The sequence below is a fragment of the uncultured Phascolarctobacterium sp. genome, from assembly GCF_902463975.1.
Lineage (GTDB): Bacteria > Bacillota > Negativicutes > Acidaminococcales > Acidaminococcaceae > Phascolarctobacterium_A.
Map to the genome: position 1 here is coordinate 1 of NZ_CABQHJ010000004.1, position 57,671 is coordinate 57,671.

Sequence of the window (57,671 nt, forward strand, 5' to 3'; positions counted from 1 at the left end):
AAATCTTTGATAAGACGAAGGTTGAAGAACGTCAAGATCTCGCTGGACTTTTTGGAGAGATTGCATATAAAGTAGTAGGCGATTTGGCTATAAAAAATGACTGGCAAGAAGGCAGTGCTGAAAAGAACGCTCTTCACGCCATTGTAGGTGGTATCATGAGTGAACTTACTGACAGTGGATTCTTGTCAGGTACATCTGGTGCTATGATAAACGAAATGATTCAGGATAAATTGAGCGATATGTTTAAGGATAATCCTGAAATGCATCAATGGGCAAGTGCGATTATTGGTGGAGTAGTATCACAATTGGTTACAGGAAATGCGCAGGCGGGTGCAAGTACTGCTGCGAGTGGGACGAAGAATAATTATTTGACGCATGAACAGCTGGAAAAATACAACTCTGAAATTGAAGCTATAGAAAAAAATGATAGTCTTACTGAGGAAGAAAAGAAAGATGCTAAAAAAATTATAGACTTAAAATATGACTTAATTAGTGCACTTCAAGATAGAGAATGGTTAAGCCGTTTTAATTCAAAAATTAATATGATCCAGCTTAAAAATGGTGAATATGAAATTAAAGGTGAGACGTTTTATGTTGGATACAATAAAGATGGGAGTCCTGCTTTCTTATCTACTGGCACAACATACGGTATAAAAGATGATAATTTAAATGATTTACTTCAAAAAATCATTCCTGGTGATAAAATACAGTTCCCAGATGGAAGTAAATTTTATATTCAACCGAATGGCCAATTGTTTGAAGAGGATAATGTAGGATTTCTGATGCCATTTAAAATGATTTCCTTTGATACTAATGCAGTTGTTGATAAAAGAAATATGTTTGTTTATGATGCAACAATCAGCAGTAATTTAAAGAATGATGCTGGTGAATTAATTACTGGTGTAGCTAGCAGTATAGGTGGGATATTAGCTGGATATGAGTTGGCTAAATTAGCAATAACTTCAGGAAATGATTCAGGCATATTGGCTGGAGCGATAGTTGTAGCTATGAATGCGAATGAATTAGTTATTTCTGGAACCAGTGGATATAAGAATCTATTTAACAATAACATTTCAACTGTTAATTTCATCAAAGATAGCGTTTTGGCTGGCAGGGAGAATGAAAAAATATATAATAGTTTAAATACTGCTACACAAATGATAGGTATAATTGGTGATTGTCAGCAATTTTACAAATTAATAGAGGAAGGAAAATTAAGAAATATTGATTGGGATAAAGTAATATATGATAAAAAAGAAAGAGATGAATTTACTGGCATCTTAAATAGTTATAACTTAGGGTTAGATCTAAAAACAGTAGGAGATATCTTGAACAAATGAAAAGAATAATTATATATTTTTTGCTTGTAATAGTTCTTGGGTTTTATTACAATGATATGATTGATATTCCATTGTGGCAACGATACTTTCCTATAAAAGTTATGGCTTTGGTAATGGAAAACATTTTTAGCTCAATCTATTTAGGATTATGGTCGTTTGGGTTAATTGATAATGTAAAAAAAAATCTAATTAAATCTATGGGGATAATGTTTCTAGGGATGATATTTTTGAAAATCATACAAGTTATGACTGGGGCGAATTTATGGTTTTTGTTCTATTGAAGTAAGTACCTAAATGTGCAACTTGTTCTTGCAATTTACGAAATAATATTATGCTTAAATTTAAGACAGCTTTATTAAGACTCAAAGTCCTACAGGGAAGTAGCCCCTGATGGCTTTAAGCTTGATGAAGCTGTTTTTCTATTATCCTCATGAAATATGCAGTAGTTGCATATTTTATCCTCATGAAATCTGCACTGATTGCATATTTCATGAGGATATGCTAGAATGAGAGTAATTTAGAGAGGGGAGTGAGCAATTAAAATGTTACGTAGAAAAATATATGATAAGCTTTTAGCGTGGAAAAACAGCGCAGGCAAAAAAGACGCTGTGTTATTACGTGGTGTTAGGCAGTGTGGTAAAACATATATTGTCAGAGAGTTTGGTAAGAGGGAATATAAAAATTTTATAGAGATAAATTTTATTGAGCGACCTGATATGCAGGCAGTCTTTTCCGGAAATCTTGATGTTGATAGCATGGTTCAGCAAATAAAACTTAGTATGCCGGGGTGTCAATTTATTCCCGGTGAAACGCTTTTGTTTTTGGATGAAATTCAGGATGCACCTAACGCCAGAACTTCCTTGAAATTTTGGACTCAAGATGGACGTTTTGATTGTATTGCCTCCGGCTCATTGCTGGGTATAGATTACAAAAATGAGGGTTCCATACCTGTAGGATATGAACAGCAGCTAATTATGCGTACTCTTGATTTTGAAGAGTTTCTTTGGGCGCTTGGTTTAGAAGTAAATCTCAAGGAGATGCTGGCACCATACGTAGACGGAACAAAACGAGTTCCGGAAGCTATGCATAATTCCTTAAACAAGTATCTGCAGGAATATATGGTAGTTGGTGGACTGCCTGAGGTAGTTGATACATATATTGCAACGAAGGATTTTTACCAGGTACATCTGTTACAGGAAAAAATTCTGCGTGATTATCAGGATGATATTGCTAAATACGCGCTGAATCAGGATAAAATTAAGGCTAAGCAGTGTTTTCTGTCTATCCCACGTCAGTTAAGCAAAGAAAACCATAAATTTCAGTATTCTGTTGTTGAGAAAAAGGCGACAGCAAGGAAATTTACCAGTAGCTTAGATTGGTTACATAATGCCGGATTAATTGACTTTGCTTATAATGTGAATTCACCTTGGTTTCCATTGAAAGCATATGTCAAAGAAGATCAATTTAGAGTTTATCTTTGCGATATTGGTCTATTAGTTGCTATGTATGGTTATCAGCTGAAGATTGCCTTGTTGTCAGATGCATTGGAAGGACCGGCGAAAGGTGGCATTTATGAAAGTCTTGTTGCTGATATTTTAGCGAAAAGAGGCGAAGAGCTTTATTATTATAAAAAAGAGGATTCAACTTTAGAAATTGAATTTATCTTGGAACGCAATTGTAAGCTTGTACCTGTAGAAGTGAAAGCCAGAAAGGGCTCGACACGTTCATTAAATGAGCTGCTTAAAATGGATAATATCGAAAGAGGTTATAAGCTCACAGCAAAAAATACCGGTGTTGTTGAGAAAAAGATTACTTTACCTTTGTACATGGCTGCAATTATATAAGCTTGATGAAGCTGTTTTTCTATTATCCTCATGAAATATGCAGTAGTTGCATGTTTTATACTCATGGAATCTGCACTGATTGCATATTTCATGAGGATAGCTTAAAATAGAGTTAGAAAGAATGTTTAAGACACTTAAAAACTAATTGTGCAAGTGTTGTAATTCGATTATTGAAGTGGAGAAGCATAAATGTTATCAAATTTTACCCAGCAGGATATTTCCTGCGCATCCCATCTCACCAAGCTGACCTGGGGTGATGAGATGGCGCTGACTAATGATGGCTTGAAGGATGTGCTGTACGAGGCGATGGTGCGCTATTATTATCGCAGTAAGGCCTTTTCTTTAAAAATGACGGATGAAGAAGGTATGCAAGGCTTTTTATTGGCGGCGCCCTTGAGTGAGCGTGATAATTCCCAGTCCTGGTTAAAGCAAAGCCTGCAGCATTTTGAGTGCGAGGAGCAGGATCTTGTTTACGATTATCTGCGCTATTTGTCTTATAACGGACAAAAGGTGAGGGCGTTGGCAAATCCGGAGGATTTGCTGCTGTGCCTGTTTTTGAGCATGAAAAGCGGTGTGGGCAGCAGGCTGCTGCATAACGTGGAAGCGATTGCGCAGAAAAAAGGTGTCAAAAAGCTCTATTTATGGGCGGATGCTACCTGCGATTATGAATATTACCGCAGGCGTGGTTATAGTGAAGCGGCGCATTTTACGAATAATATCCTGCCGCAGCTGGGTGCGCAGGAAACGTGGATATACAGCAAGGAACTGAAGGAGTGACTGTAAATGTTGCCTGAAATGAGTGATGCTTTACCGGCTTGTCCGGTAGAAACTACACTGACCTTAATCAGTGATAAATGGAAGGTGCTGATTTTGCGTGACCTTTTGACGGGAACAAAGCGTTTTGGCGAATTGAAAAAATCTCTGGACGGAGTCAGCCAAAAGGTGTTGACATCACAGCTGCGGCAGATGGAAGCCAGCGGTCTGCTGAAGCGCAAGGTTTATGCTGAGGTGCCGCCGCGCGTTGAATATACGCTTACTGAGCTTGGTTACAGTCTGCGGCCTGTTTTGGAGGCCATGCGTGACTGGGGAGAGGCGTATAAGAAGAAATTTTGAATAAGTAAAAAGGAAAGGACACGCCCTTTATTGGACGCGTCCTTTCCTTTTTTGTATTTAATTAATGGAGAGTGAATAGAGTAACGGAAAAATGTTAGGTATGCTAAATTAATTAGAATTTGTAGGAATAGTATAAAACAAAGTTTCTATTCGGAGTAAAGGAACCGTTGCTGGACAGCCAGTCATCGCGGTCAAGCAGGTTGTTGACAAGCAGCTTAACGTCAGAGTTTTTGTTGATATGATAGTTCATATTGAAGTTCAAATTCCACATTTGAGGCGGAACAGTACCATATTTCGGAGTTCTGTCCCAAATATGCTGTACGCTTAAGTTGGAGGAGAAATCTCTGTTTTTGTAGCCAACTAACGCATTGACATTATTTCTGTAATCAACTCTCTGCATGACATTGGACTTGGTGGTTTGCTTAGGATTGGAGAATGCAAAGCCAAAGTTATAATACCAGTTATCATCAATGCGTTGCTCATACAAGCCTTCAAAACCAATGTTTTCAAATTTATCGGCATTTATAGGGGTGTAGATATCATCACCGTTGTATTTATCACCGGTTTTTGTGGAGTAAATTCTGTCCTCAACACGCAGCTTGTACAGGCCTAATTTCAGAGAGCTGTCATCAAATTGCTTTTTCCAGCCGATTTCATAGGTCCAGGCAGTTTCCGGCTTCAGATCGGGGTTAGGAATAAAGGTGTTGCTGTTAGTGTTATACTGTTCCTTAATGGTGGGAACCCTGAAGGATTTATTGGCATTGACATAAATGCTTTGGGTGTCATCCATTTTATAAAGCAACTGAATTTGCGGGCACAGTTCATTTTTCAGGTCTTCAACCATTTGGTAGCGTGTGCCTAAGAACAGGTCAAGCTTTTCGGAGAGAGGAATTTCGCTCAATGCATAGAGCGCAGTATTGTTTCTGTTTCTCTTAATGGAGGAATAATCAGCTTCTTCGCGGTCAAAAACAATGCCCGCGGTCAGTTTACTGTTACCGATATCCCACTTATTTCTCATTTCAGCGCCAAAGTTTTCTACAACATTTTTGCTGCTGGATTGAAATGCATTAGTTTGTTTTACCCAGGTTTGACCTTTAAAGTCATATCTGCGACCATAAGTGTTGAAGTAAAAATCATTGTTTTGATAGTTTAAGTTCAATACGTGGAAATCATAGGTATTTTTGTTGAAGGTTGTTTTAGCAGGAGTGTATTTGTTGAGCCAATCGTATTCGTCCAATTGGTTAGTGTACAGGTATTGTAGTTTAATGTTATCGTTAACCTTATAGTTGAGGTTCAGGGAATCTTTGGCAAATTTACGGCCTACGGTGCTAAGAGTTCTTGTCAGGAAGCCTCTTTTTTGGATTTGGTCACGGCTATAGTTAACGTCAAGATTGCCTGCTTTAACCTCTAAGCTGCCGTAACGTTTACCATCTTTACCAAAGCCTGCGGTAATTTTATTGCTATTGTTTTCTTTGGTAATAATATTGATAACGCCTGCCATAGCATCGGAGCCATAAAGAACAGCACCGGTACCCTTAATAACCTCGACTCTGCTGATAGTATCTGTATCGAGAGTTTCCAAGTTGGCTGCGCCTTGAGAATTCAGAGGAATACCATCGACAAGAATAGTTGCATTTACAGTATTTTTAGCCAGACCTCTGAAGCCGATGGTGCCGCCCATACCTACAGGGGGCGTAATAACGGCGCCGGGAACATTAGCCAGCAAATCCATTACGTTGGTAGCACCTAAACGTTCAATGTCCTTTTGCGTAAATACGTTAGTCATAGCAGGAATATGAAGATCCTTTTCTTCATACTTGGTAGCGGTAACCAGCAGAGTATCCAGTGTATACTCCACAGGTTCTGCAGCCATGGCACTGGGAACCATGGACATCAGCAAAGCTGTCATTAATAAACTCTTTTTCATCAAAAAACCTCCTAAGATTTTAATATATTTAAAATTTCATAACAAGATGACGTGATGTAGATAGAACCACAGGAAATATATTTAATGGGCAGTAAAATAACCTTTTTGTTTTTAATGGCTTTTAATTCCGCAAAGCTGGGATCACCGTACATTTCCTTTAATTTGACCTCGCCGCTGGGGAAATAGCCGCCATCGGTCCAATCGATAAGAATGAATACATCTGGATTACATGCAACTACCTGCTCTTTATTTAGCACAGTTCCAAGCGGAATATCGTAGCGGTCGGCCATATTTTCAATGCCAAGCTTTTGGAAAACGTTACCTAAAAGACTGCCCTTGGTGCTCATAGCACCGCGACTGTTAAAAATCAAGATTTTAGCGTTAACGTTATGCTTTTCGCTTAGCAGCTTGGCAACATCATCATCAATCTTTTTATTCATGGCTGCAGCCTTGTCTTCTGTTCTCAAAACTCTGCCGAAAATGTTATGAACTTCCTTAACATCATCTAAGGTTTTGGCATTAGGATAAACAAATACCTTAACGCCAACATTTTCCAACTGACTGATAAAATCTGCGCTTGTACCCTGTCTTGTGAATAATACATCAGGCTGTTGCTTCATAATAAATTCGACATTATATTCAGTACGTAGCTTTACCTTGTTTGCCATATGCATAACGTTGGAAATCTGTTCATCCTCTGCCCATTTGCTTAAAGCCAGGATGCGTTTCGGTTCTACCATATTAACCAAGATTTCATCAGAGCCGGGATACATGGACATGATACGTGAAGGCGGTTGGGCAAATTCTATTTTTTTGCCGCGGGCATCTTCTACTACGTAAGATGAATTTTTAGCATTGTTTCCGACGTTGTTATTGTTGCTGCAGCCTACGGAAAACACCAGTAATACAAGCATTAGTATGAGCCAAAGCGTGCGCCGTTTAAGTTTCTCCATTACTTTCAACTCCACTTCCTTAAATTCCAATCAAGTCATATAAACATGATGTTTTATATTGAAGCAATTCTTAATTTCTGATATTATAATAGATACTACACCTTATAGTAACTATAAAGTCAATAGGAGAATCTATCAAAATGAACGAAAAATCACAATATTTGTATGCGCGTGAGCTGGCAGAGCTGTATGGTATTTCGAAGCAGACACTTATTTTTTACGATAAAATTAATCTGCTCAAGCCGGCTTTTGTTGGCAGTAATGGCTATAGGATGTATTCTTTTAAACAGTTTTTTATCCTGGGGATTATTCTTGATTTAAAAAATATTGGCTTACACCTATCAGATATTCAAGACTTTATTAATAACCGCAATGCGGAATCATTGATACCCTTACTTTCGAATCAGATAAAAAATCTGGAAAAGAAGCGTGTTATGATAGATCGTTTATGTGGTCGAATCCAAAATGAAATCAGCAGGCTTAATGGTCATACAGATATAAAGCTTAATGAAATATCATTATCTTACCTGGATGCTGAAGATTTGATTTTAAGTGATGAAATCTGCTTTTGTAAATCATTGAAGGATCGTTTTATTGCAAGTGCGGAGTTGCTTAAGATTGCTTCTGAAGATGATTGCCTGAGAAGCCTTTTAGATGCTGGTTTTCTTTTTGAGCTGGATAATCTTGAAGAAGAACCTAAATACTATAAGGTTTTTTCAAAAGCTGCGGTCGGAAGGACTAATTTTCAACGTCCCAGAAATATATATCTGCAAATGTATGTAAGCTATACCTTTCAGAATGCTTTACAGCTTGCAGCACCGGCTATTAATGAGTTTTGCCAGACACTCAATATAAAATTGGGTAAACAGGTATATATACGCCCGATAAAAAACTATTGGACTTCTGATACTATGGATACTTTTATTTCGAAAATTGAAATTCCAGTTATAATTTGAGGCTTTATGAGTAAGAGTAAAGCCTTTTATAGACAAAGCAAAAACACCACCTGCAAACGCAAGTGGTGTTTTTCAATATATGGGGAATAAGAAGAAAACTTTTTACAGACGGCTTACATGGCCGATGAAATAATGGCCCCAGGAAACACGTGCCAGTGCTTCCATGGTCAGCAGGCTGAGGCTGAGCATAATGATGAAGAGCAGCGGATAAAAGCAGAGCTGCTGCGGTGACATATGCAGCAGTGTAAGCAGCTCGCTGCCGACATACATATAAATGATGTGAATCAAGAATAAACCGAAGGAATAGTTGCCAAGATACATCATAAAGCGCTTGCTGAGGCTGTCCTGCGATTCCAAAGTGCAGGCGTAACGAAAGAGCATAGCGATGATGATGCTGTACAAAAACAGGTTGAGCGGGAAGCAGACAAATTCCAGCAGCGGCAGGATATGCAGGTAATATTTGGCAAACCAGCAGCCGCCAATTAAAATCAGATTCAGGATGAAGCCTGTCATCAAAAGAACGTGGTGCGTATCAATCCAACGCAGCATTTTTTTATGGTAGATATAAGCCAGCATACCGAAGGAGAAGTAGGCGATATAACGCAGAAAAGTGGTAATTTCCAGTGTTAGGATAACTGCCTGATTGCTGCAGCTGATATTGTTGCAGATTTTCCAGAACAGCTGCAGCAGGATTACCTGAATAATAAAGCGGTGCAGCCTGTGATGCAGGCGACAGCGGTTAAAATAACGCAACAGCAGCGGATAGATAGCATAAAAACCAAATAACGCACGGAAAAATGCCATATGTACAGCGCTGCTGCCGGTGATAATAAGATAAGCTGCCTGCTTGAGCGTGAAGCTGGCGTTGCTGAAGAACCAGGCACCGCCAAGGTACAGCAACGAAAACAGCAAATACGGCGAAAGCACCGACAGGAACATTCTGCGGAAGAAGGACCACTTATAATAATCGGCATGGCGATTGTGGCTGATGAACATATATCCAGAAACAAACATTACCAGGGGTACGGCAAAGAGGGAGATAATGTCCAACAGCATTTCGGAAATAGTAACCCACGATTCCGCGTGAGCGTGGCTGAAGTACCAGGTGGTGTGCATCAGCATGACACCCAGCACTACGAAGCCGCGTAACAATAGGGGGAAGCTCATAGTTTTATACATCTTCTTTCTCTCTAGTAGAGTTATTGTACTACTTTAAATTTTATAGTCAAATAGCGATTAAGCATTTACATTATAACCAAATGGAATATAAAAGGTGATAAGCTATGACAGATAACATATAAGCATTAATATTATTACTCCTGTACGGGTTGACGCTTGACAAAGACAGCGGCAGCGCAGATAATTTGAATAGAATATATAACAGATTGAGGAGGATACTGAAATGGAAAAACAGGAATGGCAAGGTTATGTACAGAAGGTAGCAAGCTGTGATTACCCGATACCGTTGAATCTGATAAACGATTATGATGATTGGAAATGCCGCAGCAACGTAGGACGTATGTTGATGATTTTGAAGGATATCGAGGGAGCTATGGCGGTGCTGGCAACCGTGAAGGATGTGCAGCCGGATATGGAGGATGCACCGGAGTTCGGACTCAGTGAGGCGGAGCATAAGGTGCTGTGCCTGCGTGATATTGCGGAAATCGTCTGGCGCTTGACCGGTACCGGTGATGCACCGATTATTTATTTGAATGAAGCCTACAGACTGTGCCGTGAGTATAAGAAGGTTTTCCGCAGTGCAGATCGTGGCGCTATCTGGGCGCGCAGACTGGAGCTGCAGCGTTCCTGCGGCGCCGAGGATGCTGCTTTGGCTGAGGCTAAAGCTATGCTGGAGGACGAAAAGGCTGTGGAAGGCGTTAATCCTTATCGCTTCCACGCATTGAAATTTATTGCAGAAAGCATGGCCGAACAGGGCGATTACGCTAAGGCGGCGCTGCTGTTGGCAGATGCGTACAAATCCTTCCCGATGAACGATGCTGCCAAGAAGGCTCTTGCCGAGGCCGAGGCTGCAGCAGATGCTAAGGAAAGATATGCTATGTATCATCACTGCACTACGATTCAGTACCAGCCGTGGGAGAAGGATAATGTGCCGACGCTGGAGGATGTACGCCGCCTGCAGGAGCGTAACTTTGCACGTCGCGAGGCAGCGAAGGCTGCCGGCGAGGAACCGGATGAAAAGGGTTCTTTTCAAAGTTTAATTAAGTAATTAAAACGAGCGATTAAAAGATTTTGTACGCACTTTTCACGAATCTGTTACAATTAGTAGCAGGTAATAAAAATGTGAGAAGGGATGTACTAATATGAATAAAAACTTTTTAGCTTTAGGCTTAGCTGCAGCACTGCTGGCACCCCAGGTAGCAGGCGCTGAAGGCTTTGCTATTAACGAATGGTCTGCTGAAGGCATTGCTATGGGCGGTGCGCGCATGTTTGCTGAGGACGATGCTGCCAACGTAGCTTATAACCCTGCTTCTATCACCAAAGTACAGGGTGAAGTAATGAAGAGCAGCTCCACCTATCTGAGCCCGCACGGCAGCTATAAGCTGCATGATGGTGACGGCAAGGAAATTGAAGCCGGTAAAAATGTGGTTCATGCCGGTTGGGCTGTTGGCAGCTACTATGTAAGACAGATTAATGATAAAGAATGGTTCGGTATCGGTGCTTTCCCGCGCTTTGCCATGGTATCCGAATTTGAGCGTGGCAGCAAGGCATCTTCTAATGCATTTTTCTCTAAACTGAATGGTGTCAGCGTTACTCCGACCTATGCGCATAAGTTCGACAAAAAATGGAGCGCAGCAGTTGGTGCAGAAATCAACTATGTTGGCTTGGAACTGCAGAAGAATGCATATGCAACTCCTACGATGAATGTAGGTAGTGTACAAATTGAAGGCGAAAGCTATGCTTTGGGCTGGAATGCTGCTGCCAACTATGCTTTTGATGATAAAAACGAAATTGGTGTAGTTTATCGTAGCCGTATTACTCATTCCTTAGAAGCAGATGCTAAAGCATATTCTCCAATGCCGGATTTTAATGTTAAAGCTAATGCTTATGGTGTGGTTACTTTGCCGGACAGCTGGGATATCGGGTATAACCACAAATTTGACAAGAAAACCCGTCTGGAATTGAAAGCTACTCGTACCAACTGGAGTACCTATGATGCATTGAATGTTTATTTTGATAAGCCGGTATTTGGTAAACCGAATGCTCTTTCTGATAAAAATTGGGAGAATGGCTGGCGTTATGCTATAGGCTTAGAGCATAACCTGAGCGATAAGTATACTGTTATGGCAGGCTTTGCTTTTGATGAATCCTCTATTCCTTCCGATGGCGGTGATTTCATTGTACCGACAGGACTGCGTCGCACCTATTCTATCGGTGCCCGTTACAACGATAAGAAGCAGACTGTTGCTGTTGCTTTGGGCTGGATGGATGTCGGCACTCTGGATTTTGCAGGTCATCCTGAGAAGGGCGATGCTTATAAGAGTGCTCATGCTTACGACAGCTTTACCAAGATTGCTTCTATTTCCTACCAACGTAAATTCTAATTTTATATTTTGCTTTTACCGGAGCTGCTGCACGAAAAAGTGCGGCAGCTCTTTTAATATGGCTGCTGTTTGTGCTACAATAGGCTTAACAAGGTTATTGGCGAAAGGAGAAATGTAAAATGAAATGTGATTGCGCGAATTGTCCTACACATGCCTGCTACACCAAGGGTGTTAACTGCACAGGCGTGCCCCTGGAAACTGTCAAGGAAGCTTATACCGAGGAAGAATTGAAGCTCATGCAGGCTGCTGCCTACGTTGAAGGCACGTTCTACAGCAACATCTGCCGTCTGCAGGAAACTGCGGAGTTTGCCAAAGCTATGGGCTATAAAAAGCTGGGCATGTCCTTCTGCATCGGTCTTAATGCGGAAGCACGCTATATTGCCAAATATTTTAAGCAGCAGGGCTTTGAGTTTTACAGCGTTTGCTGCAAAAACTGCAGCTTCCCCAAAAAAGAGCTGGGACTGAAGCAGGTTAAGCCGGAGCTGGAGCATGAGGCAATGTGCAATCCTAAGTTCCAGGCTAAATTTTTGGCAGAAAAGGGCGTTGAGCTGTACATTTCCTGTGGCCTGTGCGTTGGCCACGATGCCATTTTCAACATGAACGCCGAAGGACCGGTAACGAATCTGGTAGTTAAGGACCGCCTGTTGGCCCACAATCCTTTGGGCGCTATTTATTCCCGCTACTGGAAACGTAAGCTGGGAATTATGGACGACGGTGAGGTGTAAAATAGATTGATTTTTACAGGGAGTAATCTCGGAGAATAATTAAAATTTTCTCTTGGATTACTCCCTGCTAACTTCTTTGTAATTTTCTCGTTAATTGGTGAAAAAATACTCCCTTCCCCGTTGCTTTTTTGTTGCAATTTGATACAATATAATTTACGGAAGGAAGGTACACTAAATGATATTTGATACACATATGCACTGTGATTATTCCTGCGACAGCGAAATGAAATTTGCTGATGCCATCGGCGCAGCAGCTGAGCAGGAAATTGGTATAACGGTTACAGAGCATTGGGATTATGATTATCCGACTAATCCGGAAGCATTTATCTTTGATATAGACGAATATTTTGCGCGTCTGCAGCCGCTGAGCAGCTACAAGGTGCTGATAGGCATTGAAATCGGCATGCAGACGCATACTGCGGCTGAGGATAAAAAGGTGGCACAGGCTCATCCGTTTGACTATGTGCTGGCTTCTATCCATTGCATCGGCGGGCGTGATTTATACGAGCAGACCTGCTACAAGGGACGCACGCGCCAGCAGATTGTAGAGGAATTTCTGCATGATGCGATTACCTGCCTGGAGCAGGAGCGCGATTTTGATGCGTTTGCGCATATTGACTATATCTGCCGTTATTGGCCGTATAAGGGAGCGGAGCGTGAGCTGCGCCTGGAGGATGCACCGGAATTATTCGATAAGCTGTTTTTACTTTTGATTGAGCAGAATAAGCCTATTGAAATCAATACACGTCGCCTGGATGCTGCTGCGGTAGCAGGCTTGCTGCCGCTGTACAAGCGTTATCGTGAGCTTGGCGGCAAATACTGCACTCTTGGCAGTGACGCCCATTATAAGGAGCATGTGGGGCGCAGATTGCAGGAGGCGCTGGCGTTGGCGGCGCAGGCAGAACTGACACCTGTTTATTTTAAAGCGAGAAGGATGCAGATTATGGAGGGGTTAAAATGAAATGCGTGCGTTTTGAGGATTTGCGGACAGGAAACAAGCGTATAGGCTTTATTGACGGCGATGTTATCCGTTGCGTATATGGGTCTCTGGAAACATATTGGCAGATAACGGACGAAACCTTTGCTATGCGTGATGTACGCTTGCTGGCACCCTGCGTACCGAAGCAGATTATCTGCGTCAGCTTTAATTACCAGAAGCATGCGGCAGAATTCGGTGTGGAGGTTCCGCGTGAGCCGAGTATTTTTTCCAAGGCTGCGCATACCGTTGTCGGTACAGGTGCGGATATCATCTGGCCGAAGCAGGTGCAGGAGCTGGCCTTTGGCGCGGAACTGGGTATTGTCGTGAAAAAGAGGATGAAGAATGTTAAGGCAGAAGATGTGCCTAAATATATTTTAGGCTATACCTGTGCTAATGATGTTACGGCCCGCGACCTGCAGCGCAAGGAGCGTCAGTGGCTGCGCTGTAAATCCTTTGACACCTTCTGTCCTTTAGGACCGTGGCTGGAAACAGAGCTGGATCCCAGCGATTTATCCATCCGCTCTTATGTCAACGGTGTGCTTAAGCAGGAGGCACGCACTAGTGATATGATTTATAATCCCTACGAAATTTTGAGCTATATTTCCCAAAGCTTTACGTTGGATGCCGGTGATTTGATTTTAACAGGCACGCCGATAGATGCCGGCCTGTTGAATGAGGGTGATGAAATTACTATTGAAATCGAAGGAATCGGCAAGATTACCAACAGAGTTGTTATGGAATAAGATTTTACAAGACGTGTGTTGCTGCACGTCTTGTATTTTTTTCCTGATTGTGCTATATTTTGACTGATAAGTCAGTGATATATATTGTAATACTGGACTGATACTGCTGCTTGAGAGAGAGCAGCTAAAGGAGGTTCTTTTTTTATGCTTCAGAATATGACGGAAGGCGCACCGCTTAAGCTGATTATTCCCTTTATGGTGCCGCTTCTGATAGGCAATGTTTTTCAGCAGCTGTATAATATTGCCGATATTATTATTGTCGGGCGGACGATTGGCGTGAATGCTTTGGCTGCTGTTGGCGCGGTGTCGCCGCTATTTATGCTTACGATGGTGCTGACGATTGGCTTGAGCAACGGCTTTACCGTTGTCACCGGCCAACGCTACGGTGCGCAGGATATGCAGGGTATGCGTCGCAGCATTGCTACCTGCAGTGTATTGAGCTTGTTTTTCGTCGTGCTTATCATGGGAATTATGCATTTGGTGATAGAACCGGTGCTGGTGATGATGAATATTCCGCCGGAGCTGATGGAGGATGCTTATGCCTATGTAATGATTATTGTCGACGGTCTGTTGGCGATGATGGCGTATAATCTTTTATCGGGTATTATGCGTTCCCTGGGGGACAGTAAAACACCGCTATACTTTCTCATTATTTCTTCGATAGTGAATATTATTCTGGCACTTGTTTTCATCATCTGCTTCGGCTGGGGTGTACCGGGAAGCGCCTTTGCTTTGGTTATTGCGCAGGCCTTTTCGGCGGTGCTGTGCGTTATCTATATTTACAAGCGCTTTCCACAGCTGCATATTCATCGCAGCGATTTTCAGCTGGACTGGCCGGAGCTGTGGGCGCATCTGCGTATGGGCTTGCCGATGGCAGTGCAGTTTTCGGTTTTGGGCTTGGGCATTATTATTTTGCAGTCAGTCTGCAATAAATTTGGCAGTGACCAGATTGCCGGCTTTACTACGGCGATGCGCGTAGAGCAGCTGGCGCTGCAGCCGATGATTTCCTTCGGTATTGCTATGGCTGTGTTTACGGCGCAGAATTTCGGTGCTCGCCGCTTTGACCGCATCCGTGATGCGGTTCGCCGCTGCTCGCTGCTGACGCTGGCCTTCAGTTTGGTTGCTGCGGTTGTAGTATTTGCTTTCGGCGAAGAGGTTATCGGTATCTTCCTGGATAATCCGTCACCGACAGTTATGGAGTCCGCACATCTTTATATCTTGTATACTGTGCCTGTTTACTTCTTCCTCAGCCAGATTTTTATTTACCGTAATGCCTGCCAGGGCATGGGCGTCAGCATGATTCCTATGCTTTCTGGCGTTGTGGAGCTTATTATGCGTTCTATCGCGGCGATATATCTCAGTGTGCCCTTTGGCTATGAGGGCATCTGTATGGCCGAGCCGATTTCCTGGATTAGCTGTGCGGTCTTTGTTTTTGCGGCCTACCATTATTTTGTACGTCTGCTGGAAAAGAAATACAAGCCTATTAACTGAATACTGAGCAGAAAGAGTCAATTTTTAGAAAATTAAGCTCGACAAAAAATCTTTGGCAGGTTACAATTAAAGTGCAGAGAATACATTTAAGGATGGTGAATGCTATGAAAAAAATCTTGCTGCTTCTGTCGATGCTGATGTTTGTTTTTACTGCTACCGTATCGGCGGCGAGTGCTGTTTTCTTAAAGAACCAATGGTATGAACCCAGCGAAGGAACAGCAGAGTATGTCAGAGTATTTACAACGGATAATCCAGATTATTATCGCTATATCAATGACAGATTTGCTTTTGCGATTAATCTCCCGGCAAACTTCGATCAGGCCTTCGAGAGCACTAATGGCGATGGCTGTATCTTTAAAGATGAATATGGATCCAGCTTTACTGTCAGCGGTGGACATAATATGGGCATGACGCTTGCCGATGAATATAATATGGATATCCAAAATCATCCATCTGCTGCATATAGGGCCAAAGGTGATGACTGGTATGTTATTTCCTATCTGGAAAATGACAGGATTTACTACAAAAAGTGCTTTATCAACGGGGAATATTGGAATACCTGGTATTTTGATTATCCGTCCTGGCTGGCAGACAGCTATAATAATAAATGCGCTGCTATCGAGTCTACATTTACACCCGGTTGGAAATCTGGCAGAGCTGTTTACTGACAAGCTGAACGCGTAACGAAAGTTACGCGTTTTTTCTTTATTTATCACGCTGTGTGTGATAAAATTAATATATTATGGGTTAGTATGTACTGCACCTGCTGACCACCGTTAAATGATAGGAGGCGGAGCTGTGACAGCAGAGCAAAACAATATATATGGAACACTTTATTTATGCGCTACGCCTATCGGTAATCTTGAGGATATGACACCGCGCGCTTTGCGGATGCTGCAGGAAGCAGATTTGATTGCGGCGGAGGATACACGTCATACGCTGCAGCTTTTAAATCACTTCAACATCAAAGGACGCCTGGTGCGTTATGATGAGCACAGCAAGGATAAGCAGGGCGAATATCTTTTAGGCCAGCTGCTGGAGGGCAAAAATGTTGCTCTTGTAAGCGACGCAGGTTTTCCGGGAATTGCTGATCCCGGTGAAGCTTTGGCGCATGATGCGATTGCCCATGGTATCAGAGTAGTGCCTGTACCCGGTGCCAACGCTGCTTTATGTGCTTTGATTGCCAGCGGTCTGCCGACATATCCGTTTTTCTTCGGCGGTTTTTTACCAAAGAGTAAGCGTAACAGACGCGAGCAGCTGGAGCAATGGCAGCATATTCCTGCGACGATTATTCTTTACGAAGCACCGCACCGGATTGTGGAGGTGCTGAAGGATATCCTGTCTGCGTGGGGCGACCGTCCTTTGGCGGCAGCACGCGAGCTGACGAAGCTGCATGAGGAATTCTACCGTGGCACGGTCAGCGGCTGTCTGGAATGGCTGGAGGCCAATTCGCCGCGTGGTGAGTTCTGCCTGGTGCTCGGTGCCGGCGACGGAGCTTTCGTTGCAGCCGAGGAGGAGCTGGAGCCTCTTGACGAGGTGCGCAAGCTGATGGCTGAAGGCGTAGATAAAAAGACTGCCTTGGCGCAGGTAGCAAAAAAACGTAAAATTCCCAAACGGGAGCTATATAATCAACTAATTTCTGAAGGAGATGGGTCTGACAATGACTAAACCGAGTTATTATATTACAACACCAATTTATTATCCGAGTGACAATCTGCATATAGGCCATGCCTATTGCACAACTATCGCTGACAGCCTGGCACGCTTTCATCGTTTGAAGGGTGAAGATGTATTCTTCCTGACCGGCAGTGATGAGCATGGTCTGAAAATCCAGCGTAAGGCTAAGGAAAAGGGCGTAACCCCGATTCAGTATGTAGATGCAATTATTGCTAACTTCAAGCTGCTGTGGAAAGAGCTGAATATCTCCAACAATGACTTTATCCGCACCAGCCAGGAGCGTCATCACAAGGTTGTTCAGGACGCACTGCAAAAAATTTATGAGCAGGGCGATATCTATAAGAAAAATTACAAGGGCCTGTACTGCGTACCCTGCGAATCCTACTGGCTGGAGCGTCAGCTGGATGAAAACCACTGCTGCCCCGACTGCCATCGTCCGGTAGAGGAGATGGAAGAGGAAAGCTACTTCTTTAAAATGAGCAAATACCAGGATTGGTGGCTGCAATTCATCGAAGAGCATCCGGACTTTATCCAACCGGCAAGCCGCCGCAACGAGATGATTAATTTCGTTAAGCAAGGTCTGGAGGATTTGTGCATTACCCGTACCACCTTTGACTGGGGTATTCCTGTTCCGTTTGACAAAAAACATGTTGTTTATGTATGGTTCGATGCTCTGCTGAACTATCTGACCGGCATTAAATACGGCACCGATGATGCCTTCTTCCACAAATACTGGCCGGCAAGCCTGCATCTGGTAGGCAAGGAAATCGTGCGCTTCCACACCATTATCTGGCCGATTATGCTGCATGCTATGGGTCTGGAAATGCCGCAAGAGGTTTACGGTCATGGCTGGCTCGTAGTTGACGGCGACAAAATGTCCAAATCCAAGGGCAACGTTATCGACCCGCTGGGCCTGATTGATGAGTTCGGCGCTGATGCTATCCGCTACTTCCTGCTGCGCGAAATCAACCTGGGCAGCGACGGCAACTTCTCCCGTGATGCACTGATTACCCGTGTAAATGCAGATTTGGCCAACGACCTGGGCAACCTGCTGCACAGAACCGTCAGCATGATTGAAAAATATCATGGCGGTATTGTTGCCGATACCGGTGCCAACGAGCCGATTGATGATGAGCTGAAGGCTCTCGTTAAAGAAACCGTAGCTAACTATGTTAAGGCTATGGACAACATGGAAATCAACACTGCAATTAAGGGCGTATGGGCTTTAATCAGCCGCGCCAACAAATACATCGACGAAACCGCTCCGTGGATTCTGGCTAAGGACGAGGCTAAGGCTGATCGTCTGAAGACTGTTATGTACAACCTGGCTGAAACTCTGCGTATCGTAGCTATTTTAATCAGCCCGTACATCCCGACCACCAGCCCGAAAATTTACACCCAGCTTGGCCTGACTGTGCCTGAGCAGTTCCTGCTGGCTGACGCTGAATGGGGCGGCTTGGCAAACGGCACTAAGGTTTGCAAGGGCGAGCCTCTGTATCCGCGTATCGAGGTTACCGAAGACGGCGCAACCATCATCGGCGGCAAACGCTATGAGCATAAGGCTGCAGCTCCCGTACCTGCTCCGGCAGAAGAAGCAAAGCCTGCTATGGAGCCGATTAAACCGGAAATAGCTTTCCCTGACTTCGAGAAGATTGACCTGCGCGTAGGCAAGGTTCTGGAAGCAGAAAAGGTTAAGAAATCCAAAAAGCTGCTTAAGCTGCAGGTAGAAATAGGTGATGAGGTACGCACTATTGTCAGCGGTATTTCCCAATACTATGAGCCTGAACAGATGGTAGGCAAAAACGTTGTTGTTGTAGCAAACCTGGCACCGGCTAAGCTGATGGGCATCGAGTCCTTCGGCATGCTGCTGTGTGCTTCCGACGGACAGGGCAATTTGGCTCTTGTTGACCCGCAAAATCTTGCTTCCGGCAGTCGTGTAAAATAAAAAAGTGCTTGATGCACTCTGAGATTTAGAGCAGTCACTCTGATACGTTTTGGCGGATGAGGAGTGCCTGCTCTTCGTCTATTAACATATTGTCTTTTATTTTGGAAGGGGGACTTATCAGTGTCCGAAAAGCTTTTTTCGCGCTTGTTCTGGCGACCGTATATTTTTATAGGCATCAGTATGATTTTAGTGCTGCTGAGCAGCATGGTGCCTTATATCCTGCCGCATGCATGGCTGGGAGAGCATTATCCCGGTTACGATTTTTACATGTTTAAGGGCATGGCCTGGACGCTGAAGCTGGCGCTGCTGATTTATTTATATGGCATTGTCTGCATCTTTACGAAGAACTATTTCCCTAAGCTGAGCAGCCTGTGTACTAAAGAGGTGCGTGCGGTGATTACCGGCTACAAAAGCAGCTGGAGCCGTGGCAAGCAGCTGTGTCCTGTTTTTACCTATAAAGTCGGTGACAAGGAATACAGCGAGGCCTTGAACGAAGCCAAGGGAACCAAGGAAAAGAGTGGCGACGTGCTGGAGCGTGGCTTTACGCTGAAGCTGCCGCGTAAAATTATTTATAATCCGCAAAATCCAAAAGAATTTTACCTGCCGGGCTGCGAATATTATTCGCGTAAGGCGGCGGTTTTCCGTTATATTTTGTTCAGTATGCTGCTTTTTTTGCAGCTGTATCTGAACTTTTTTGTGAATGTGAGGTAAATTATGAGCAGAACTGGTTTGTGGGATTCGCATGCCCATTTAGATGACGAAGCGTTTAACGAAGACAGAGAGCAACTGATTGCGCAGCTGGAGCAGGATATGGACGGTATCGTCAATCCCGGCTGTGATGCTGCCAGCAGTGCTGTTGCGGTGGAGCTGGCGGAAAAATATCCGTTTATATATGCGGCAGTAGGCTGGCATCCGGAAAATTTAAAGGGTATTCCTGCTGATTATCTGCAGCAGCTGGCAGAGTGGGCGCAGCACCCGAAGGTTGTGGCAATCGGTGAAATCGGTCTTGATTATTACTGGAAGGAAAACGAGCCTAAGGAGGTACAGAAGCGTATTTTCTTAGAGCAGATTGACCTGGCTAAGCAGTTTGATTTGCCGGTGATTATTCATGACAGGGATGCGCACGGCGATATGCTGGAAATCTTCCAGAAGGAAGTGCATGGCGTACAGGCAGTGTTCCACTGCTTCAGCGGCTCGCTGGAAATGGCGAAGGAGCTGGCTAAACGCGGCTATTACTTTGGCTTCGGCGGTACGTCTACCTATAAGAATGCGCAGAAGGTGCGTGAGGTTATGCAGTATATTCCTAAGGAGCTGCTGCTGTTTGAAACCGACAGCCCTTATCTTACACCGATACCGTTCCGCGGCAAGCGCAATAATCCCGGCTATACGGAATATACGGCGCGTAATGCGGCGCAGGTGCTGGGAATGGAGTTTGAAGAGCTGGCGGCAATTGCTACGGCAAATACAAAAAGATTATTCTGGAAGATAAAATAAGCATAAGGCTGCTTACGGCAAATAATCAGAGAGGTCCTGTGATGCATGGGCCTCTCTTTTTTGTGCAGACGTGCGGAGCGTAAAGAATAAATTTGTGCGGATGGCTGCTTTAAAGCTATATCTGCAGTGCTAAATATGTTAAAATATAATGATGTACTAAATTAGTTTAGCTTTGCCGGAGGGAGCAAATAATGAAAGATAAAATTAGCATGCCTTTAATAGAGGCGATGCTGCAATATAAAAGTGAGGACGTCTATCCTCTGCATACTCCCGGACATAAGGGAGGACGCGGCATGCAGCGCTTGCTGCGTCAGGAGCTGGGTGGCAGCGTGCAGATGGACGTGTCGCTGATGAGCGAGCTGGACGATATCCACGAGCCGGAAACCTATATTAAAGAAGCGCAAGAGCTGGCAGCGCAAACCTACGGCAGTGATGCCTGCTTTTGGGCAGTCAACGGCACGAGCCAGGCAATTCATGCCATGCTGCTGACGGCGCTGAATCCGGGAGAAAAGCTGCTGTTGCCGCGTAATGCGCACCGCAGTGTTGCCGGCGGACTTGTTTTGGGTGGTATAGAGGCAGTTTATCTACAGCCGGAGTATCAGCCGAAATTCGGTATTCAGATGCAGGTTACTGTGCAGCAGATAGAGGCGGCGCTGGCGCAGGACAGCAAGATTAAAGCGGTGTTGCTGACAAGCCCCAATTATTACGGTGTGGCGGCAGATGTGCGGGCGATTGCCGATTGCTGCCATGCGCATAATGCAGTGCTGCTGGTGGATGAGGCGCATGGACCGCATTTGGGCTTCAGTGAGCTGTTGCCGCCGTCCGCTCTGCAGTGCGGTGCTGATGCCTGTGCTCAGAGTACGCATAAAATTTTGGGCGCGATGACGCAGTGCAGTATGCTGCATGTGCAGGGAGCGTATCTTGATTTGCAGCGTGCGGCGGATGTGATGAGCCTTTTGACGACGACAAGTCCCAACTATCTGCTGATGGCATCACTGGATGCTGCCAGAGCGCAGGTGCAGGTCTACGGCAAGGAGATGGCAGCGGCGGCTGTACAGGCTGCTGCCAAGCTGCGCAGCCTGTGTGCCGCCTATAGCGGATTGCGTGTAATGGAAGCAGCGGATTGCGGCGGACTGCAGCTGGACAGCACCAAGGTGACAGTCAACTTTGCAGCCTGGGGCTATAGCGGCGTAGAGGTAGGGGAACTTTTCCGTGAGGCAAGAATTGCCGTGGAATTAGTAGATGCCTATAATGTACTCTTTTTGGTGACCTATGCCGATGTTACTACGGATTATGATGAGGCGTTGGCAAGGATTGCTGCCGTATTGGATAAAATGCAGGCGCAAAAGCGTGCGCCGCTGCAGCTGGCAGCGGCAGCGAGGGTGCCGCAGACGCAGGCAGTTTTGCCTTTGCGCGACGTGTTCTATCGTGCGAAAAAGGTGGTACCGTTGGCGCAGGCTGCAGGCAAAATCTGCGGCGAGCAGGTGAGCTTTTATCCGCCGGGAATACCGGTACTGCTGCCGGGTGAGCTGGTAACGGAAGAGATTATTGCCTACTGCATAGCGCAGAAGGAGCTGGGTTTACCGGTAAGCGGACCTGCGGACAGCAGCTTACAAACGATACGTATTATTGCGGATTGAGGTAAATAAAATGCGAGGATTTTTCATTACATTTGAAGGAATAGACGGAGCGGGGAAAACTACCCAGCAGCATTTGGCAGCGCAGGCCTTGCGCGAGCAGGGCTATGATGTACTGGAAAGCCGCGAGCCCGGTGGTACTCAGCTGGCTGAAAAGGTGCGCGCTTTGGTGTTGGACCCGGAGCTGCCGCTGACAACAGCAACGCAGACGTTGCTGTATCTGGCAGCACGCAGCGAGCATGTCGACAAGCTGCTGCGTCCGGCTGTGGAAGCAGGCAAGATTATTATCTGTGACCGCTTCAATGATTCAACACTGGTTTATCAGGGACTGGCGCAGGGCAAAACTCCGGAGGAGATTGCGCAGCTGCGCCGGTTGGGCTCTTTTGCTACCGGAGGCTTGGAGCCTGATTTGACGCTTGTTTTTGATGCCGACCCGGCAAAATTGCTGGCGCGTCGCCAGCAGCGTGGTGTGCAGGACCGTTATGAAAAGCAGGGGCTGGAATTTCAGCAGCGACTGCGTGCAGGCTTTCTGCAGCTGGCCGAGGCGGAGCCGCAACGCTTGCAGGTGATTGATGCCTTAGGCACGCAGCAGGAGGTTACTGCGAAGGTGCTGCAGGTCATCAGTAGAGTAATCAGCGGAGAGAAATAAAATGTGGGAGCATATTATCGGCCACAAAGAACAGAAAAATTTTCTGCAGAATTATCTGCAGGCCAAGGAGCGTCCGCATGCATTGCTGTTCAGCGGTGCAGCCGGCTTGGGTAAGCGCACGCTGGCTCTGGAATTTGCCAAGGCACTGCTTTGCTTTCAGCATAGCGGAACAGATGGCTGTGAGGCCTGCAGGCTGATGAACCTGCAGGACGGCAATCTGAGCCATCCTGATTTTGTGCTGGTGCAGCACGAATGGGATGATAAAAAGGACCGTTTAAGAGATACGATTATTATCGACCAGATCAGGGAGCTGACGGCTAAAACGGTGCTGGCACCGGTGATGTCACCGACGCGGGTGTGCATTGTTGAGGATGCAGATACCATGGTGCCTGCGGCCGCCAATGCTTTTTTGAAGCTGCTGGAGGAGCCGCCGGCCGGCTGGGTGATTATTTTGCTGGCAGCCAATGTCAACAGGCTGTTGCCGACTATTATGTCGCGCGTGGTGCAGCTGCGCTTTCAGGCAATCGAGCCGCAGCTGGTGGAGCAGGCGCTGCAGGCAAGGCAGATAGAGCCTGCCAAGGCTGCAGTGTTGGCACGTATCAGTGAAGGCTCAATCGGCTTGGCGCTGAATTTAGCTGCAGCCAAGGGGCAGTTGGATGTATTTGAATGCCGTAAGCAGGCGGCAGCCTTTTTGGAGGCTTTGCCCTTGGCGATGCCGATGAATTATCTGGCCGGCCGCAGCTGGCTGGATAAAAAGCTGCAGCGCGAGCAGGCACTGCTGCTTGTGCAGCTGTGGCAGCTGCTGTTGCGCGATTTAATGATGTGCAAATTGCAGCTTTATGATAGAATATATAATATAGATTTACTGGATGAGCTTAAAAGTCAGAGCAGCGGCTGGCAGCTGTCGGCGCTGAAGCAGGCTTTAGTGATTGTACAGGAAGCATATGACGCATTGGTAAGCAGTGTCGGCATGAAGACGGCATTGGAAACCATGGCGCTTAAAATAGATAAAATTTATAAGGAGTGATAATTTATGCCGACAGTAGTAGGCATTCGCTTTAAAAAAGCGTGCAAGATATATTATTTTGACCCGGCGGAAACAGGTGTAGCAAAGGGTGATTTTGCTATCGTAGAAACAGCGCGTGGTGTGGAATACGGCGAGGTCGTTATCGGACCGCGTGAGGTAGAAGACAAGCAGATTGTTTCCCCGCTCAAGCCGGTTATGCGTAAAGCAACAGCCGATGATGACATGAAGCTGGCAGAAAACAAAATCCGTGAAAAGGAAGCGTTCAATATCTGCTTGCGCAAAATCAAAAATCATGGCCTGCCCATGCGTCTGATTGACGTAGAGTTTACCTTTGATGTGAATAAGATTATTTTCTACTTCACTGCTGACGGACGCATTGACTTCCGTGAGCTGGTTAAGGATTTGGCAGCTGTTTTCCGTACCCGTATCGAGCTGCGCCAGATTGGTGTTCGCGATGAGGCCAAGATGCTGGGTGGTATCGGCAGCTGCGGCCGTCCGCTGTGCTGTGCAACCTTTTTGGGCGACTTTGAGCCTGTTTCTATCCGCATGGCCAAGGACCAGAGCCTGTCTTTGAACCCGACGAAGATTTCCGGCATCTGCGGTCGTCTGATGTGCTGCCTGAAGTATGAAAACCATATGTACTGCAAGCACGGCTGCAACGGCTGCGGTCGTCGCGAGCGTATTGAAATTCCCAAGATGGGCAGCAAGGTAGTGACTACTATGGGCGAAGGCAAGGTAGTAGGCATTAACCGAAAGGAGCGTACCGCTGCTGTACAGCTTTCTCCGGATAATACTATTCAGGTGGAGTGGGAAGAGCTTGTAGATGCTTCCCAGGCTGACAATGTCTGAGCAGGAAAACAGCCTGCGCTGTGATTATGTGCCGGGCTGCGGCTATAAAATCTGGCAGGATGCCAAAGAGTTCTGCTATACTACGGATGCTGTGTTTTTAGGCAACTTTCCGCATGTCGTGCGTAAGGCCAAGGTGTTGGAGCTGGGCTGTGGCACCGGTGCCATCAGCATGCTGCTGGAAAGCAGAGGTGCGGCGGAGGTTACTGCGCTTGACTGCAATCCGCAGGTAACAAAGCTGGTGCGCCAAAGCGTTGCGGATAATTCTCTGCAGGATAAGTTTACTGTTATAGACGGCGATTTGCGCAATTACAAGCAGCTGCTGCAGCCGGAGAGTATGGATTTGGTGGCTGCCAATCCGCCCTACCGCAATAGCGGCAACGTGCGCCAGGTAGGCACTGCTGCCTGCCACGAGGTTACCTCGACGCTGGAGGATTTTTTTCGGGCAGCGGCCTTTGCTGTGCGCTATCGCGGACGCTTTGCTCTGGTGCAGCTGCCGGAGCGCTTTGCCGAAAGCATGCAGCTGGCGCTGAAGTATGGCCTGCAGCCGAAGCGTTTGCAATGGGTGCATTCCAAAATTGATAAGCCTGCCTGGATTTTCCTGATGGAAATGCAGAAGGGTGGCAGCTATGGTCTGGATGTTCTGCCGCCGTTGATAATGTATAATCAGGATGGCAGCTATACAGAGCGGGTAAAAAAATTCTATGAGTCTGCTGTTAAATAATCTCAGTGGACGGGAAAATTTTAGACTATAACTAGTCTATATGCTAACAAATTATATATTTTAGATACGTGAAAATGCCGTAAATGTCACAAATTTGACGCTTCCTGCTGTTTTATGTTAAAATAATTACCGGATTAAGGAGGTTTTTATGATTAAGCATATATGCAGATTACATTTAAATTGTTTATTGTCTGCCGTTATTCTTATGCTGATGGTACCCTTCCTGACGGGTTTTGATATTTCACAGCAGGTGACGATTCTCTGTGACGGCCAGACTAAAGAAGTGCGTACTAATGCAGTAAAGCCGGGTAAGATTTTGCAGGAGGCCGGCGTTGTCCTGGAGAAGGGCGATGGCTGGAAGCTGCAGAATAGCAAAAGGGTACAGAACGGCAGTGTCATTGAGGTACTGCGCGGCAAGCCCTTTACTGTTATCCGTGGCAATGAAACGGTAGAATACAAAAGCTGCAAGCCGACTGTAGGCGAAGCGCTGAAGGATTTGGGCATCTCCTACAAAAAGGAGCGTGTTTATCCGGATGTGCATGAGCCGTTTAAGGAAGGCATGCAGGTTTATATTTTGAATGCCGATGAGGAGCTGCAATTCAGTGAAGCCAGTGTAGATATTCCGGTGAAGTATGAGGACGATTACAGTCTGAACTTCGGTACGGAAAAGATACATGTTGAAGGCAAGGCCGGTACAGCGAAGGTTGTTTCCAAAAAGGTGAAGAACGGTGACGGCAGTCATTCCTTGCAGGAGCTGACGCGTCATGTGCTGATTGAGCCGGAAACAAAGGTTATCCGCAAGGGTATGGCGATGAGCGTCTATACTCCTGAGGGCTATAAGCGCTATACGAAAAAAATCAGCGCGCATGCCTCTGCTTATGTAGCAACAGGCAGCCGTACTTCTATCGGTCTTGTTCCGTATGAAGGCATTGTGGCTGTTGACCCGCGCTTTATTCCGTATTATACAAAAATGTATATCCCCGGTTATGGTATCGCTATGGCCGGTGATACCGGTGGCGATATGGTTCACCACAGAGTAGATTTGTTCTTTAATGATTATCATCGTGCTATCCAGTGGGGCAGACGCGATGTAGATATTTATATTTTAGCTGATTAAGGTGGAATTTATCTGATGCTTAAGGAAGTGCTCGTAGTAGAAGGAAAAATGGATACGGTGGCAATCGGTAAGGCGCTGGAGGCCGATACTATCGAAACCGGCGGCTTTACGCTGGCACCATATACTCTGCGCCAGATAGAGGCGGCGTATAAAAAACGCGGGATAATTATCCTGACTGATCCTGACGGTGCGGGAGAACGCATTCGTCGCTTCCTGACGGAGCGCTTTCCAGAAGCAGGTCAGGCGTTTATTCCTAAGCGTCAGGCGACTGCCAATAATGACGTAGGCGTGGAGCAAGCACAGCCGGAGGCTATTTTGGAAGCTCTGGCTAAGGTGCGTCATCACGAATATCGTCCGCAGCAGGAATTTACCATGCGCGATTTGTTTCAAAATGACCTGAACGGCAGTGAGAGTGCTTCTGCACGCCGTGATGCGCTGGGTGCCGAGCTTGGTATAGGCTATGGCAATGCCAAACGCTTTTTGGAACGCCTGAATCATTATGGCGTGAGCCGTGAAGAATTTACGGCTGCTTTAGAAAAATTGGAGAGTGAAGAGTGAATAAACCCGTTATTGCTTCTCCCCAGGTAACGAATCATATTCTGCACCGCTTTAAGCTGCGTGCCGATAAGAAGCTGGGGCAGAATTTCCTGATTGATGAAAATATTGTGCGCCGTATTGTGGAGGCAGCAGAGCTGTCCCCTGCAGATAAGGTGCTGGAGGTAGGCCCGGGCATCGGTACGCTGACACAGGGACTGGCAGAAAGCGGTGCCGATGTTGTAGCAGTAGAGCTGGATAAACGCCTGCTGCCGGTATTGGATGTTACACTGGAGGGCTATGACAATGTTCGCATTGTCAATGGCGATATCCTGCAGGTAAATATTATGGAAACGGTGGCAGCACCGGAATTTAAGGTGTGCGCTAACCTGCCGTATTATATTACTACGCCGATTATTTTTGCCCTGCTGGAAAAGCGCCTGCCTATGGAACGCTTAGTTGCTATGGTGCAGAAGGAGGTTGCCGAACGCATGGCTGCCAAACCCGGCAGCAGAGATTATGGTGCACTTTCGGTAGCTATCCAGTATTACACTGAGCCGGAAATTGCCTTTATCGTACCGCCGACCTCGTTTATCCCCGCACCGGCTGTTGATTCGGCTGTTATTGTGTGCAAGCGCCGCTCCGAGCCGCCGGTAAAGGTGTGCGACGAAGCGCTGTTCTTCCGCGTGGTTAAGGCAGCATTCTCCCTCAGACGCAAGATGCTCAGCAATTCGCTGAAGAATATGGGCATCAACTCTGAGCAGTGTGCGCAGTGGCTGCAGCGTGCCGGCGTAGACGGCAAGCGCAGAGCGGAAACTCTTAGCCTGGAGGATTTTGCGGCATTAACTAATACCTTTAGTGTTGAAAAGTAAAAAATAAAAAAGAAGCTAGGTTACAAAACAGCAGAGAAAGTGTAATGATGTTTACAGTTTCTCTGCTGTTTTTGGCTGTTTCGGGACATAGTTATTCCTGCAATGCATTATTAATATTCTAATAAAGCATAACTGATATAAAACTAATTGCCTCATGCCCAAACGTTATAACTTGACCTCTTGAAAATTCTGACAGAATAGTTTATATTATAACTACAGGGAATAATAAATATTCCCTAAGGTTTGCGCGGCGCTTCACCTCACACGATGAAAGCGAGGTAAGTATTATGGAAAAGTTATTAGCAAAAATGTATGAGCAGTCAGAAACAAAAACAGCAAAGAAGCAGTATCGTGTGCTGAATGCACTCAAGGCTGCAGCCTTCCTGAATCTGGCAGTTTTCTACTTCCTGTATAATATCAATGTAGCTCAGGGTACTAATCCTGCTTGGGATTATGTATGGTGGCAGCGGCTGACGCTGTGGAGCATTGTGGTTCTGTGCGGTATGACCTTTAGCCAGGGCAGCAATTACCTTAAATGGGGATTGGGCCTTTTGGGTGTAGGCACTGCGATTTCGCTTTGCACCTATATCTTCACACCGCAGCATCCCATTTATTTCGGCATCTTTACCTTCCTTGGTCTGGCATATCTGGTAGTACAGCCCATTCATTGGTGGCTGCAGAAGTCTCCCGGTTCCTGCGGTTGGCTGTTATCTGCAATAGCCTATGATTTGACCAGGCATCTTACAGATGGCGTGATCATCTGGCAAGGTAAGATAATTGGACATCTGCCGTCCTTCCTGTACGGTGACTGGAACGTATGGCTGGGGCTGCCCGGTGCAGATTTTGTCTCGCTGGAGTATGTGCCTTTCCTGCCTAACATCTTCTTATTCTTGTGCGGCCTCTACCTGTTCCAGTTTATGTCCGAGCATGAAAAAGGACAAGCTTATCTGAAAAAGTTGAGCTAACTAAAAAAGCCTTTCTTTAAAAGTCAATCTGCATAGAAATTCTCGTAGTTATCAAGTTTGTCTGCATATGGTGTTATCCCTCTACTTATTTCTTCTTAACCTTTAACACCCCATGCTTTTAGCCAATGTCCCAACAAAGCTAATGTCCCCGGACTCATAATTAACGAGAGAGAAAGAGGAAAATCCTCCGCAGCTGGCGAGCTGTCGGAGGATTTTTCTTTATGGCTGATTTAATTTAAAGCTGTCTAAGGAATAAATTGCCTGCGGCAGATAGTTATCTGCCTGAGCTGCAGGCATTACGTAAAGCAGCTGGTAGGTCTTACCGTTTTGCGTAGCTTCCGCAGTCAAGAGCAGTTTGTTGCCGTGATAGTCGTTGTGGGCACTTAGGCGACAGTTCCAGATGAACGGGCTGCCGTGCTGCCATTGCCAGTATACCTTGGCGTTTTCGTAGACAGGCAATGCTTCTGTTGCTTTGAAGCTTGTGGTATCTGCAGCGTCAAGCACAGTTGCTGCCAGCATCAGAATGTTACTGGCGGTGCGTACTAGCATGGCACCCTCAGTATGTGGCAGGTCTGCTAGCGGATTTTTGCCGAAGACCTTAGGCACAGCAAGGCTATAGCCACCGGCTTCGCTGCTGACAATCGTGAAATCGTTTACTTGTGGTGTACGCATGAACTGCCTGGGCAGCGGCGGCTTGCCTACTAAATTAAGCTTAGGCTTAGGTTTGGGTTTATTAGCGGGCGCTACAGGCTTGTTTCCGACAACAGGTGTCTTAGCAGCATTTGGGGCACTGGCAGCTGTTTCTGCTGCGACAGTTTTTGCGTCTGCTGCTTTTACAGGCGTTTCCGTTACGACTGCTTCCGTAGTTTCGGTTGCGTTTGCTTCTGTCGCTGTTTTAGGCGCTTCAGTTACAACAGCTTGCTCTGCTGTTTTGGCGTCAGCAGTTGCTGCTTTTGTTTCCGTCGTGTTGGGCAGTGCTGCTGTTGGTTCTTTCGCTGCTGACGCAGCTTTAGGAGCAACGCCTGCGGCGCTTTCTGCAGCAGCGTCTTGTGTTGGAACGGCATCAGCCTTGTCTGTCGCTTCCGGTGCTGTTGCCGGTTTAGTTGGCGTGGTGGAAACTACAGGAAGCTTTTGCTGGTAATTTTGCCACAGCTCTTCGGCTGTGGCTGCGAAGCTGCTGCCTGAAAGGCAGAGCAACAGCGAGCAGATTAAGGCTGTGCGCCTCATAATTTGTCGCAGGCTTCGTTGATGGCTGCTTCGTCTACACGCATAGCGGCGATGGTTTTTTCCATCAGCTCGTCTAAAGGCCAGCCTAAAATATCGGCACCTTGCTTGATTACATCGCGGCTGCAGCCGGCAGCAAAGTGTTTATCCTTAAATTTTTTCTTCAGGGATTTCAGCTCCATGTCCTGTACGCTTTTGGAGGGGCGCATCAGGGCAGCGGCACCGATTAAGCCGGAAAGCTCATCGATAGCGAAAAGCACCTTTTCCATCTGATGCTCCGGCTCAATGTTAGCGGCAGTCAGGCCCCAGCCATGGCTGGCAGTGGAGCGGATAATGCTTTCGTCTACACCATGTTCGCGCATCAGCTCCTGGGATTTTACGCAGTGCTCTTCAGGATAGAGCTCAAAATCCAGGTCATGCAGCAGGCCTACAATGCCCCAGTATTCCTCCTGGTCTGCATAGCCAAGCTCCTTGGCAAAGTAACGCATAATACCTTCTACAGTAAGAGCGTGACGCAGGTGAAAGGATTCCTTGTTATATTGACGTAATAAGTTCCAGGCTTCTTCTCTGTTCATATTATCTTCCTCCTAATGCTTTTATAAATAATGCGGGTGCTTAGCTCGCTTTTAAATATTTTCAGCCTGCGGATGCTTGGCACGGTAATCGCTTATCATATCGTGCAGCGTAGTGTGGTCAACTACGCCGTCAATGGCCTGCTGAATTTTTTTATACAGACCAATCGTGATACAGGAATCAATTTGGTCACAGGGCGTTTTGCAGTCCAGGCATGATACAGGTGCCAGACTGCCCTCGACTGTGCGCAGAATTTCACCGACAGTGTATTCGTCAGGCGTGCGCGCCAGACGATAGCCTCCCTGAGCGCCGCGGGCGCTTTGGACAAAGCCTGCCTTACTTAATTGATGGATAATCTGCTCCAAATATTTATCGGAAATTTTTTGCCGATTGGCAACTGTTTTTAAGGGTATATAGCTACCGGTGTTGTTGATGGCTAAATCAAGCATCAAACGCAGGGCGTATCGTCCTTTGGTAGAAATTTTCATCGCGGTCACAACCTTTCTAATGACTATATTTTACTATGAATTTAGTAGGAATTCAATAATGATTATAATATCTGCTGCCTGCAGGCTAAAAGTAACGATTCTGGGCGCTGAATATGAAAATGCTAGTGCCAATTTATGCTTTTTGTGTTAAAATACCCTTATACAATTAATTTCGGAGGCAGGAAGATGGAAAAAAATAAATTAGATAAAAACTTTAAGCATTATCTGGGAATTTTTACTGAGGACAAGGAACTGGGCAAGATTTTGAACAAGGTATCCTTCCAGGAATTATTTAACCCCAAGTTTTTGCAGGAAAACAGCAAATTCACTTCTATGGATGATATGATCTGGCGCAGTGGCTTTGGCATCATGAACCTGATGGAAGTAGAAAATGTTAATCAGGATAAGTGGAATGAATATATTGCTAAAAATACTGAATGCGAAACCTGGCATGATTTTGGTAAGGTAGCAATGATTGACTGGATGAAAAACAAACTGGAAGAAGTAAAAAAATCCAAAAACTAAAATCTTTACTGCCGAAGCACGCAGCTTCGGCAATTTTTGTTTTATGATGGGAAGAGAATGGAAATAGTTTTACATGCACTAAATGGTGTGTTGACCATTATGCTGATGATTGCTGTTGGCTTTTATTTAGAGCGCAGGGGCTGGTTCAGTGAGGAAAGTGTGGCGCTCATTTCGCGGCTCGTAAATTATGTCTGCCTGCCTACATATATGTTGACCAATATTTTAGGACAGTTTAAGCATGACCAGCTTATCACGCTTTCACATGGCCTGATTGTACCGCTGATATCGATGCTGGCAGGCTATTTTATCAGCAGGCTGCTAGGACGATTGATAGGAGTTCCGCAAGAGCACAGAGGGATTTTTTCAATTTGTGTCAGCTTTTCCAACACTATTTTTATTGGACTACCATTAGGCATAGCCTTGTTCGGTGACGCCGGTGCGCCTTATATTATGATTTACTACATGGTGAATACAACGCTTTTCTGGACTATCGGCTTTCATGACCTGGCAAGCAGTAATGGCGTAACAATGCCGCTTTTCAGCCGTAAGACATTGAAAAGCATTATGTCGCCGCCACTGATGGGCTTTATGTTGGGCGTGGTGATGGTACTGCTGGAATGGAATCTGCCTGAGCCGGTATTCAAGTCCTTTCATTATCTGGGAAGCATGACTACGCCGCTGGCGATGCTGTTCATCGGTATTGCCATGAGCAAAACCCGTTGGGAAGAAATTGCCGTAGGCAAGGAGCTGGTAGTTGCTATGCTGGGACGCTATTTAATCTGTCCTTGGATAGTTTTCCTGATTCTGCCGTTTTTCCATCTGGAACCTATGATGGAAAAGGTATTTGTAATTATGGCGGCGATGCCGGCGATGACCAATACGGCGATTGTAGCCAAAGGCTACGGCGGCGATTATAAATATGCCGCTATGCTGACGGCGGTAAGTACTGTGCTGGCAGTGTTGGCAATACCTTTTTATATGTGGCTGGTACACTAAAAAGATTTGCTGTTATAAATATCGTGATTTGTGATAAAATAAGCATAGAGTTATGTAAAATCTTATTGTTACAAATGAGGAGGACTGAATTATGGAATATAACAAGCTGTCTAACGAAATAATTGTCAAGCTGCAGGCTTTGGTTGGCGCACAAAATGTTGTGACGGATGCAGGGCAGATGGAAATATATGCCCATGATGAAGTGACTGACCCGGCATATCATCATATGCCTGAGGCAGTGGTGTTTGCAGAAAATGCGCAGCAGGTAGCAGCTGTTGTAAAGCTGGCGAATGAATATCACTTTCCGGTTGTGCCGCGTGGCGCAGGCACAGGTCTTGCCTGCGGTGCAGTGCCGATTTATGGCGGTGTAGTGCTTTCACTCGAAAAGATGAATAAAATTATCGAGGTTAATGCCGATGCTATGTATGCGGTTGTAGAGCCGGGTGTGCGCACTTCCGATTTGCAGACTGCGGCTGCGGCCAAGGGTGCTTTTTATGCAGGCGACCCCTGCAGCGGTGATTCCTGCTTTATCGGCGGCAACGTGGCAACCAATGCTGGTGGCAACCGTGCGGTTAAATATGGCACTACACGTCATCAGGTATATGCTGTGGAGGTGGTTAATCCAACCGGCAAGATTGTGCAGCTGGGAGCACGCCTGCAAAAGCAGACTACAGGCTACTGCCTGGAGCAGCTGATTATTGGCAGCGAGGGTACCTTGGGTATCATCACGCAGATTACTGTGAAGCTGCTGCCGTTGCCTAAATATAGCATGGATCTGCTGGCAGTTTTTGAAGCACCTGAGGACGCCATTGGCACAGTTAACAAGCTGATTATGGCTGGCATTATGCCTACCTGCGTAGAATATATGGATAATATCACTATCAAATCCGTGGAGCGTTATCTTGGTACAACGCTGCAGGGCAGTGACAAGGGCAATTATCTTATCGTAGAAGTGGAAGGCACCAGCGAGGACGATCTTGATGAAAAGGCCTGCACGATGGATGAAATCTGCTCCGAAAATGGTGCTGGTGATGTGCTGGTAGCCGAACACGATAAAATCTGGCAGGCACGCAAGGCCTTTGCCGAAGCAGTGCGTGCTGAAAGCCTGATTGTCTGCAAGGAGGACGTTGTCTGTCCGGTAGACCACGAGCCTGCGCTGCTTGCAGAAATCCTGCGTCTGGCAGAAAAATATCAGCTGGTAACACGCATTGCCAGTCATGCCGGCGATGGCAACATTCATCTGAATATCCTGAAACAGGAGGCTGAGGATTATGCTGATTGGGATGCCAGAGTAAAGGCCAACCAGCAGGAGTTGTATCGCTTTATTTATGCACACGGCGGTCGCTTGAGCGGTGAGCATGGTATTGGCTATAAACGTAAACAGCTGATGCAGGAATTTACTAATCTCGATGAGCTGGAAATGATGCGTGCGATTAAAAAAGCCCTGGATCCCAATAATATCCTGAATCCGGGTAAAATTTTTGATATAGAGTAGCACAAGCTTAGGTAAAGAGGCATTGCCGAAAGGTAATGCCTTTTTTGCTGCAGTAATTTTTTAGATATAGCGCATAAACGACATTTGATTTAAGTAAAATGTTCGAAAAACATCAGAAAACAGCAAACAAAAATTCACAAAAGTGTTGACAAAGTTCGTACTTGATACTATAATATAAGCAAACAGAGATTTATTAGGTGGTGATAGATATGAAAAGGTTTTTAACTATTATCTGCTGTGCTTGCTTACTTTATGCTGGCTATAGTGCTGTGTTTGCTGACGAACCTGTTTACAAGGAATATACTGTGACTGTTGCTGATGGCGAAACGCTGTGGGATATTGCCGGACGTCATACAGAAGAACGAGAGGACGTGCGAGAGGTTATTTTCCGCATTGCGCAGGCTAATAAGCTAAAATCTAAGACTATTTATCCTGGCCAGGTGTTAAAGGTACCGCTGCGCGTGCATGACAGCGGTCTGATGATAGCAGAAAATAAATGATAGCAAAATAGTATGAGCAAAATATAAAGGCTGTTGTACTTGCAGGGTAGTACAACAGCCTTTGATACTTTATAATCTAGATTGTGAGGCTCTTGATAACCTTTAGGGATGCTCTTCGGTTATAGGGAAATATAAATTCCGGGCAGTAACAATCTCGTTACTTTAATTTCACAGAATACTTGCAAGGCTTTTAACGCCGCTTGTAGAATATAATAAGTATTCGAGGAGGTATGCGTTATGAAAAATAAAAAATGGATTGCAGCAGCACTTGTGTGCGGTTTTGTTTTAGGTAACAGTATGCCTGCAGCGCAGGCCGGTATTTTGGATAAGGTCCTCAAGGGCGGCGCGATTGGTTATGCCGTAGATGCTACCGCTCCGGCGCTGAATAATGCAATTAACTCTGTAACGGCTAAATACGGTGTAAGCTCTACAGATGCGACGAAGGTAGTGCCGATTATTTCTGTTGGTGATGGCAGTCGTGCCGGTGCGGCGCAGGTTTCAGGACCGCAGTCTAAAGTAGACCAGGTAAAGGCGGCGCTGATGATTGAGCAGACGCTTTTGGGCGTGCGTTGTAAGGTGCTGATTCCGGTGGATAATGTGTCTTATCAAAATGTTAACCGCGTGCAGGGCGTTGGCGTGAGCGCTTCGCTGGACGTAAAGCTTTAAAAGAAGGAAAATGACATAAAAAACCAGCATATCATATTTGATATGCTGGTTTTTTTATGGAGAGCTTATTCGTTTACTTTGTACCAGAAGGGACGCAGGAAGTGCAGATAGCATACCTCGTTAACTTCAGGACCGGGCTCACGGCGCCCGATTTGTACGCGGATTTCCTGATCACCGATTTTTACCAGATAGTCGATGATTTCGCCAAGGAAGGCCTTGCGGAGAACTATACCACGCACGCCGTTGGGATCGGTTTCGCTGGTAAAGCAGATCTCGGTCGGACGGCTGGCGAGGTTGAAGACAGTTTCGCCACGCATCCGGTCCGGGATAACAAGTGCGGACGGAAGTGCATGCTGTGAGCCTTTGATGAAGGCCTGGTTTCCTTGCCAGGTAACATCAGTGAAGCTGGATACACCGATGAAGCTGAAAACGAATTTGTTGGATGGGTTGTTGTAAACATTGAGCGGTGTATCAATCTGCTGCATAACACCTAATTTCATAACCAGGATACGATCGGAAAGTGCCATTGCCTCGGATTGGTCATGTGTTACGTAAATAATGGAGAAGCCATATTTGCGCTGCAGGTCTTTGATTTCAAAGCGCATTTCCTCACGCAGATGCGGGTCCAGACTGGAGAGAGGTTCGTCAAGCAGCATTACGTCAGGATTAATAGCCAGCGCACGTGCTAAAGCAACGCGCTGTTTGCCGCCGCCTGACAGGTTGGCCGGGCTGTCTTCTGCTGATTTCAGCAGGTTGGTAGCAATGAGGGCATCACGTGTGCGTTGGTCAATTTCACTCTTGGGCAGTTTGCGCAGACGCAGCGGAAAAGCAACGTTTTCGTAAACACTCATGTGCGGCCATACAGCAAAGGCTTGGAAAACCATGCCGAAATTACGGTTTTCCGGAGGTGTATAGTGATGCTTTTTAGGTGAGGAAAGCAGGCGGTCGCCTACCCATACTTCACCGTCAGACAAATCTTCGAAGCCTGCCACCATGCGCAGGGTGGTAGTTTTGCCGCAACCTGATGGTCCCAGCATGGAGAAGCATTCACCCTTGCCGATTTCCAAATTCAGGTTATTGACAGCGGTTACATCGCCAAATTGTTTGGTTACATTTACTAAACGGATATAGGACATAATTAACCCTCTACTTTCTTGGTAAAACGATTAATCAGCATTTGACCGACTACAATCAGGATCAGGGCGATACCTGCGAGGGCTGTAGACATAACCGTTTCGCCGTCCTCGTTTAAGGTATAGATAGCAACACCGATGGTTCTGGTGGTAGGAGCATACAGCATAATGGATACGGTTAATTCGCGCAGTGCCGGCAGGAAAATCAGGAAGAAAGCACTGATCATACCGGGCTTAACTAAAGGAATAACAATATCCTTTAATGATTGCCACATGGTTGCGCCGCAGGAGCGGGATGCTTCCATCAGGGAATCATGCACCTGTTCCAGGGCTGCAGAGTTAGCCTTCAGAGAGAAGGCCATGTAGCGGGCGATGTAGGCTACAAGAATAATCCATACTGTGTTGTAGAGGTTAACGCCAAATTGGCCGCTCCAGGCAAGGATTACGCCGAGGGCGATAACGGAGCCGGGTACGGAGAAGGGCAGCATGCCCAAGAATTCCAAAATACCTTTGCCGCGAACCTTCATCTTAACAATTACATAGGAAATCATAACACCGGCAAACATAGTGATAATTGCTGCTACCAGGCCTAAGCTGATACTGTTGAAGATAGCGTCTTTGGTAACTTCATATTCAAAGAGAATATATTTGTAGTTGTCCAAAGACAGGTTTTCCATCGTAAATGGCAGGCCGTAGGTCTTAACGCCGCCTACAAGGAAGATAACTGCCGTAGGCAGCAGAATCGTGAAGGCGATGTAAGCCAGACAGAAAAACAGCAGCGGGTAACGCAGGCCACGCAGTTTGAGCTCCATAGGACGGAAGCTTTTGCCTCCGATAATCTGGTAATGGCCGTTGCTGAGAATTTTTTGCTGTGCCCAGATAATGCAGGCTGCGGAAACAACGAGTACGGTTGCTAATACTGTACCGGTACGGATAGATTCAAAGCTGCCGCCGCTCTGGTGAATCTTTTCATAAATAAGTGTCGGAATGTTGTAAATACCCTGTTCAATACCCAAAACAGCTACAGTACCGAAGTGAGCCATGGAGTAAAGCATGATCAGCAGCGCGCCGCTCATGATAGATGGCATAACCAGCGGAATGGTGATTTTGCGGGTAATTGTAAACAGGCCAGCACCGGAAATACGGGCAGATTCTTCCAAGGTCGGGTCCATACGTTCCAGTGCACCGCAAACCTGGATAAATACGAACGGGAAAAGATACATGACCTCTACGGCACTGATGCCATGGTAGGTGTAGATATCGAAAACCGGGCCGGAAAAACCGAAGGTTTCGATACAGAATTTGTTGATATAACCGGAGTTAGGAGATAAAAGCATTTTCCATGCTAATGCACCGATGAATGATGGCAGCATAAAGGGGACGAGGAAAAGGCTTTTCATAAAGTTCTTATAGGGCAGGTCAGTACGTGTTACCAGCCAGGCAAAGAAGGTACCGACAATAGTACTGCCGATAGTGGTCATGCTGGCGATAATCAGTGAATTGATGAGAGCCTGGAAGGTTTCAGGCTCGGTGAGTACCTCATAAAAGTCGTGGCTGTTAAAGGAGCCGTCAACAAAGAATGCGTTAAACAGGATCAGAAGTACCGGCCAGGCAACGAAGATGACCAGTACGGCGATAGAGATAAAAAGAATCAGCTGAGCTACGCCAAAGCCGGAATCTTTTTTGATGGTGCCTGTGCTCATTATTCCTCTACCTCCTTCAATTGCTCTGCATCGAACCAGAGCAGGCTACGGAAGGTGATGTAGCATTCGTCGCCTTCCTTAAACATCAGATTGTTATTGATAGCTTCATGCGTCAAAAGCTCTGTACGCAGGCTTTCGCCGTCAATATCGATGGCATAGTCCATGGTTGCGCCCAGGAAGTTGGCACGATGGATAATGCCTTTCAGTCCGGGGCCTTCACGGTGGATTTCTACATCTGAAGGACGGAAGGCTGCTACCCAGGCAGCTGCGTTGCCCTTAGGTGCTTCCCAGGGAACCTCCTGATTGCCGTTGCCTACGACAAATTTACCGTTAGCTTCCTTGACTGCCAGGAAATTAGCAATGCCCATAAATTTAAAGATGAATAAATCAGCAGGCTTTTCGAAAATTTCGTAGGGAGTACCGATTTGGCGGATATGGCCCTGGGAATCCATAATAGCAATGCGGTCAGAAATAGCCAGTGCTACTTCCTGGTCATGGGTTACATACATAACAGTGATGCCGAATTTGCGCTGCAGTGCTTTGATTTCAAAGCGCATTTCTTCACGCAGGTTAGCATCCAGGTTACTCAGTGGTTCGTCAAGCAGCATTACAGACGGGTCAGATACCAAGGCTCTCGCCAAAGCTACGCGCTGTTGCTGTCCGCCGCTGAGCTCGGAAGGAAGGCGTTTTTCCAAACCCTTCATGCCGACTATTTCAACCATATCCATAACCAGTTTATCGATTTCGTCTTTAGGGCGCTTTTCCATTTTCAGCGGATAAGCAATATTTTCATAAACCGTCATATGCGGCCATACCGCGTAATCCTGGAACACGATACCAAGACCGCGTCTTTCCGGGGGAATATATTCACCACTGCTGCTGTCGGCAACAGTAGTATTATCAATACTGATTTTACCGGCATCCGGAACCTCGTGGCCTGCAATCAGGCGGATAAGGACAGTTTTGCCGCAGCCGGAAGGACCAAGCAGGGTAAAGCATTCACCTTTTTTGATATTCAGGTCCAGGTTTTGCAGTACCTGGTGCTTAGCGTACCCCTTGGCGACATTTTCAACTTTAATAATGTCTTCCATTCTAAATAAAACTCCTTTTTGTTGAAAAAAGGCGGTACAGGTCAAACCTGTGCCGCCATTGCTTTGACTTACTAAATTTGACTGAGCTTGTCTGAAGCTTATTTCTTAACCTGCATAATATCAGAGAACTTCTTAATGGTCTCTTCTTTGGTCTTTACAGCTTCTTTGTAATCAATCTTAATGGATTTTTCCAGAGCAGCCTTCGGAGCCGGCAGATTAAATTTAGCAGGGATTTCTACGTCCTCGCGTACAGGGATGGTGCCTTGCTGTGCAACCAGGGTTTGTGCTTCTTTGCTCAACAGATAATCAACAAACTTTTTAGCAGCATCCAGTTTAGGGGTGCCTTTGAAAATAGCTACCGGGCTGGGAACTACCAGGAGTTCAGGCGGATAGCACATTTGCAGATGAGCACCTTTGGCAATCTTAGCGTTGGTGATATAGTCAACTGCTAAGGAAGAAACAAGCTCGCCAGAAGCGGTATCGTCGATAACTTGACCGGAGCCTTTACCGATGCGGCCGCCGTTAGCTTTGATATCTTCGAAGAATTTCCAACCGAATTGTTTTTCCAGCAGTGCTACGCTCATGTAAGAGGTGCCGGAAAGAGCCGGGTTAGCAATACCGAAGCCGTTTTTGTATTCCGGTTTCAGCAGATCAGACCATTGGGTTGGAGCAGTTTTGATTTTATCGGTGTTGATGATGATGCCCAAAGTACCAAGACGTGCTGCATGGAAGGAGCCATCATAATCGGTGAACGGGTTAACAGTTTCTTTTAATACCGGGCTTTGGTATTTTTCCAAAATGCCCTCATCTTTCATTTTATAGAAATCAGGAACTTCACTGGTCCAGATAACGTCTGCCAAAATTTTGCCGCTTTGACGTTCAGCAGCGATTTTAGCCATCAGCTTGCCTGCGCCGGCAGACTGATAGTCGACATCAATGTCCGGATTTTGTTTTTTGAAGCCCTCAACGATGCCTTTAATCAGAGATTCCTTCATAGAGGTGTAGATGATAAGTTTTTTGTCATTAGCAGGAGCAGCTTTCTTCTCCCCGCCACCGCCGCCGCAACCAGCTGTAAGCATAGTTACGAGCATTACGAGCAACAGTGCCCATAAACTAGTTTTCTTTGCCATTGATAAAACCTCCTTGAATATACCGCAGCAATTGCTGACGGCTGTTATTACTGTCCCGGTTTTGCTTACTCATTGCCTACAAAAACGCGACAATACTTTACTTAAATTTAACATAAATTTTACTAAACTGCAAGATAATTCCCGAAAGTCACACAGTTTTTTTGAGATTAGCAAGCGTTGATGTTGTGTAGTCTGTTCCAGCGAAGTGCATTGTTATCTTAAGAATATCTCTAGGCATTTTTGCAGCAAAAAAAGACCGGCAGTCAAACTGCCGGTGCAGGAGCGTTTTAAACAATCGGAGTAACGTTGAGCGCCATGAGGCCATGCTTGCCGCGCGTCAGATGATAGGAAACACGCTGGCCCTCCTCCAGGCAGCGATAGCCGTTCAGGTGGATGGCAGAAAAATGCACGAAAATCTCCTGGCCATTGCCTGCTGTGATAAAACCATATCCTTTATTGTTATTAAACCATTTTACTGTACCAATACTAAGCATAAGCGAGCACCTTCTTCTATAAATATTATTCTAACAGCTGTTGTAAGAGATTATAGCACATAACATGACAGAATACAAGTAATATTCAGAAAATTAAAAATAAAAAATTAGAGTAAGAAAAATTCTTACTCTAAGATGCTCCATTTGTCAAAGATATGCAGATTATTGCTGTAAAGCTGTATCCAGCGGCCAACGAGAAGAGCAGCGGCAATTGTACCTAAGCCAACGCCACGCATGACCCCGAAGTGCATAAAGGAAATTGCCAGGCTGATAGCGACCAGCGTACAGTCGAAGCAGTTTTTGATGATGCTGAATTTAATCTTACTGATAAAGGAAATAACCAGGACAATGCCTTCACCGGCGGCAACGAAAATTTTGGCACGGATGCAGAGAAAAACACCGAAGGCAAGGATGATGGTACTCAGTATGCAGTCAAACCATTGCCAGAGCAACGTATCAGGTGCTACCCAGTCCAGCAGGCTCATTGAAAAATCTATGCAGTAGCCGAAGGCGAGCAGTGTTATAAGCTGGCCTAACAGCTCACGCCAGTAAATTTGCCGCAGCAGAATGGGCTGGGCGATGATAAAAAGCAAATTCAGGACGATGGTTATTTCACCTATGCTCCAGGGCATGAACATACTCATAACCCAAGGTACGCTGGAAATTGGCGATGTGCCTAAATTAGCCTTGCAGGAAAGTGCGATGCCGATGGTCATGGCAAAGATGCCGACAAGAAACATGCAGCAGCGCTGTGGAAAAAATTGCTTATGCAAGCTAAAACCCCTCTTTGAAAAAATAAAAGACGCTTATGTACAGCAATTAATGCCAGACAATAGCGTTATTAATATTATACCATTTTTATATGAAATGCGCAATGCTGAGCTTTGTAAGGCGTAAAGCCTTTGCTTTTCAGCGGTTGATGTAGTACAATAATATATTGAAGAAATATATCCATAAAGGAGGATACTCTGTGATTCGTAAAACATCTGCCATGGTTGAGGCCGGTATTTTAGCTGCCGTTGCCATCGTTATGGCTTTAATAAGTATGTATGTGCCTGTGCTGGGTGCTTTCGTTAATTTCGTCTGGCCGCTGCCTATAGTTATCTGCGGCTGCCGTCATGGCTTGAAATGGAGCATTATGACGCTGTTGGTTGCTACCGTGATTATCGCGATGATTATCAGTCCGATTAATGCCTTTTTCCTGGCGGCGATTTTCGGCCTTTTGGGCTTGATTTTAGGCGAGTGCATGCGACGTCATCTGCCACCGATGAAAATGATGCTTTATGGCAGTGTTGGCGCAATAATTGCGCTGGTCCTGAACATTGTGCTGAGCTTCTGGGTACTGGGTATTGACCCGATCGAGATGATGTTCACCTCCTTCCATCAAAGCCTGGAGCAGCTGACTGCTTATTACCGTGAGCATGGCATGAGCGAGGCCGATATCAAAAAGACTGTCGACGGTTATGCCGAAATGCTGCGTATGATGCGTATTATCATGCCAGGTGCTTTCTTTATGTGTGCACCTTTGATGGCCTTTGTAAACTACATGGCTGCCAAAAAGATTCTTACGAAGCTGGGTGAAAGCTTTGAAGCCTTTCCGCCGTTTACGATGCTGCAGGTTCCCGGCTGGATTTTGTGGCCCTATGCTGCGTCTTTGTTTGCGGTAACCTATTATTATCAGCATGATCAGGCAAGCTGGATGTATACGGTGTCTGTCAATGTGCAGACGGTCTGCAGCTTTGTGCTGGTTTTGCAGGGCATCGTGCTGCTGTACTGGTTTGTCGAAACTAAGCATAAGCCGCGTTGGTGGGCTAATATCGGTGTAGCGTTGCTCTTTATTGTACCTATCTTTACGCAGATTATGGTCTACGTAGGTGCCTTTGATATTGTTATGGATTTCAGGAAAATCCGTCCTGCAAGCAGATTCAGAAAACAAAATTAAAGTTCGGCCGCCTGTGCCGGATTTGAGGTGAAAATAATGTTCAGTAGGTTTAACCGGAATATGAATTCCAAAGCGGATACTAATATTTATTTGCTGATAATTGTGCTGCTGGCAGTATTGGTCTGCTATTTGCAGCCTAAGCTGATTATTCCGGCGCTGATTATTTTTGGTATTATCTACTATTTCAGTCGCCAAAACCTTATCAATAGGGAAATCTTTTTCAGCAGCTATCTGGATAATATTATCCGCAATATTGAACGTACCAACCATTTTGCGGTGCGCAAGCTTGATGTAGGTATTGCTGTTTTTTCTAAGGATGGCAAGCTACAATGGAAAAATGAATTATTTGCCTCCTGGACCGGAAAAAGCAATCTGGAGGGAAAAAAGCCGGAGGAGATTCTGCCATTGGCGCAGAATGCCTTTGAGCTGATGCGCGTGCGTGACGGTGAGCAGGTTATCCAATTGGAGGAACGCTATTACCGTATGCGCTATTACAGTGTAGAGACGCAGGAGCATCATAACAAAAAGGAAGATACCTCCAGCGGTCTGATGCTGTTTTTAACAGATGTTACAGATTATGAGCTGCTGCGCCAGAAATGCAGCAATGATAAGCTATGCCTGGCCTATGTGCGCTTTGACAACTATGAAGAGGTTATGCGTGGTTTGAGTGAAACCAATATGGCTAACTTAAATGGCGAAATCAATGAGTTGCTGACGAAGTGGGCTGCCTCCAAGCAGGGCTTTATCTGCCGCATGAATAAGGAAAGCAGCTTGATGGGCTTTTACCAATCTGCCGTCATGGATATGATGGAAGATAAGTTCATGATTCTTGATAAGGTGCGCGAAATCCGCAGCGGCAATAAAATACCGCCGACTGTAAGTATAGGCGTAGCCTGCGACGGCGTTACGCTGGAGGAGCTTATTGGCAACGCCAATAAAAGCTTGTATCTGGCATTGGGACGCGGCGGCGACCAGGCTGTTGTTATGAAGGATAAGAATACGCAGTTCTTTGGCGGCACGAGCAGTGTTGGTGCCAAAAGTACGCGTGTGCGTGCCCGTATTGTGGCGCAGACGATTCATGAGCAGATGCTGCAGGCTGACCGTATTTTTGTTATGGGACACGTGAACGAGGATTATGATGCTATCGGTGCTACTATTGGTATGGCCAAGCTGGGCCTGTCGCTGGGCAAGGAAACATTTATTGTCAGCAGCGAGCATAATGCCTATTATAAGCGTATTACCGAAGTGCTGGATAACGAGAACATCATTCTTTCGGCTAACGAGACCAAGTATATAGATATAATGTATAGTGGCGCAGATGCTTTACCGCTGATTACCAATAAGAGCCTTCTGGTTATCGTAGACCATCACCGTGAGGTGCTTTCTGCCAGCAAGGCAGTGCTGCAGGCGGCTAAAAACCGTATTATCATCGACCATCATCGTCGTGCTGAGGATATTATCGGTGATACAACGCTGTTGTATCTGGAGCCCTCCAGCTCGTCTACCAGTGAGCTGGTGACGGAGCTGATTGGTTATTTTGATGACAGACTGGATATTACCCCGGCGGAGGCAACTGCCTTGTATGCAGGCATTGTCCTGGATACGAAAAACTTTAATGTGCAGACAGGCGAGCGAACCTTTGAGGCTGCTGCTCTGCTGCGCCGCTGCGGTGCCAACCCGAATCTGATACGCCAGCTGTTTAAGGATGATCTGAGCTTTGTACAGCAAAAGGCCAAGCTGATAGCCAGTGCTAAAATGCCGATACCTGGCTTATCTATTGCAATTATGCGTAATGCAGATAATGATACTATGTCTTCCGTGCTTGCCGCGCAGACAGCGGATACTCTGATTACTATTGAGAGTGTAGCTGTAGGCATGGCAATTGTTGAATATAAAGATGGTTCCCTGAGCATAAGTGCCCGCAGTGACGGCAGCGTCAATGTGCAGGTAATTATGGAAGAGCTGGGCGGCGGCGGTCATCAGACGGTGGCCGGTGTGCAGCTGGCAAATAAACGTGCCAGGGATGTAGAAGCGCAGATTATTGCGCTGACTAAAAAACAGTTAGAGGAGTGTCGAACAGATGAAAGTAATTCTTTTACAAGATGTTAAAAGCTTAGGCAAAAAAGGTGAAATTGTAGAAACTGCTGAAGGCTATGGCCGTAACTACCTGCTGCCGCGTAAATTGGCTAAGGAAGCTACCGCAGCTAACCTCAACCAGGCTAAACAGGACCAGGCAACCGCTAAGCATCGTGCAGCTCAGGCTAAGGATGAGGCTGTTGTTCTAGGCGCACAGGTAGAAAAGGTTGTAGTAACCATGAAGGTACGCGTGGGTGAAAACGGTAAAATGTTTGGCTCCGTAACCTCCAAGGATGTTGCTGAGGCTTTGATTAAGCAAACCGGTCTGAACATTGACCGTCGTAAAATCGAGCTGAAATCCGCAGTTAAAGGCCTGGGCGAATACACCGCTGTTGCTAAGCTGCATACCGATGTAACTGCTACCTTCAAGGTTATGGTAGTTGCCGAATAATTTCAGAGCTAAGCTGATGCATGTGGCAGTCGCCGGTGGCGGCTGCCGCTTTTACTTTGTTGACAAGGATTTAACTGTTTAGTACAATGAAGTAGTTAGTTTTTTTATTTACAAAATAATTGTGTTTTCCTGGAGGTTATGATGCAGGCTCCTATTGAAGAATTACGTGCCTTTGTGGAAAAGAACAGGCATGAAATGTTGTTGTTTTGGGAAAACCTGGTAAATATGCAGGCAGGCTCCCATGAAATCGAGAAGGTCAACAGAATAATTGACTTTTTGAAGAAGCATTTTGAAGCAGAAGGTATTGACTGCCGCCTTGTAGACAGCAAGGGCAGCGCCAATGTTTTGGTAGCTGAGCTGAACAAGGATGTACCCGGTAAGCCGCTTCTGCTTGCAGGTCATTGCGATACTGTTTTTCCTTCCGGCAGCTATCCGGAAGATCCCTTTCATATTAAGGACGGCTTTGCCTATGGTCCCGGCGTAGTGGATATGAAAAACGGTATTGCTCAGATTTTTTATCTGCTGGTGGCTTTAAAGCATTTCGGCTACAAGGACAGACCGGTAAAGGCTGTAATTGTAGGTGATGAAGAAAGCAGTCATGCAGCAGGTATCGCTGATAAGATTCTGCTGCAGGAGGCTGAAGGCTCCTTGTGCTGCTTTAATATGGAAAGCGGACGCATGGATAACTGCCTTACTGTCGGCCGCAAGGGCGGTATGGATTGCCATATTATGGTACACGGTTTGGCGGCGCACGCCGGCAATGATTATCTCAAGGGGCGCAATGCGATTATTGAGATGTCTTATAAGCTGCCACAGCTGCAGAACCTGACGCTTTATGATGAGGGCCTGACGGTAAGCGTAGGCGTTATCAAGGGCGGCATGGTTTCCAATGCCGTACCGGATATTTGCTATGCCGAGCTGGATGTACGCTACAAAAAGCTGGAGCATATGGAATATATCCAGCAGAAAATCCGTGAGGTCTGCGCTAAAACCTATATCGAAGGTACAACAACCGAAGTAGAGTTTGTAGCACCGATGCCGGCGTTTGAGGAAACTGAGGCTAATCATAAGCTGCTTAACTATATCAACAGTGTAGCAACGAAGTGCGGTTATCCTGCTTCGGAGCCGATTTATGTCGGCGGTATGTCGGATGCGTCGTATTTTGGCAGTCTTGGTATCCCGACGGTCTGCTCGATGGGCGGTCAGGGCTCGGGCGCACACACTAAGCAGGAGTGCGCTTCGGTAGAAAGCTTCTTCCGCCGCTGGATAATTGCGGCAGCCTGCATCATGGAGCTGCAGGATTACACAGAAAAATTTGCATAATAAGCTAGGAGAGATGTATTGATGTCCAAGGAACAGGTAAAAGCCTTTAAGGCACCAAGTCCCATAATTATTCTGGTCTGCGTTATTTTGTTTTGCGCATTGGCCAGCTATGTGATTCCTGCAGGCGTGTATGAGCGCGTAAAGGATGTACACACCGGTAAAATGGTCGTTGACCCTGCTACCTTCCATTATGTGGCACAAAAGCCGACAGGCTTTTTGGATTTCTTTACTTCCATCAACAAGGGCTTTAAGGGTGGCATCACCATTATCGCCTTTCTGTTTATGGTTGGCGGTTCGTTGAACATTCTGGCCAAGACCGGTGCTATTGTTGCCGGCCTCAGCGCTTTAGTTAAAAAAATGCGCAATCACAGCATTCTGCTGATTCCGGTGCTGATGACTACGTTGGCAACCTTTTCTACTTTGGCAGGCTGCAACGAGGAATATCTGGCCTTTACACCGCTGGTAGTAAGCGTGGCGTTGGCTTTGGGCTTTGACTCCCTTACTGCGTTAGGTATGCTGTTCTGCTCCGTTGCTGCGGGCTATGGCGCAGGCTGCACCCAGCCGTTTTCCGTCGGCGTAGCGCAGGGTATTGCCGGTGTGCCGATTTTTTCCGCTCTGCCCTACCGCGTAGGTATTTTCTTCGTCCTGCTGATACTGAATATTTCCTTCGTTATGTATCATGCGCATAAGGTAAAGAAAAATCCACAGAGCAGCCCTGTTTATGAAATTGACCAGGCTAAGACTCATGATATCAATATTGACGAGGCAGAGCCGCTGACTACGCGTCAGGCTATCTGCTTAGCGCTTTTGGGCCTGAACTTTGTGGGTATTATCGTTGGCGTTTTGAAATTTGATTTTTACATGAATGAGATTTCCGCACTGTTCATCATCATGGGTGTTTTGTCTGGTATTATCTGCGGCCTGAAGCCCAATGATATCTGCGACGCCTTTCTTGACGGCTGCAAGGGTATGATGCTGCCATGTCTGGCGGTAGCAATGTGTAAGGCGGCAACTATTCTGCTGGATAACGCCAGAGTTATGGATACCATCATTCATGCTCTCGCCGGGATGCTGGACGTATTCCCGTCCTCCGCGATTGCCTTCGGTATGTTCATTATCCAGGACTGCTTCAACCTGCTGGTGCCCTCCAGCTCCGGTCAGGCAGCAATTTCTATGCCGATTATGGCACCGCTGGCTGATATCGTAGGCCTGACACGTCAGACCGCCGTTTTCGCCTTCACCTTCGGTGATGCGTTTACCAACTGTATTACTCCTGCGTCCGGTGCAACTATGTCCTATCTGGCAATGGCGAACGTGCCTTATAAAAAATGGCTGCGTTTTGTACTGCCGCTGATTGGCGCATGGTGGATAGTTGCATTCTGCTTCCTGACCTATGCGACAGCAATTAACCTCGGTCCGGTTTAATAAGCAGGCACTATAACGAATTTATAAAGGAAGTACGCTGCTGATATAAGCTGCTGGGAAAAATTAACTTTTCCTAAGTAATTTATATCACAGGTACTTCCTTTTTTGATTATTTAGGTGTAAAATATTTGCTGTTACGCAATTGTTTTTGAATACTTGTGGAATATATGAGAATACAGGTCAAAAGATGATTTTGACCGACGAGAGATTAAAAAAACTAAGCTAATCTGCAATGAGAATTATGAGAGAATGAGAGGGATGCAGATGGAAGTAGCAGGCTTTTTGGCCTTAGGTATTTTAGTTGGCTTATTGGGGGCGCTTTTAGGCATTGGCGGCGGTATGGTGATTGTACCGCTGCTGGTGTTTGCTTGGGATTATGAGCCGCAGCTTGCCATCGGCACTTCGGTGCTGGTGGTATTGCTGAATGCTGTTTCGGGGACTTGGGGGTATATTAGGCAGAAGAAGGTTTGCGTAGATGCAGCCTTGAAATTTGCCGTGGCCACCGTTCCCGGTGCATTTTTGGGCAGCTATGCCGCAGAGTATCTGCAGGGCAGGCTTTTTTATCTGGTGTTCGGCGCTTTCTTCGTGCTGGCAGCGATAAAAATGTATCGCAAGGCTAATAAGGAGGCGGCGGGTAAGACGGCCGGCGAGGTGCCGGAAGTCTATAACTGGAAGCTGGGCGTTCTTTGCAGCGTCGGTGTGGGCTTTTTAGCCAGCATTTTGGGCATAGGCGGCGGTATTGTCCACGTTCCCTTTATGGTTTATGTACTGAATTTCCCGGTGCATGTGGCCATTGCTACTTCTACCTGCATTTTGGCAGTTTCCTCGCTTGCAGGCTTAGTGTCGCATGCTATGCTGGGGCATATTGTGTGGAGCAGTGGTCTGGCGATTGGTGCGGGTGCCTTTGTCGGTGCTCAGGGCGGTGTAGCCTTGGCGCAAAGGCTGCAGTCCGGCATTTTGATGAAGCTGGCGAGTGTGCTGGTGCTTGTTACCGGCATTAAATTTTTGATGAATGCTCTATAAAGTGCAGTATGTTTGTAATTAAATATAGTGCAGTAATAAGAGTTCAGTTTTGCATAAAAATGTGAGGCCAGATGCAAAAGTAATGACATCCGGAAGTTGAAAAATGCTAATGCCGTTGTTATGAAGAAGGCAGATATGTAAATGCAGTATTGAGCTTGCTGAAGATACGCAAAAGCAGTCGCAATCATCGTTGATGATAAAGCGACTGCTTTTTTTGCTGTCTGCTGCAACGCTTCAGGCGTTGCTTAGCATGATGTTTGTGTAAGCTGTGAAAATACCGATATTAAAACTGAACATAGTAAATTGACGAGAAATGAATATACTAATAAGCTCAGATGTAGGTATAATACTACACATAACCTATTATTTGCATATATATTGGAGGTATTTACAATGAACGAACGTTATAAATTAAATGCACAGCTGGCACAGATGTTAAAGGGCGGCGTAATTATGGATGTTACGACACCGGAACAGGCGCGTATTGCGGAGGCAGCAGGTGCCTGCGCTGTTATGGCACTGGAGAAGATTCCTGCCGATATCCGTGCAGCAGGCGGCGTAGCACGCATGAGCGACCCGAAGCTGATTAAGGAAATTCAAAACGCGGTTTCTATTCCTGTTATGGCAAAGGTGCGCATCGGTCATTTTGTAGAAGCGCAGATTCTGGAGGCTCTGGATATTGACTATATCGACGAGAGCGAGGTGCTTTCTCCGGCTGATGATATTTACCATATCGATAAAACGAAGTTTAACGTACCGTTTGTCTGCGGTGCCAAGGATTTGGGCGAAGCATTGCGCCGTATTAACGAGGGTGCATCCATGATCCGTACCAAAGGCGAGCCCGGTACCGGTGACGTTGTACAGGCAGTACGCCATATGCGTAAAATGAATCAGCAGATTGCGCAAATTGCCGCTATGGAAGAAAACGAGCTGTTCAACGCTGCCAAGGAGCTGCAGGTACCGTATGATTTGGTAGTTTATGTACATGAGCATAAGCGTTTGCCGGTAGTAAACTTTGCGGCAGGCGGTGTAGCAACTCCGGCTGATGCAGCACTGATGATGCAGCTGGGTGCCGAGGGCGTATTCGTAGGCTCCGGTATTTTCAAATCCGGCGACCCGGCAAAGCGTGCGCAGGCTATTGTTAAAGCAGTAACCAACTTCAACGATGCTAAGATGCTGGCAGAGCTGTCCGAGGATTTGGGCGAAGCTATGGTAGGCATTAACGAGCAGGAAATTCAGCTGCTGATGGCGGAGCGTGGTAAATAATGAGAATCGGCGTTTTAGCACTGCAGGGTGCATTTATTGAGCACGTGCAGGCCTTGTGCCAGCTGGGCGTGGAAGCTGTAGAGCTGCGTCAGCTGCCGTATTTGGAGCAACCCTTGGACGGCATCGTCCTGCCGGGTGGCGAAAGTACGGTGCAGGGAAAGCTGCTGCATGAGCTTGGTATGTTTGCACCGCTGCAGAAAAAAATAGCGCAGGGCTTGCCGGTACTGGCAACCTGCGCAGGTATGATTCTGTTAGCGGAAAAGCTGACGAATGACAGCAAGGTGCACTTGGCAACTATGCCGATTACCGTGAAGCGTAATGCTTACGGCAGACAGCTGGGCAGCTTTTTTACCGAGGCTGAATTCGGCAAGCTGGGCAAGGTGCCGATGACCTTCATCCGTGCGCCTTATATTGACAGCGTGGGTGAAGGCGTAGAGGTGCTTGCTGCCGTAGATGAGCACATTGTGGCAGCACAGTACGGCAAGCAGCTGGCGCTGGCCTTTCACCCTGAGCTAGATACAGCCAAAAGCACGGCTATCCACGAATATTTTATCAGCCTGTGTGCTGAAAAATAATTATAGCTTAAGATAAGGCTTAAGCACGGCAAACAGGGTGTCTAAGGCAGGATACAGCTTATCATCCGCCAGACCGGTATAATTCATCAGCAGGGTATGCGAGCTGTCACCGACCTTTTCATGATAATAGTCCGAAAGAAATTTAATCTGAATGCCCTTGGCAGCAGCAGCCTGCACAAGCTGGGAATCCTTGGCGTCGGTAGCAAGATGCAGCAGAAAATGCAGACCGCTGTCCTCGCCTTCTACCGTAAGTGCGGGAGCAGCGTCGGACTGCGTCAGATACTGCAGCAGACGGTCGCGTTTGCTGCGGTAGTAGGTGCGCATTCTGTTGATGTGGCGTTCAAAATAACCGTCCTCGATAAATTTAGCGAGCGTAAACTGCTCAAAATTAGATACAGTACAGGAATAAAAGCCAAGCTTGTCATAAAACAGCGATGCCAGGTGCGGTGGCAGCAGCATGTAGCTGATACGGAAGGTTGGTGCCAGTGTTTTGGAAAAGGTGTTGATATAGATAACCTTTTCCTCGGTATCAATGCTCTGCAATGGCGGAATAGGCTTGCCGAACAGGCGGAATTCGCAGTCGTAATCATCTTCGATGATATAACGGCTGCTTTTTTTTGCTGCCCAGCGCAGCAATTCGTAGCGACGGCTGACGGGCATGACGATACCTGTCGGGAACTGGTGCGAAGGGCTGATATGCAGAATATCGGCACCGCTGTTTTCCAAAACGTCGGCGCGGATGCCCTGTGCGTCCATGGGCAGATAACGGCAGAAAACATCGTTGGCCTGATAAGCTGCTGCCAGCTGCGGATAGCCGGGGTTTTCCAGTGCGTAGACGTGGCTGCGGCCCAAAAGCTGCACGATGAGGTTGTACAGCGTCTGCGTGCCTGCGCCGATGATAATCTGCTCAGGCGCAACGTTCAGACCGCGGAACTGGTAAAGATGACGGGCGAGCGCCTGACGCAGCGGTAAAACACCGCCGGCACTGGTATCGCTGATGAGGGCGTGCTCGTCCGCTGTAGTGAGCGTGTTGCGCAAAAGGCGCGCCCAGATGTTATAGGGAAAGGTGTCCGGCGGTACGCTGCTTTTGGCGAAGCTGACGCCTGGTGCCTTTGTCTGTGTCTTAAGTGCAGGTGCTGCCTCGCGCTCTGATTTTACTGGCAGAGGCTGCTGCTCAATGCGCGCTACATAGTAACCGCGCTTGGGCTGCGAATAGATGTAGCCTTCGACAACGAGCTGAGCGTAGGCATTTTCCACGGTGATGAGGCTGATGCCTAAATTTTTGGCTAGCATGCGCTTGGAGGGCAGCTTTTCCTCGGCGTGCAGGACACCGTTGGTAATATCATTTTTGATGCATTTGTAAAGGTGGGCGTACATGCTCTCACCCTGTAAATTGGCAAAGCTGTAGGTTAGCATAGCTTGTAATCCTTTCTTAAGCAGCAAGCTCAGGTATAAGTTTTGACTATATCGAAAATCTGCATAATAGACTAATTAATAAGTTCAGATGCAAATATGATACTATGTATTGGCTTAAAAGTAAAGCAGGCAGAAAAATAGTGCCAAATAAGGTAAAAAAACAACCTATCCTACCCGAAAAACGCCTTTGGGGTAGGGGCAAATTACCGGGATTACCTTATAATAGAATTACACAAAATACAATAGCTGCAGGAAGCGAGGTGTAACCATGAAAAATTTAAAAAAACTGACACTCTTACATTCCAATGACCTGCATGGTGATTTCTTAGCTGAGAGAATTGATAATAAGCTTGTTGGTGGTGTATCCATGCTTTCCGGCTATATCAATAAAGTAAGAGCAGAAGAAGAGAATGTTATTTACTGCATTGCCGGAGATATGTTCCGTGGCTCTGTAATTGATGCGGAATATAAGGGTGTGTCGACTATAGAGATTATGAATCTGCTTGGTCCGGACGTTGTGACCATTGGTAATCACGAGGTTGATTACGGGCTGTCGCATCTGCTGTTTATCGAAAAGTGCGCTAACTTCCCGATTATTAATGCGAACTTTCACATCCGCACGAATAACAAGCGTCTTTTCCAGCCATTTTATATCGCTCATATTGACGGCATGAAGATTCTCTTCATCGGCATCATTACCGAGGACGTACTAGCGCAGACGAAGATGGATAAGGTAATCGGTTCCTTTGTAGATATCTGCGAGGCGGCAGAGGAAATCGGCCGTATTTGTAATACCTACAATCCAATCGATATCGATTTTACGATTATTCTTACGCATATCGGCTTCGAAGAGGATAAAAAACTGGCGGCAATGCTTGATCCAGATTGGGGCGTTGATGTTATTATCGGTGGTCATTCGCATACCTTTTTGGAGCATCCTGTAAAGGTTAATGATATTCTTATTGTACAGGCCGGAACAGGCACGGACCAGATCGGTCGTTTTGATATCATGGTAGATACCGACCTGAATGCGGTGGATACCTATACCTGGTCGACTGTGCCTATCGATGAAACCCATTGCCCGCGTGATGAGAGCCTGGAAAACTTCATTATGCACTACAAGAATTTGACAGATAAAAAGTACGGCAGACTGGTTACCCGCTTTGCCCGCAAGCTGGAGCATCCTTCCCGAATTCAGGAAACCCCTCTTGGCAGTTTAGTAGCGGATGCGCTGCAGGAGAGCTTGGGCATAGATGTTATGCTGATGGGCTCCGGTGCAATCCGCAGCTATAATCTGGGACCGGTAGTGCTGTACAGCGACTTCACCGAATGCTTCCCCTATGATGAAGCTGTATATATGCTGCCGGTTACCGGTGAGCAGCTGACGCGCATGATTAAGCGCTTCCTGCGCGAGGAGGCCTTTACTGGCGAGCATACGGAATTTTATCAGCTGTCGCAGGGAATGCACGTAGTATGGAGCCGCAGCAGCCAATGCTTCAAGGAGCTGACATTTGATGGCAAGCCTTTGGGAGCGCAGCAGATTTACAAGATTGGTCTGTGCAAATATCACTACAGCAGCCTGAAGCCGTTTTTGGATATTACGCTGGAGGAGGTTGAAGCCAATGGCAGAGTACGCGTGCTGGCAACCTCGTACCGCGATGTGATTGAGGAATACTTTATGACGCATCAGCACCTCAAACGTGAGCTTGAGGGACGTCTGATTATTGAGGACTAAAGGTAATAAAATAAGCATAAAAAAGTACCGTCCCGACATTTTTGCCGGGACGATACTTTTTTAGGGGTACGTAGGAAGAATATGATATGTAAGATGCAAACAAGGCATCTGTAAGCTGAATCCGTTGCCTCAGATATTAAGCATGATAGTGGCAAACAGTTTGCATCTGCTGAAGAGGGTATCTACAACAGCAAATTCTTCTGCAGTATGGTTGCGTGCGCCTTGTACGCCAATAGCGCAGATTGTAGGAACGCCTGCAGCTGTAGCATAGGCACTGTCGCTGCCGCCGCCGACTGCTTTGGCTGTCGGTTGCGGTAAATTGCATTCTGCTGCTGCTTCCTGTACTAATTTAAGCAAAGCAGCTGTGCCGGGAACCTCATCCATGGATTGGAATTTCGTAACAGTCTTTATAACAGTTTTGGTATCGGGAACGTATTGCTTAGCCGCAATAGCCTGCAATTTTGGCAATACTTCTTCCAGTAAAGCATAGTCGGTATAGCGTGTATCGCAGGTTAATTTTGCGTAGTCCGGTACAGCGTTGCTGACTGTACCGCCTTCGAATAAACCTACGTTAAAGTTAATACCCTTGTCGAAATCGGTTAAGGCTTCGATATCAAGGCCCTTATGCATTAATTCAATGATGGCGCTGCGGCCGTTTTGCGGGTCATTGCCTACGTGCGCACCGCGGCCATAGGCTTCCATGGTAAATTCGTATCTGCCCTTGCGTCTGGTGACAACACCTTGGTCCAAGAAACCGGTTTCAAAGTTAAATGCAGCCAGCGCACCCTTGCTTTCTGCCAAAATTGTTTCGGAAGCATTGCTTAAGTAATGAGCTACTTCTTCGTCGCCTGCGAGGATTACTTTAATACCATGCTTGGTATAATTATTTGCCAAAAGCACTTTTAAAGCAGTCAGCATGATAACAATACCGCCCTTCATATCAAGGCAGCCGGGGCCGTAGGCTTTTCCGTCAACAATTTTAAACGGACGCTCTGCTGCGGTGCCGTCTTTGAATACGGTGTCCATGTGGCCTAATAAAACGATAAAATCTTTACTGGTATCGCCGATTTTACCTACCAGTGTGTTGCCTGCTTTTTCAAATTCTACCTGGGTTGTAGCAAAGCCAAGTGTTTTTAAAATGGCTTCGATTTTTTGTGCGATGAAGTCAACGCCTGCTTTGTTGCCGGAACCACAATTAACGTTAACTAATTCCTGCCAAAGCTGCAGCATGTTTTCCTTTTCATCGTCTATCTGTTGCCAAATTTTGTTTTTGTCTAATAATGTATCTGACATTGTTTTTGCCCCCTCAAAATAATAAAAGACCAATAAAGGCTAAGACCTTTATTAAAGAATACCTCTTTTCTCCTAGTGTGTCAATAGGAGATATATGTGTATATCATTTAAAAATAAAAAGGCTGAGGTTACAGTTTGGTGCTGAACCTCAGCCTTTGGAGGAGTGTTTATAATTTTATTTTATATATTTTGCGTGGGCGTCCTTTTGTTTCAGACATTTCCGAGCGGATTTCTTCGGCATAACCATGCTCCGTAAGGCAGGTGAGAATGCGACGGGCGCTGCGGGGCAGGATTTGCAGTATTGTGGCAAGCTCCTGTGCATTAAGCTCATCGCGTTCGTAAATTTTCAACGCATGGCAAATTTTACTTAAGGTGGCTTGGCTGAGAGATGTCTTTTTGCTTACTTCTTCCAACTGTGCGGAGGCATACTGAAAATCTATCTGCTGTGCGCTTCCTAAAGGACCGCTGATTGTTTTGTCGTCAAGTACGACATACCAGCTGCCTTTTTTATCGGCGCAAGCATGCTTTAAAGCAATAACGGCATTATATTCTGCTTCGCGGGCACTGTTGCCTATGCCGATACCGCAGGCACGCAGGCTTTTGTTTAAATCGCGCAGAATCGGCAGTTCGGGCAGGCTGGTGAAGCTGTTGGTGAGCTGCTCTAAGCTGCCGCGCGTGGTGAAAATATAAAAATTACCTTCGTTGGCGGGCTTCAATGAGCCGCTGATGTTTTTGGTGTAGCTGATGAGCTTTTGCGAGATAGCGATTTCCCGGCTGTATAAGTCATCTACGGAATAAAAATTATCTTTATCTCCCAGCAGATTAAAGCTGAATACCTGCACGGCAATTTGGCCTTCCCGGAGTTTTTTTATACGGAATTGCGTTAAAATTACGTTTAAAATATTGCGTACGGTAACACGCACCGGCATAATACAGAAGGTCGGAATGCCTTCTGACTCCAATAGGCTTTTCACATAGCAGCTTCTGGTGACAGCAGCTTTAGTGATGCCTTTTTTAAAGAGCTCACGATGAAAAGCAGCATATCCGTTGAGCGATAAGGCACCATGCTCATCGGATAAATGATTAATAACGTTATAGTTTATCTGCATATCATCCAGAGCGCGGGTAATGTCATAATAGGGGATTGTATCTATACTTAATTCATCTATTTTAAAGCCTTGGTAAATAGTAGTGCAGAGTGTTTTATAAAAGCTGGCACCGCGGTATGGAATGTAGTAGACGGGCTTTTGTGCTTTGCCCCAGTTTTTTATATGCAGATGATTTATCTGGTCAAAGACGAGCCAGGAGTCAAACTCCTGTTGGTGGTTATCGATAATATTCAGTGTATGTGTTCCGTCAGGATCAATGAATGCAGTAATTTCGTAGTCATTATATTCTTCTATGACTTCCTGCAGGATATTTATGTTATGTTCTTCGCTGATAACGCCTAACCTTATTTTCATGTGAACCTCCAAGGAATAAAGAATGGATTGTTTGTTATTCCTTATTATAGGATATATTATACACTCAATATAGCTTTGGTAAAAGAATTTATTGCGGTTCTAATTCTTTTATTCTGTCGATTGCAGCAAGTCCGCAGCCGATGCCGTGGTCATGCAGTGCCAGCAGCTTGTGCGGCTTGATATCGAATTTATCAATCGTAAGCGGAATCTGCGGGCGGATGATGACAGCCTTGCCCTCACGTTCCATTTTCTCGACAGCTTCCAGCTGCTCGTTGTAGAGCTTAGGACGCTGCTCCATGATATCCCACAGCTTGGGATATTTTTTATAAACGGATTTGAGCAGAAATTTGGGCACGCCTTTTTTCTTGCGGTAGCCTTCGTTGCGTGTGAGCACTACAATCAGCTTTTTGTAGCCTGCGTCGAGTGCTTTTTGGTAGGGAATGGGTGCCAGCAGCGCACCGTCGAGCAGCGCACGTCCTTCATGCTTGACAACAGGTGCGACAAAGGGCATGGAAGAAGAAGCACGCACAGGAATAAAGTCCTG

Annotated in this window: 55 protein-coding genes and 1 pseudogene (1 of these 56 running past the window's edge); 40 read left to right on the forward strand and 16 right to left on the reverse strand. The window is 46.1% G+C overall.

Annotation, left to right across the window (positions count from 1 at the left end):
• The 5 genes and pseudogenes from RDW05_RS01895 to RDW05_RS01915 all read left to right on the forward strand — a co-directional run.
• Positions 1 to 1,340, forward strand: a pseudogene (locus tag RDW05_RS01895) (hypothetical protein); the annotation flags it as partial.
• Complete coding sequence (locus RDW05_RS01900; RefSeq protein WP_293724854.1) at positions 1,337 to 1,621, forward strand: hypothetical protein; 285 nt, start codon at positions 1,337 to 1,339, stop codon at positions 1,619 to 1,621. The pseudogene RDW05_RS01895 and the gene RDW05_RS01900, both read left to right, overlap by 4 nt.
• A gap of 261 nt (positions 1,622 to 1,882) precedes the next feature.
• On the forward strand, positions 1,883 to 3,184 hold the full coding sequence (locus RDW05_RS01905) for a DUF4143 domain-containing protein (protein WP_307977642.1): 1,302 nt from the start codon (positions 1,883 to 1,885) through the stop codon (positions 3,182 to 3,184).
• Positions 3,185 to 3,373: 189 nt separating this feature from the next.
• Entirely contained in the window at positions 3,374 to 3,961 is a 588-nt protein-coding gene (locus RDW05_RS01910; protein ID WP_307977643.1) for a hypothetical protein, read from the forward strand.
• Positions 3,962 to 3,967: 6 nt separating this feature from the next.
• Positions 3,968 to 4,297 (forward strand): helix-turn-helix domain-containing protein, encoded by a 330-nt coding sequence (locus tag RDW05_RS01915; RefSeq protein WP_307977644.1) that lies wholly within the window; start codon positions 3,968 to 3,970, stop codon positions 4,295 to 4,297.
• Positions 4,298 to 4,409: 112 nt separating this feature from the next.
• On the opposite strand, the gene RDW05_RS01920 is transcribed toward RDW05_RS01915, so the two are convergent.
• Together RDW05_RS01920 and RDW05_RS01925 are read right to left on the reverse strand one after the other, a co-directional pair.
• Positions 4,410 to 6,224 carry a TonB-dependent receptor gene (locus RDW05_RS01920; protein WP_307977645.1) on the reverse strand — a complete coding sequence of 605 codons (1,815 nt, stop codon included), beginning with the start codon at positions 6,222 to 6,224 and terminating at the stop codon, positions 4,410 to 4,412.
• 11 nt (positions 6,225 to 6,235) lie between these two features.
• On the reverse strand, positions 6,236 to 7,177 hold the full coding sequence (locus RDW05_RS01925) for an ABC transporter substrate-binding protein (RefSeq protein ID WP_307977646.1): 942 nt from the start codon (positions 7,175 to 7,177) through the stop codon (positions 6,236 to 6,238).
• Positions 7,178 to 7,317: 140 nt separating this feature from the next.
• Between RDW05_RS01925 and RDW05_RS01930 the strand changes: the two genes are divergently transcribed.
• Positions 7,318 to 8,133 (forward strand): MerR family DNA-binding transcriptional regulator, encoded by an 816-nt coding sequence (locus tag RDW05_RS01930; protein WP_307977647.1) that lies wholly within the window; start codon positions 7,318 to 7,320, stop codon positions 8,131 to 8,133.
• 102 nt (positions 8,134 to 8,235) lie between these two features.
• On the opposite strand, the gene RDW05_RS01935 is transcribed toward RDW05_RS01930, so the two are convergent.
• The gene (locus tag RDW05_RS01935; protein ID WP_304238763.1) at positions 8,236 to 9,312 is read right to left on the reverse strand and encodes an acyltransferase; all 1,077 of its coding nucleotides are present in this window, start codon (positions 9,310 to 9,312) and stop codon (positions 8,236 to 8,238) included.
• Between the two features lie 223 nt (positions 9,313 to 9,535).
• On the opposite strand from RDW05_RS01935, the gene RDW05_RS01940 reads away from it, so the two are divergent.
• From RDW05_RS01940 to RDW05_RS02035, 20 genes are all read left to right on the forward strand, one after another.
• Positions 9,536 to 10,360 (forward strand): hypothetical protein, encoded by an 825-nt coding sequence (locus tag RDW05_RS01940; protein ID WP_307977648.1) that lies wholly within the window; start codon positions 9,536 to 9,538, stop codon positions 10,358 to 10,360.
• 94 nt (positions 10,361 to 10,454) lie between these two features.
• Complete coding sequence (locus RDW05_RS01945; protein ID WP_307977649.1) at positions 10,455 to 11,696, forward strand: outer membrane protein transport protein; 1,242 nt, start codon at positions 10,455 to 10,457, stop codon at positions 11,694 to 11,696.
• 119 nt (positions 11,697 to 11,815) lie between these two features.
• A complete protein-coding gene (locus RDW05_RS01950) occupies positions 11,816 to 12,421 on the forward strand; it encodes a DUF1847 domain-containing protein (protein WP_281738015.1) in 606 nt (201 codons plus the stop codon).
• A 175-nt stretch (positions 12,422 to 12,596) separates the two neighbouring features.
• Entirely contained in the window at positions 12,597 to 13,382 is a 786-nt protein-coding gene (locus tag RDW05_RS01955) for a histidinol-phosphatase HisJ family protein (RefSeq protein ID WP_307977650.1), read from the forward strand.
• Entirely contained in the window at positions 13,379 to 14,143 is a 765-nt protein-coding gene (locus tag RDW05_RS01960) for a fumarylacetoacetate hydrolase family protein (RefSeq protein WP_307977651.1), read from the forward strand. The genes RDW05_RS01955 and RDW05_RS01960 overlap by 4 nt, the downstream gene beginning before the upstream one ends.
• A 144-nt stretch (positions 14,144 to 14,287) precedes the next feature.
• Entirely contained in the window at positions 14,288 to 15,634 is a 1,347-nt protein-coding gene (locus tag RDW05_RS01965; RefSeq protein ID WP_307977652.1) for an MATE family efflux transporter, read from the forward strand.
• Between the two features lie 104 nt (positions 15,635 to 15,738).
• Positions 15,739 to 16,302 carry a hypothetical protein gene (locus RDW05_RS01970; protein ID WP_307977653.1) on the forward strand — a complete coding sequence of 188 codons (564 nt, stop codon included), beginning with the start codon at positions 15,739 to 15,741 and terminating at the stop codon, positions 16,300 to 16,302.
• Between the two features lie 112 nt (positions 16,303 to 16,414).
• Positions 16,415 to 17,302, forward strand: coding sequence for a 16S rRNA (cytidine(1402)-2'-O)-methyltransferase (rsmI, locus tag RDW05_RS01975; protein ID WP_367269576.1), 888 nt, complete (start codon positions 16,415 to 16,417; stop codon positions 17,300 to 17,302).
• A complete protein-coding gene (metG, locus tag RDW05_RS01980) occupies positions 17,295 to 19,256 on the forward strand; it encodes a methionine--tRNA ligase (protein ID WP_307977654.1) in 1,962 nt (653 codons plus the stop codon). The genes rsmI and metG overlap by 8 nt, the downstream gene beginning before the upstream one ends.
• Before the next feature lie 120 nt (positions 19,257 to 19,376).
• Entirely contained in the window at positions 19,377 to 19,967 is a 591-nt protein-coding gene (locus RDW05_RS01985) for a hypothetical protein (RefSeq protein ID WP_307977655.1), read from the forward strand.
• 3 nt (positions 19,968 to 19,970) lie between these two features.
• Complete coding sequence (locus RDW05_RS01990; protein WP_307977656.1) at positions 19,971 to 20,750, forward strand: TatD family hydrolase; 780 nt, start codon at positions 19,971 to 19,973, stop codon at positions 20,748 to 20,750.
• 191 nt (positions 20,751 to 20,941) lie between these two features.
• Positions 20,942 to 22,390 carry an aminotransferase class I/II-fold pyridoxal phosphate-dependent enzyme gene (locus tag RDW05_RS01995; protein ID WP_307977657.1) on the forward strand — a complete coding sequence of 483 codons (1,449 nt, stop codon included), beginning with the start codon at positions 20,942 to 20,944 and terminating at the stop codon, positions 22,388 to 22,390.
• A gap of 10 nt (positions 22,391 to 22,400) precedes the next feature.
• Positions 22,401 to 23,036 carry a dTMP kinase gene (gene tmk, locus RDW05_RS02000; protein WP_307977658.1) on the forward strand — a complete coding sequence of 212 codons (636 nt, stop codon included), beginning with the start codon at positions 22,401 to 22,403 and terminating at the stop codon, positions 23,034 to 23,036.
• A 1-nt stretch (position 23,037) separates the two neighbouring features.
• Entirely contained in the window at positions 23,038 to 24,063 is a 1,026-nt protein-coding gene (locus tag RDW05_RS02005) for a DNA polymerase III subunit delta' (RefSeq protein ID WP_307977659.1), read from the forward strand.
• Positions 24,064 to 24,069: 6 nt separating this feature from the next.
• Positions 24,070 to 24,912, forward strand: a complete 843-nt coding sequence (locus tag RDW05_RS02010; protein WP_021720771.1) for a stage 0 sporulation family protein — start codon at positions 24,070 to 24,072, stop codon at positions 24,910 to 24,912.
• On the forward strand, positions 24,905 to 25,633 hold the full coding sequence (locus RDW05_RS02015; protein ID WP_307977660.1) for a methyltransferase: 729 nt from the start codon (positions 24,905 to 24,907) through the stop codon (positions 25,631 to 25,633). The genes RDW05_RS02010 and RDW05_RS02015 overlap by 8 nt, the downstream gene beginning before the upstream one ends.
• 148 nt (positions 25,634 to 25,781) lie before the next feature.
• Positions 25,782 to 26,750: a 3D domain-containing protein gene (locus RDW05_RS02020; RefSeq protein ID WP_307977661.1), complete on the forward strand. Its 969-nt coding sequence runs from the start codon at positions 25,782 to 25,784 to the stop codon at positions 26,748 to 26,750.
• Between the two features lie 15 nt (positions 26,751 to 26,765).
• On the forward strand, positions 26,766 to 27,308 hold the full coding sequence (rnmV, locus tag RDW05_RS02025) for a ribonuclease M5 (protein ID WP_293387887.1): 543 nt from the start codon (positions 26,766 to 26,768) through the stop codon (positions 27,306 to 27,308).
• Positions 27,305 to 28,156: a 16S rRNA (adenine(1518)-N(6)/adenine(1519)-N(6))-dimethyltransferase RsmA gene (gene rsmA / locus RDW05_RS02030; protein WP_021720775.1), complete on the forward strand. Its 852-nt coding sequence runs from the start codon at positions 27,305 to 27,307 to the stop codon at positions 28,154 to 28,156. The genes rnmV and rsmA overlap by 4 nt, the downstream gene beginning before the upstream one ends.
• A gap of 287 nt (positions 28,157 to 28,443) precedes the next feature.
• Positions 28,444 to 29,121: a heparan-alpha-glucosaminide N-acetyltransferase domain-containing protein gene (locus RDW05_RS02035; protein WP_293724795.1), complete on the forward strand. Its 678-nt coding sequence runs from the start codon at positions 28,444 to 28,446 to the stop codon at positions 29,119 to 29,121.
• A gap of 219 nt (positions 29,122 to 29,340) precedes the next feature.
• On the opposite strand, the gene RDW05_RS02040 is transcribed toward RDW05_RS02035, so the two are convergent.
• The 3 genes from RDW05_RS02040 to RDW05_RS02050 are packed head-to-tail and all read right to left on the reverse strand — an operon-like array spanning position 29,341 to position 31,406.
• Positions 29,341 to 30,348, reverse strand: coding sequence for a hypothetical protein (locus RDW05_RS02040; RefSeq protein ID WP_307977662.1), 1,008 nt, complete (start codon positions 30,346 to 30,348; stop codon positions 29,341 to 29,343).
• A complete protein-coding gene (locus RDW05_RS02045; protein WP_293829009.1) occupies positions 30,345 to 30,920 on the reverse strand; it encodes a hydrolase in 576 nt (191 codons plus the stop codon). Before RDW05_RS02045 ends, RDW05_RS02040 begins: the two co-directional genes overlap by 4 nt.
• A 51-nt stretch (positions 30,921 to 30,971) precedes the next feature.
• Positions 30,972 to 31,406, reverse strand: coding sequence for an Rrf2 family transcriptional regulator (locus RDW05_RS02050; RefSeq protein WP_307977663.1), 435 nt, complete (start codon positions 31,404 to 31,406; stop codon positions 30,972 to 30,974).
• Positions 31,407 to 31,592: 186 nt separating this feature from the next.
• On the opposite strand from RDW05_RS02050, the gene RDW05_RS02055 reads away from it, so the two are divergent.
• The 5 genes from RDW05_RS02055 (at position 31,593) to RDW05_RS02075 (ending at position 35,588) form a co-directional block, all read left to right on the forward strand.
• Positions 31,593 to 31,931: a hypothetical protein gene (locus RDW05_RS02055; RefSeq protein WP_307977664.1), complete on the forward strand. Its 339-nt coding sequence runs from the start codon at positions 31,593 to 31,595 to the stop codon at positions 31,929 to 31,931.
• Positions 31,932 to 31,988: 57 nt separating this feature from the next.
• Entirely contained in the window at positions 31,989 to 32,927 is a 939-nt protein-coding gene (locus RDW05_RS02060; protein ID WP_307977665.1) for an AEC family transporter, read from the forward strand.
• Positions 32,928 to 33,018: 91 nt separating this feature from the next.
• Positions 33,019 to 34,422: an FAD-binding oxidoreductase gene (locus RDW05_RS02065; RefSeq protein ID WP_307977666.1), complete on the forward strand. Its 1,404-nt coding sequence runs from the start codon at positions 33,019 to 33,021 to the stop codon at positions 34,420 to 34,422.
• Positions 34,423 to 34,631: 209 nt separating this feature from the next.
• Positions 34,632 to 34,922, forward strand: a complete 291-nt coding sequence (locus tag RDW05_RS02070) for a LysM peptidoglycan-binding domain-containing protein (protein WP_307977667.1) — start codon at positions 34,632 to 34,634, stop codon at positions 34,920 to 34,922.
• A gap of 237 nt (positions 34,923 to 35,159) precedes the next feature.
• Positions 35,160 to 35,588 carry a hypothetical protein gene (locus tag RDW05_RS02075; RefSeq protein WP_304272218.1) on the forward strand — a complete coding sequence of 143 codons (429 nt, stop codon included), beginning with the start codon at positions 35,160 to 35,162 and terminating at the stop codon, positions 35,586 to 35,588.
• A gap of 65 nt (positions 35,589 to 35,653) precedes the next feature.
• Here RDW05_RS02075 and RDW05_RS02080 read toward each other — a convergent pair whose 3' ends face one another.
• From RDW05_RS02080 to RDW05_RS02105, 6 genes are all read right to left on the reverse strand, one after another.
• Positions 35,654 to 36,724 (reverse strand): ABC transporter ATP-binding protein, encoded by a 1,071-nt coding sequence (locus RDW05_RS02080; RefSeq protein ID WP_307977668.1) that lies wholly within the window; start codon positions 36,722 to 36,724, stop codon positions 35,654 to 35,656.
• Positions 36,725 to 36,726: 2 nt separating this feature from the next.
• The gene (locus RDW05_RS02085; protein WP_307977669.1) at positions 36,727 to 38,424 is read right to left on the reverse strand and encodes an iron ABC transporter permease; all 1,698 of its coding nucleotides are present in this window, start codon (positions 38,422 to 38,424) and stop codon (positions 36,727 to 36,729) included.
• Positions 38,424 to 39,515: an ABC transporter ATP-binding protein gene (locus RDW05_RS02090; RefSeq protein WP_307977670.1), complete on the reverse strand. Its 1,092-nt coding sequence runs from the start codon at positions 39,513 to 39,515 to the stop codon at positions 38,424 to 38,426. The genes RDW05_RS02085 and RDW05_RS02090 overlap by 1 nt, the downstream gene beginning before the upstream one ends.
• A gap of 98 nt (positions 39,516 to 39,613) precedes the next feature.
• Positions 39,614 to 40,645 (reverse strand): ABC transporter substrate-binding protein, encoded by a 1,032-nt coding sequence (locus RDW05_RS02095; RefSeq protein ID WP_304237770.1) that lies wholly within the window; start codon positions 40,643 to 40,645, stop codon positions 39,614 to 39,616.
• A 287-nt stretch (positions 40,646 to 40,932) separates the two neighbouring features.
• A complete protein-coding gene (locus tag RDW05_RS02100) occupies positions 40,933 to 41,139 on the reverse strand; it encodes a cold-shock protein (RefSeq protein ID WP_021719170.1) in 207 nt (68 codons plus the stop codon).
• Positions 41,140 to 41,264: 125 nt separating this feature from the next.
• Complete coding sequence (locus RDW05_RS02105; protein ID WP_293725375.1) at positions 41,265 to 41,912, reverse strand: YitT family protein; 648 nt, start codon at positions 41,910 to 41,912, stop codon at positions 41,265 to 41,267.
• A 197-nt stretch (positions 41,913 to 42,109) separates the two neighbouring features.
• Here RDW05_RS02105 and RDW05_RS02110 point away from each other — a divergent pair, with 197 nt between their 5' ends.
• From RDW05_RS02110 to pdxT, 8 genes are all read left to right on the forward strand, one after another.
• Entirely contained in the window at positions 42,110 to 43,081 is a 972-nt protein-coding gene (locus RDW05_RS02110) for a YybS family protein (RefSeq protein ID WP_304258884.1), read from the forward strand.
• A gap of 60 nt (positions 43,082 to 43,141) precedes the next feature.
• Entirely contained in the window at positions 43,142 to 45,190 is a 2,049-nt protein-coding gene (locus tag RDW05_RS02115) for a DHH family phosphoesterase (RefSeq protein WP_307977671.1), read from the forward strand.
• Positions 45,162 to 45,608 carry a 50S ribosomal protein L9 gene (gene rplI / locus RDW05_RS02120; protein WP_021719166.1) on the forward strand — a complete coding sequence of 149 codons (447 nt, stop codon included), beginning with the start codon at positions 45,162 to 45,164 and terminating at the stop codon, positions 45,606 to 45,608. The genes RDW05_RS02115 and rplI overlap by 29 nt, the downstream gene beginning before the upstream one ends.
• A gap of 138 nt (positions 45,609 to 45,746) precedes the next feature.
• Positions 45,747 to 46,931, forward strand: a complete 1,185-nt coding sequence (locus RDW05_RS02125) for a M20 family metallopeptidase (RefSeq protein WP_307977672.1) — start codon at positions 45,747 to 45,749, stop codon at positions 46,929 to 46,931.
• Positions 46,932 to 46,952: 21 nt separating this feature from the next.
• Positions 46,953 to 48,356 carry an AbgT family transporter gene (locus RDW05_RS02130; RefSeq protein ID WP_307977673.1) on the forward strand — a complete coding sequence of 468 codons (1,404 nt, stop codon included), beginning with the start codon at positions 46,953 to 46,955 and terminating at the stop codon, positions 48,354 to 48,356.
• 258 nt (positions 48,357 to 48,614) lie between these two features.
• On the forward strand, positions 48,615 to 49,379 hold the full coding sequence (locus RDW05_RS02135; protein WP_307977674.1) for a sulfite exporter TauE/SafE family protein: 765 nt from the start codon (positions 48,615 to 48,617) through the stop codon (positions 49,377 to 49,379).
• A 393-nt stretch (positions 49,380 to 49,772) separates the two neighbouring features.
• Positions 49,773 to 50,645 carry a pyridoxal 5'-phosphate synthase lyase subunit PdxS gene (gene pdxS / locus RDW05_RS02140; RefSeq protein ID WP_307977675.1) on the forward strand — a complete coding sequence of 291 codons (873 nt, stop codon included), beginning with the start codon at positions 49,773 to 49,775 and terminating at the stop codon, positions 50,643 to 50,645.
• Positions 50,645 to 51,220, forward strand: coding sequence for a pyridoxal 5'-phosphate synthase glutaminase subunit PdxT (pdxT, locus tag RDW05_RS02145; RefSeq protein ID WP_307977676.1), 576 nt, complete (start codon positions 50,645 to 50,647; stop codon positions 51,218 to 51,220). Before pdxS ends, pdxT begins: the two co-directional genes overlap by 1 nt.
• Here the strand turns inward: pdxT and RDW05_RS02150 are convergent, their stop codons facing one another.
• Entirely contained in the window at positions 51,221 to 52,636 is a 1,416-nt protein-coding gene (locus RDW05_RS02150) for a PLP-dependent aminotransferase family protein (RefSeq protein WP_374111002.1), read from the reverse strand.
• A 268-nt stretch (positions 52,637 to 52,904) separates the two neighbouring features.
• Between RDW05_RS02150 and RDW05_RS02155 the strand changes: the two genes are divergently transcribed.
• The gene (locus tag RDW05_RS02155; protein ID WP_307977678.1) at positions 52,905 to 54,371 is read left to right on the forward strand and encodes a bifunctional UDP-sugar hydrolase/5'-nucleotidase; all 1,467 of its coding nucleotides are present in this window, start codon (positions 52,905 to 52,907) and stop codon (positions 54,369 to 54,371) included.
• Positions 54,372 to 54,500: 129 nt separating this feature from the next.
• On the opposite strand, the gene RDW05_RS02160 is transcribed toward RDW05_RS02155, so the two are convergent.
• The 3 genes from RDW05_RS02160 to RDW05_RS02170 all read right to left on the reverse strand — a co-directional run.
• Positions 54,501 to 55,664 carry a M20 family metallopeptidase gene (locus RDW05_RS02160; RefSeq protein ID WP_307977679.1) on the reverse strand — a complete coding sequence of 388 codons (1,164 nt, stop codon included), beginning with the start codon at positions 55,662 to 55,664 and terminating at the stop codon, positions 54,501 to 54,503.
• Between the two features lie 167 nt (positions 55,665 to 55,831).
• Positions 55,832 to 57,127, reverse strand: a complete 1,296-nt coding sequence (locus RDW05_RS02165; RefSeq protein ID WP_307977680.1) for a hypothetical protein — start codon at positions 57,125 to 57,127, stop codon at positions 55,832 to 55,834.
• An 88-nt stretch (positions 57,128 to 57,215) separates the two neighbouring features.
• Positions 57,216 to 57,671 carry the 3' portion of a patatin family protein gene (locus RDW05_RS02170; protein ID WP_307977681.1) on the reverse strand. 399 nt of this gene lie beyond the right edge of the window, so only the last 456 of its 855 coding nucleotides appear in the window; the start codon falls outside the window, past its right edge; the stop codon is at positions 57,216 to 57,218.

Bases quoted from the DNA above. Each gene is read 5' to 3' on its own strand.
- RDW05_RS02160 (WP_307977679.1), bottom strand. From the start codon at position 55,664: ATGTCAGATACATTATTAGACAAAAACAAAATTTGGCAACAGATAGAC.
- RDW05_RS01995 (WP_307977657.1), top strand. From the start codon at position 20,942: ATGAAAGATAAAATTAGCATGCCTTTAATAGAGGCGATGCTGCAATAT.
- RDW05_RS02165 (WP_307977680.1), bottom strand. From the start codon at position 57,127: ATGAAAATAAGGTTAGGCGTTATCAGCGAAGAACATAACATAAATATC.
- RDW05_RS01990 (WP_307977656.1), top strand. From the start codon at position 19,971: ATGAGCAGAACTGGTTTGTGGGATTCGCATGCCCATTTAGATGACGAA.
- RDW05_RS02055 (WP_307977664.1), top strand. From the start codon at position 31,593: ATGGAAAAAAATAAATTAGATAAAAACTTTAAGCATTATCTGGGAATT.
- RDW05_RS02085 (WP_307977669.1), bottom strand. From the start codon at position 38,424: ATGAGCACAGGCACCATCAAAAAAGATTCCGGCTTTGGCGTAGCTCAG.
- RDW05_RS01915 (WP_307977644.1), top strand. From the start codon at position 3,968: ATGTTGCCTGAAATGAGTGATGCTTTACCGGCTTGTCCGGTAGAAACT.
- RDW05_RS01970 (WP_307977653.1), top strand. From the start codon at position 15,739: ATGAAAAAAATCTTGCTGCTTCTGTCGATGCTGATGTTTGTTTTTACT.
- RDW05_RS02080 (WP_307977668.1), bottom strand. From the start codon at position 36,724: ATGTCCTATATCCGTTTAGTAAATGTAACCAAACAATTTGGCGATGTA.
- RDW05_RS02135 (WP_307977674.1), top strand. From the start codon at position 48,615: ATGCAGATGGAAGTAGCAGGCTTTTTGGCCTTAGGTATTTTAGTTGGC.
- RDW05_RS01965 (WP_307977652.1), top strand. From the start codon at position 14,288: ATGCTTCAGAATATGACGGAAGGCGCACCGCTTAAGCTGATTATTCCC.
- RDW05_RS01925 (WP_307977646.1), bottom strand. From the start codon at position 7,177: ATGGAGAAACTTAAACGGCGCACGCTTTGGCTCATACTAATGCTTGTA.
- RDW05_RS02130 (WP_307977673.1), top strand. From the start codon at position 46,953: ATGTCCAAGGAACAGGTAAAAGCCTTTAAGGCACCAAGTCCCATAATT.
- RDW05_RS01950 (WP_281738015.1), top strand. From the start codon at position 11,816: ATGAAATGTGATTGCGCGAATTGTCCTACACATGCCTGCTACACCAAG.
- RDW05_RS02045 (WP_293829009.1), bottom strand. From the start codon at position 30,920: ATGAACAGAGAAGAAGCCTGGAACTTATTACGTCAATATAACAAGGAA.
- pdxS (WP_307977675.1), top strand. From the start codon at position 49,773: ATGAACGAACGTTATAAATTAAATGCACAGCTGGCACAGATGTTAAAG.
- RDW05_RS02100 (WP_021719170.1), bottom strand. From the start codon at position 41,139: ATGCTTAGTATTGGTACAGTAAAATGGTTTAATAACAATAAAGGATAT.
- RDW05_RS02150 (WP_374111002.1), bottom strand. From the start codon at position 52,636: ATGCTAACCTACAGCTTTGCCAATTTACAGGGTGAGAGCATGTACGCC.
- RDW05_RS02155 (WP_307977678.1), top strand. From the start codon at position 52,905: ATGAAAAATTTAAAAAAACTGACACTCTTACATTCCAATGACCTGCAT.
- RDW05_RS01900 (WP_293724854.1), top strand. From the start codon at position 1,337: ATGAAAAGAATAATTATATATTTTTTGCTTGTAATAGTTCTTGGGTTT.
- RDW05_RS02050 (WP_307977663.1), bottom strand. From the start codon at position 31,406: ATGAAAATTTCTACCAAAGGACGATACGCCCTGCGTTTGATGCTTGAT.
- RDW05_RS02005 (WP_307977659.1), top strand. From the start codon at position 23,038: ATGTGGGAGCATATTATCGGCCACAAAGAACAGAAAAATTTTCTGCAG.
- tmk (WP_307977658.1), top strand. From the start codon at position 22,401: ATGCGAGGATTTTTCATTACATTTGAAGGAATAGACGGAGCGGGGAAA.
- RDW05_RS02010 (WP_021720771.1), top strand. From the start codon at position 24,070: ATGCCGACAGTAGTAGGCATTCGCTTTAAAAAAGCGTGCAAGATATAT.
- RDW05_RS01930 (WP_307977647.1), top strand. From the start codon at position 7,318: ATGAACGAAAAATCACAATATTTGTATGCGCGTGAGCTGGCAGAGCTG.
- RDW05_RS02090 (WP_307977670.1), bottom strand. From the start codon at position 39,515: ATGGAAGACATTATTAAAGTTGAAAATGTCGCCAAGGGGTACGCTAAG.
- RDW05_RS02070 (WP_307977667.1), top strand. From the start codon at position 34,632: ATGAAAAGGTTTTTAACTATTATCTGCTGTGCTTGCTTACTTTATGCT.
- RDW05_RS01940 (WP_307977648.1), top strand. From the start codon at position 9,536: ATGGAAAAACAGGAATGGCAAGGTTATGTACAGAAGGTAGCAAGCTGT.
- RDW05_RS02015 (WP_307977660.1), top strand. From the start codon at position 24,905: ATGTCTGAGCAGGAAAACAGCCTGCGCTGTGATTATGTGCCGGGCTGC.
- RDW05_RS02095 (WP_304237770.1), bottom strand. From the start codon at position 40,645: ATGGCAAAGAAAACTAGTTTATGGGCACTGTTGCTCGTAATGCTCGTA.
- RDW05_RS02125 (WP_307977672.1), top strand. From the start codon at position 45,747: ATGATGCAGGCTCCTATTGAAGAATTACGTGCCTTTGTGGAAAAGAAC.
- RDW05_RS02115 (WP_307977671.1), top strand. From the start codon at position 43,142: ATGAATTCCAAAGCGGATACTAATATTTATTTGCTGATAATTGTGCTG.
- RDW05_RS01910 (WP_307977643.1), top strand. From the start codon at position 3,374: ATGTTATCAAATTTTACCCAGCAGGATATTTCCTGCGCATCCCATCTC.
- pdxT (WP_307977676.1), top strand. From the start codon at position 50,645: ATGAGAATCGGCGTTTTAGCACTGCAGGGTGCATTTATTGAGCACGTG.
- RDW05_RS01955 (WP_307977650.1), top strand. From the start codon at position 12,597: ATGATATTTGATACACATATGCACTGTGATTATTCCTGCGACAGCGAA.
- metG (WP_307977654.1), top strand. From the start codon at position 17,295: ATGACTAAACCGAGTTATTATATTACAACACCAATTTATTATCCGAGT.
- RDW05_RS01945 (WP_307977649.1), top strand. From the start codon at position 10,455: ATGAATAAAAACTTTTTAGCTTTAGGCTTAGCTGCAGCACTGCTGGCA.
- RDW05_RS02065 (WP_307977666.1), top strand. From the start codon at position 33,019: ATGGAATATAACAAGCTGTCTAACGAAATAATTGTCAAGCTGCAGGCT.
- rplI (WP_021719166.1), top strand. From the start codon at position 45,162: ATGAAAGTAATTCTTTTACAAGATGTTAAAAGCTTAGGCAAAAAAGGT.
- rnmV (WP_293387887.1), top strand. From the start codon at position 26,766: ATGCTTAAGGAAGTGCTCGTAGTAGAAGGAAAAATGGATACGGTGGCA.
- RDW05_RS01960 (WP_307977651.1), top strand. From the start codon at position 13,379: ATGAAATGCGTGCGTTTTGAGGATTTGCGGACAGGAAACAAGCGTATA.
- rsmI (WP_367269576.1), top strand. From the start codon at position 16,415: ATGATAGGAGGCGGAGCTGTGACAGCAGAGCAAAACAATATATATGGA.
- RDW05_RS02035 (WP_293724795.1), top strand. From the start codon at position 28,444: ATGGAAAAGTTATTAGCAAAAATGTATGAGCAGTCAGAAACAAAAACA.
- RDW05_RS02060 (WP_307977665.1), top strand. From the start codon at position 31,989: ATGGAAATAGTTTTACATGCACTAAATGGTGTGTTGACCATTATGCTG.
- RDW05_RS01935 (WP_304238763.1), bottom strand. From the start codon at position 9,312: ATGTATAAAACTATGAGCTTCCCCCTATTGTTACGCGGCTTCGTAGTG.
- RDW05_RS02075 (WP_304272218.1), top strand. From the start codon at position 35,160: ATGAAAAATAAAAAATGGATTGCAGCAGCACTTGTGTGCGGTTTTGTT.
- RDW05_RS01920 (WP_307977645.1), bottom strand. From the start codon at position 6,224: ATGAAAAAGAGTTTATTAATGACAGCTTTGCTGATGTCCATGGTTCCC.
- RDW05_RS01905 (WP_307977642.1), top strand. From the start codon at position 1,883: ATGTTACGTAGAAAAATATATGATAAGCTTTTAGCGTGGAAAAACAGC.
- RDW05_RS02020 (WP_307977661.1), top strand. From the start codon at position 25,782: ATGATTAAGCATATATGCAGATTACATTTAAATTGTTTATTGTCTGCC.
- RDW05_RS02040 (WP_307977662.1), bottom strand. From the start codon at position 30,348: ATGAGGCGCACAGCCTTAATCTGCTCGCTGTTGCTCTGCCTTTCAGGC.